Below are 57,671 nucleotides of genomic sequence, written 5' to 3' on the forward strand. Positions count from 1 at the left end.
CATTCACCCTCCTGACCCGACAAACGCTCTACGAACTGCGATTCCGGGACGGTGATAAGGAGGTAGCGGCTCTCATGGCCTGTCAGTCCAGGTAAGGGCCTGCGCGGGGAGCATTCCCCGCGCATCTGATTGACGAGTTCATTTTCTCATGGCGCCCCTTATTCATACCTCAACTGGAAGCTCGCTCGCATTGAGTCTTGCAGCGAGTGTTCTCTGATAACGATTTACCGGAAGCCGTCACGCAATTTCGTGAAGTGATTATTTCGATGGTAAGTATAATTTCATAGGATGTTTGCGGGCGCCTGAGACTTTCTGTTTTCAGGCTTACCGGGAATCAGAAAGACGAAGGCCCCGACCGATATTTCTATCAACCGAGGCCAACGAATGAACCTAGCAATTCAGATGTTAGCCTCTTACCTGCCATCCGGCAAGGAGAAAAGGCTATGAAGCGCAACCCCCTGGTGGTGTGTCTGCTCATTATCTGTATCACGATTCTGGCATTCACCCTCCTGACCCGACAAACGCTCTACGAACTGCGATTCCGGGACGGTGATAAGGAGGTAGCGGCTCTCATGGCCTGTCAGTCCAGGTAAGGGCCTGCGCGGGGAGAATTCCCCGCGCATCAGGTTGACGAGTTCATTTTCTCATGGCGCCCCTTTTAGTTAGTGCATGTTTTTTTCGATGCGCTGATAGAACCATCATTACAGACAAATTTACCGCCAGCTGTACAGTGAGAGATCCCCCCTTTCGCACCAGAACAGGGTTTGCGCCCGGCATCAACATAAAAAGACATCAGTAATCCCATCAGTAAAATAAAGAGCAACTTTTTCATACAACCTCCATGGCTTGCCGAATCTTATGTTCGGTATAAAAGTTATACGCTGTGCGGTCTTTATTTCACTTAGGGAGATCAAAGATTGGAGAAATTGAATTTCAATCTTAACAGTAGATATATTGATTAAATATCAACCCGTTGAACATATAAACTCGGATTATGGTTTTATTTGTCATACAAATAAATATAATAGGCGCTTCCGATGTAGGCCCGTATTCTTCGCCTGTACCACGGGTCTGGTTTAGTACAGGCGCTTTCTTCTAATACCTTCAGGAGCGCTTACGCGGCATCATGCGCAAAAGCGTGTTGTCTTTCCATAAATAGTGGTGTGCCAGAGCAGCAGCCGCATGAAGCCCGATAACGTAATATCCCAGATTGGCCAACGTTTCATGCCACCACTTTAATCTATCCACCAGGTCAAAATTGGCCTCTGACGCGTAAGGCATTGTCAGACCAAACGCAAACCACGGATTACCCCGGTTATACATCATCACCAAACCAATCACTGGCAATACAATAAACAGGAGATAGATCACCAAATGTCCCAAATGAGCGAGTCCCGTCATCATGGGCCTGGGTTTCGGTACAATGGGCGGCGTTGGGTATTTCAATCTGAGTAACAAACGAACCACCATCAGCACGAGAATTGAGATGCCACATGAAACGTGGATCATGTTGATCACCGGACGATCGCTACGCGGGAAAAATCCACGAAACTCCATCGCACAATAGGCTGCAATAACCAGCAAAAAGACCAGCCAGTGAATGCCAATTTGTAACCTTGAATATCTCATTCCCATAACATTTCCTGCTTTAACACAATTTGTCGTTAACATAACGAGCTTTTCTTAAAATTTCATTAAATATTGTTCACTCGTTTTCAGTACGTTACGTTTCATGGCAAAAAGGTAGATTGCCCATCCTGTCATCCTGGTCTAAGCCTGGAAAGGACTAATTTTTACCCACAAGTTCTTGACTGGAGAAAACCATGAGCAAAGTTGGCATTAACGGTTTTGGTCGTATCGGCCGGCTGGTATTACGTCGGCTACTTGAGATTAAAAGTAACATTGACGTTGTCGCCATTAATGATCTTACGTCTCCGAAAATTCTCGCCTACCTACTAAAGCACGATTCAAACTACGGTCCTTTCCCCTGGAGCGTCGATTTCACAGAGGATTCACTTATTGTTGATGGAAAAAGTATTGCGGTTTACGCCGAAAAAGACGCGAAAAATATCCCCTGGAAAGTAAAAGGGGCTGAAATTGTCATTGAATGTACCGGTTTTTATACTTCCGCAGAAAAATCCCAGGCGCATCTGGACGCTGGCGCGAAGAAGGTGTTGATTTCCGCACCGGCAGGAGAAATGAAAACCATCGTTTATAACGTCAATGATGGCACTCTGGATGGCAACGACACCATTATTTCTGTGGCGTCATGCACAACCAACTGTCTTGCGCCGATGGCCAAAGCATTGCATGACAGTTTTGGGATAGACGTTGGCACAATGACAACGATTCATGCCTATACCGGCACCCAGTCTCTGGTGGATGGTCCGCGTGGTAAAGATTTACGTGCATCGCGGGCAGCGGCGGAAAATATCATCCCCCATACTACCGGTGCGGCAAAAGCCATTGGTCTGGTGATCCCGGAACTTAGCGGCAAACTTAAAGGCCATGCGCAACGCGTGCCAGTGAAAACAGGTTCAGTGACCGAGCTGGTGTCTATCCTTGGGAAAAAAGTGACTGCTGAAGAGGTGAATAACGCACTTAAAAAAGCAACGACCAATAACGAGTCATTTGGTTATACCGACGAAGAGATTGTCTCTTCCGATATCATTGGCAGCCATTTTGGTTCGGTGTTTGATGCGACCCAAACGGAAATCACCGCAGTGGGCGATTTACAACTGGTGAAGACCGTCGCCTGGTACGATAACGAGTATGGTTTTGTCACTCAACTCATTCGTACTCTGGAAAAATTCGCCAAACTCTGACCAGCACTGGCGGAGGAAAAACCTCCGCCTCTTTCATATCTTACGACTGCAAATAGACCACCTGAGTCTGTAGATACTCATGCAAACCATGTTTGCCATCTGCGCCGCCAATACCCGACTTACGCCATCCTGCATGGAAACCTTGCATAGCTTCGAAGTTTTCTCGGTTGATGTAGGTTTCGCCAAACTTGAGTCCTTTGATGGCTTTCATCGCCACGTTAAGATTCTCGGTATATATCGATGACGTCAGGCCATAATCGCTGTCGTTGGCCATGGAGATAGCCTGTTCCAGCGTGTCAAAAGCAACTACCGGCAGCACTGGCCCAAAGGTTTCTTCGTGCATAATGGACATTTCCTGGCGGACATCCAAAAGCAACGTTGGCGGATAATAATAACCTTTCCCTTCTACAGCCTTACCACCCAACGCGATTCTCGCGCCCTCTTCTACTGCCCGCGCTACCTTTTGTTCCACCCTTTCCAGAGCCGCAGCGTTAATCAGCGGCCCCATCGCAATGTCGTTACGTTCGGCGGGGTTACCAAATTGAACCGCCTGCATTGCCTCGCCCAGTCGATTAACAAAGCGATCGTAAATACCTTTCTGCACATAGACACGTTCCGCACAGTTACACACCTGCCCGGTATTTATCACGCGTGAATCAACAATGGCTTTGACGGCCAATTCAAGATCGGCGTCATCCATCACGATAGCAGGGGCTTTGCCCCCCAGCTCCAGACACACTTTGGTGATATTTTTCGCCGCGGTCGCCATGATTTTTTCTCCGGCAGCGACGCTGCCTGTCATGCTGACCATAGCGACTTTTGGATTACCTGCCAACTCCTGACCTACCGTTTCACCGCGTCCTAACACAAGGTTAAACACGCCGCGTGGTAGGCCAATTTCGTCGACGATTTTAGCAAATGCGATCGCATTGTTTGGCGTAAATTCGCTCGGTTTGATGACGATGGTATTGCCTGTGAGAAGAGCTGGCGCCATTTTGCGAGCGATCAGGAAAAACGGGAAGTTCCACGGTAGGATACCGGTCGTTACGCCCAACGCACGTTTAAACAGCAGGATGTTTTCCCCAGGACGATCACTTTGAATAATCTCGCCCTCGTAGCGACGAGCCCATTCCGCCATGTAATCGATATAGTCAGCAGTAAAAGCGACTTCGACTTCGGCCAGCTGTTGAATTTTGCCACCTTCCTCGACGATCAATGAGCTAATTTCACTGGCGCGTTCGCGGATCCCCGCAGAGATTTTCCGTAACCAGTTCGCTCGTTCAATCGCGGGTAATGCTTCCCATTCTGGCTGCGCTCGCTCTGCCGCATCGATTGCTTTGCGAGCATCTTCAGCCTGGCCATCAGGAATGCGGGAAATCACTGCCTCTGTTGCGGGGTTAACCACATCAATCCATGCGTCGCCGCGCCAGGTGATAAACTGTCCATCGATATACATAGGATGTTGAACGGGTACAGACATGGGCTACTCCTGCGATTGATATGTTTATGTTTTGTAACTCACATGTTAATTAACATCAATCACAGCAGAGAAGGCATCGTGGATGTGCAATTTTGTGAAAGGCTTCATAAAAAGAGATACGACGGGAATAAAGAGAGGAAGAAAAAGATCAGATTATTACCCGTTTGCAATCATTTGTTCACAAACGGGCAATTATTAGCGCAGTGAGCGACTCTCCATTGCCTCAATAAGCACAGCGTCATGCTGTAATAGCTGCCATGCCTGCGTAACTTCTGACGGAAAATCGACGTGAACGATAAAATCGCGTCCGCGCGGTCCATAGCCATCGCTGTCATCGCGCAAGCGTGGCAGCTCGCCAGTAAGTAGGGACAAATATCGCTCAACTGGCCATAGTCCTGTCAGCGGATTAGCAAACGTCACGCTGCCTGCATCATTTCCCAACTGTGGTACAAATCCCGGATAACTTAGCCAGCGAGGCGCATCAGGATTATCTCCGGTAATACGACGGAACGTCGCCATGGTTCGGCGTTGCATAGTGGGATCCTGGACGACAATCGTGGTATGGACTCGCTCTGCTAACTGATTCAATAATGCGATACTGAAACGGGCATTTTCTCCACAGTTAGTTGACTGATCTTCAATCCAGATTTTTTCCTGCGGAATATGCCAAAACTGATGGGCGATATCCGCAAGGATGGTAGCTTCTGCCCTGCCTGTGGTGCGGATAGTGTTGTAGTGCGGATGCTGTGCGATGGTGCTATACAAAAAAGTTGTCGAGTGACCTATACCACCACTAATCAGTAAAGGAATTTGCTGATCTCTTGCAATCTTACAAGCGGCATTGATAGTGGGAATGACAGCATTGCCTGCAAGTATCACGCAATCGGCCTGATACGGAGCTTCACCGGAGAAATCATCCTGCGCCAGCCATCGACCGATAACGTTTATAGCATCAATGGTTGACGCTGAAAGTGTCGGAAACGGGTTAATATTCATGGTCCCTCCTTATCGTTCCCTTAAGAATACTGCGTGAGATAATAATGAGAAGCGGAGCACTCTGAAAGGAGGAAGCCGTATTTCCTTAACCACCTCTCCGCAAGCCTGACATATCTTTTACGGAAAAACTGTAGATAAACATTATTCATCTTGCAGCAGAGAATTGTATTTTTCTGAATTCCCCAATTTTTGCCTTTACCGTTTTTAGAATTAATAAAAAACCCGGCGCTAAATGCTTACCGGGTTTTAGATTTATCAGGCAAATAGCAGGGTTAACCGCTAATCTGCTCCATCGCCTGCAAAATACGCTTATCTGAAATCGGATAAGGTGTCCCCAACTGTTGAGCGAAGTAACTAACGCGCAGCTCTTCTATCATCCAGCGGATCTCTTTCACGTCTTCATCCTCACGACGTGCGGGCGGCAGTTTGTTGATCCATTGCTGCCACGCCTGCTGGACGTTTTCGACTTTCAGCATCTGCACACGGTCGCGATGTGGATCAATCGCCAGTTTTTCCAGTCGTTTTTCAATCGCCTGCAAATATCGCAGCGTGTCGCCCAGCCGTTTGAAGCCGTTACCAGTAACAAAACCGCGATAAACCAGCCCGCCCATCTGCGCTTTGATATCCGACAATCCCAGCGCCATCGTCATATCCACCCGACCTTTCAGGCGTTTGTTGATATTGAACACTGCAGTGAGGATTTGCTCGACCTGCTTCGCAATATCCACCACCGTGTCGTTCAGTTCAGCGCGGACTTTTTCATGCAGTGCAGCAAAGCCTTCTTCCGTCCAGACCGGTCCACCATTGGCGTCGATCAGTTGATCCACACCGCAGGAAATACAGTCGTCAATCAGCTCCAGCACTTTACCATACGGGTTAAAGTACAGCCCCAGCTTAGCTTTGTTTGGTAACTTCTCATGCAAATACTTGATCGGCGATGGAATATTCAGCAGCAGTAGACGGCGAAGACCGTTCCACATTGCCTGCTTTTGCTCCAGCGGGTTATCAAACAGTTTGATCGCCACACTGTCGCGCTCATCCACCAGCGCCGGCCACGCTTTCACTTTGTAGTTGCCACGCTTCTGTTCGTAGCTTTCCGGCAATTGACCAAAACTCCAGATATGCAGACCGCTCTGCTCAATACCGTCATCCGCCACCGCAGACAGCGTTTCCTGCACTTTGCCTTTCAGGGCATCTTTCAGATCTTGTAGCGAGCGTCCTTCTTTTAGCTTCTTGTTTTTGTCATCCACCACGCGGAAGGTGATTTTCAGGTGATCAGGCACCTGATCCCAGTGCCAGTCTTCGCGGTCAACGGTAACGCCGGTCATCCGCCGTAGCTCGCGCTCAAGGCTGTCGAGCAACGGTAACTCCAGCGGTGTGACGCGGCCTAAAAACGCTTCGGCATAGTTTGGCGCGGGCACAAAATTACGGCGTACCGGTTTCGGCAACGATTTAATCAGAGCAATCACCAGTTCGCGGCGCAGGCCGGGGATCTGCCACTCAAACCCACTCTCCTCAACCTGGTTAAGTAACGGCAGCGGAATATGTACGGTCACACCGTCAGCATCTGCGCCGGGCTCAAACTGATAGCTCAAACGCAGTTTGAGATTGCCCTGATGCCAGAAGTTCGGGTAATCCAGCTTGCTGATTTTTTCTGCCCCTTCTTTGATCAACATGCTCTTTTCAAAGTTGAGCAAATCAGGCGTTTCGCGGCTGACTTTTTTCCACCAGCTGTCGAAGTGGCGTGCAGAGATCACATCGTGGCTGATGCGCTGGTCGTAGAACTCAAACAACGTTTCGTCATCGACCAGAATATCGCGGCGACGTGATTTGTGTTCCAGTTCTTCCACTTCAGCCCGCAGTTTCAGGTTTTCACGGAAGAATGCGTGACGCGTCTGCCAGTCACCTTCCACCAGCGCGTGGCGAATAAAGAGTTCACGACATAACGCCGGATCGATCTGGCTGTAGTTGACCTTACGCGCGGCAACAATCGGCAAACCATAAACGGTGACTTTTTCTGTTGCCATCACCGCGCCCTGCGCCCGTTCCCAGTGCGGTTCGCTGTAGGTGCGTTTAATCAAATGCTGAGCAACGGGTTCCACCCATTCCGGATCGATGCGTGCCGCAATGCGCCCCCACAGGCGGCTGGTTTCTACCAGTTCCGCCACCATCACCCATTTCGGCGGCTTTTTGAATAAACCGGAACCGGGGAAGATGGAAAAACGCGCGTTACGTGCGCCGGTATATTCCTGTTTATCGGCATCTTTCATACCAATATGGGAAAGCAAACCAGTCAGCAACGCAATGTGAATTTCACGATACTGCGCCGGTTCGCTGTTCACCGGAATGCCGAGTTCTTTAACTACCTGGCGCAACTGGGTATAGATATCCTGCCATTCGCGCACGCGCAGATAGTTGAGATAATCGGTACGACACAGACGACGGAAGGCGTTTGAAGAAAGCGCCTTTTGCTGCTCGCCAAGATAATTCCACAGATTTACAAACGCGAGGAAATCGGATTCTTTGTCGTGGAAGCGACGATGTTTTTCGTCCGATGCCTGCTGTTTATCCATTGGTCGTTCGCGCGGATCCTGAATGGAGAGCGCAGACGTGATAATCATCGCCTCACGCACGCAGCCATGTTTCTGCGCTTCCAGCACCATACGCGCCAGACGTGGGTCGACCGGCAGCTGCGAGAGCTGGCGACCGAGCGGCGTTAGTTTATAGGCGCTGGCCTGTTCATCAGTGGTGATCGCGCCCAGCTCTTCGAGCAGACGCACACCATCCTGAATATTGCGTTTATCTGGCGCTTCGACAAACGGGAACGCAGCGATATCGCCCAGCCCCAGCGCGGTCATCTGCAAAATAACCGATGCCAGGTTAGTACGCAGAATTTCCGGGTCGGTAAACTCCGGGCGCGAGAGGAAATCGTCTTCCGAATAGAGACGAATACAGATCCCTTCTGACACACGACCACAGCGGCCTTTACGCTGGTTGGCAGACGCCTGGGAAATGGGCTCAATCGGCAAACGCTGCACTTTGGTACGATAGCTGTAGCGGCTGATACGCGCCGTACCTGGGTCGATAACGTACTTAATACCCGGTACGGTCAGCGAGGTTTCTGCAACGTTGGTCGCCAGCACAATGCGCCGTCCGCTGTGCGACTGGAACACCCTATTTTGTTCGCTGTTCGAAAGCCGCGCATAAAGCGGCAAGATTTCCGTATGGCGTAAGTTCAACTTGTTCAGCGCATCGGCGGTATCGCGAATTTCCCGCTCACCACTCATAAAGATCAGAATGTCGCCGGGGCTTTCCTGACTCAGTTCGTCTACGGCATCAAAAATCGCCTGCAACTGGTCGCGTTCGGTGTCATCGGCCTCTTCAACAATCGGGCGATAGCGCACTTCTACCGGATAAGTGCGACCGGAAACTTCGATAATCGGCGCATTATTAAAGTGGCGCGAAAAGCGTTCCGGGTCGATAGTCGCGGAAGTGATAATGATTTTTAGGTCAGGACGCCGCGGCAGCAACTCTTTCAAATAGCCGAGCAGAAAATCAATGTTCAGGCTACGTTCGTGCGCTTCGTCGATGATGATGGTGTCGTACTGCATCAACAGGCGATCTTGCTGGATTTCCGCCAGCAAGATACCGTCGGTCATCAGCTTGACCATCGTGTTATCACTTACGTGATCGCTGAAACGCACTTTGTAACCGATGCAACCGCCCAGCTCCGTTTTCAGCTCTTCCGCAATACGGTTCGCCACCGTTCTTGCCGCCAGGCGACGCGGCTGGGTATGGCCGATCAGCCCTTTAATCCCGCGCCCCAGCTCCATACAGATTTTCGGTAGCTGAGTCGTTTTACCAGAACCCGTTTCCCCGGCGACGATCACCACCTGGTGATCACGAATTGCTTCGAGAATGTCCTGTTTTTTCTGACTAACCGGCAAATTGTCCGGGTAAGTAATTTCCGGTCGTGCCGCTTCACGCAGCAGGACTTTCCCTGCCGCCTGGTCAATTTCTTTCGCCATCTCCTGGAAAATGGCCTGTTGTGCATCAGGATTTTTAACCTTCTTCACACCGTGCAGACGGCGAGAAAAACGCAGTCTGTCACGCAGCATCAGCGAATCCAGCCGTTGCTGTAAGGCGTTAAAGGTCAATTTTTGTTGTTCTGTCATAACGTTAGTGGGCAGTAGGCTGCCTGATTAATTTTCTTTTAAATGATAGATATAGAGTACCACATCGTAGCTTTCTATGCGTTGTTCAATAAATTCGAACATAGGCTTCGATTTATTGCGCTATCTCTGTGGCAGGATTGTGAATAAAGTGTCAACAAGCAACGGGGCATCGCCCATTCAAACATCTATAAGGAAACACCATGAGCAAGGTATTAGTTCTTAAATCCAGCATCCTGGCAGGGTACTCTCAGTCTAATCAGTTGTCCGATTATTTCGTTGAACAATGGCGCGAAAAGCACTCCGCTGATGAAATCACCGTTCGCGACCTGGCTGCAAATCCGATTCCGGTCCTGGATGGTAAACTGGTTGGCGCTCTGCGTCCGAGCGATGCGCCGCTGACTCCGCGTCAGCAGGAGGCTTTAGCGCTTTCCGATGAGCTAATTGCCGAGTTGAAAGCCCACGACGTTATCGTTATTGCGGCACCGATGTACAACTTCAACATCTCGACTCAGTTGAAAAACTATTTTGACCTGGTTGCACGTGCAGGCGTTACTTTCCGCTATACCGAGAACGGTCCGGAAGGTCTGGTAACGGGTAAAAAAGCCGTTGTTATTACCAGCCGCGGCGGTATCCATAAAGATGGACCAACTGACCTGGTGACGCCGTATCTGTCCACGTTCCTGGGCTTTATCGGCATTACTGATGTGAAATTTGTTTTCGCCGAAGGGATTGCCTACGGTCCGGAAATGGCAGCAAAAGCACAGTCTGACGCGAAAGCAGCCATTGACAGCATTGTTGCTGCATAACCGGACACGATCTTGATGTGGACTGTAGATATTCAGTCCACATCTCAATCCACTTACCTGTTTTCCCACAATCTCAGCATCGCTTTGTGCTCTTCCTTCAGCACAATCTGCGAGCGTCTGGCTCGAATATAGCTAATCGCTTCATCAACGGTTTTACAGTGTCCGTAACATAACAACCATGCCGCCACCACCAGAGCACTGCGCGATAATCCCAATGCGCAATGGACCAGAACGCTGCCTTGCTCTTCGCGTAATGTTTCCAGCATCGCCACGGCCTGCCGAAGCTCCCCCTCTTCCGGAACCACCAGATCCAGCATCGGCACACAGAAATAGAGTCGATCTTTTGTCGCTCGTCCACGAGGGAATTCAAAGGTGACATCCAGAACCGCATTCTGTGCCGGAATATGTCGTGGAAACGCCCCTAAATAAACACCAGTAGTAATTTTGCTCACCGACTCCAGGCGAAGACAAAACCAACGCATAGACAGCCACATCCCGATGCGCCAGGGCAATGTGAGCCAGTAAACAGCGGGCGGGAGTTTCCCCTGACTATCTTTCCCTGTTGTTATCGCGCCAAGCCCACCGTACCCACGGCCAATAATGAGTAGCGATAATACTGGCCAACATAACCAGAGTGACCACCGTAACTCCATCATCGTCATGAGTGTCATCAATACAATGCACGCGCACGCACCTACGACATATGGCTGTGCCATTTTGATTCGACTTTGATCAGGTATCTGGTAATTCCAACGATGGTCGACGGGTATCATCCAGTCAATCAACATACCTACCGCCAGCCCTGTGATGACATCAATAAAATGATGCTGCCATGTCGTCAGCGTAGAAATGGCGATGAGTAAAAACCATCCGCAACAGACTTTACGCCACCTCACAGAAAGATGCTGACGAAAGTGACGCCAGAGTAGCCAGCAGAGAATAATATGCAGCGAAGGAGACTGGTTATAAGGCAGATCAAACAGTTCAAGTTGCGAAAATAGCCATCCTGTCACCCCACTCACTTCAGGACGGATAAAACTAAACTTCAGCGGATAGAGCAAAAAACCGCAGCAGGCCATTACCGTTGCCAGAATAAGCCGGTGGACCAGTCGGCGCTGTTCGAATGTCGTGCTACAAACGAACAGCGATAATCCATACAAAAGATCCAGACTCCAGTAAGGAACGATAGTCCAGGGTAGAAAAGGGATCGCCGTTTCCCAACCGAACACCTGACTGCCGATATCATGGCTGTTAAGGTCCCGAAACGCGGTGAACTGATTAAGAGATCCATAGGTGAAGAAGAAAAGCGGGGCCAGCAACAATAACCAGAAGGCTCCCTGGATCAATACGCTCCGGTGTTCAGTGGTCACGACGCACCGCCATCGAAACCGTAAAAATCCCCCATTCATCAATCCGTTGTGTACATTTATCAAATCCGACATCACGCACGAGCGAATCCATTTCCCCTTGCGAACGCACGCGCATAACCCACGGTTTACCGTCTTTATGACTGGTTAACACCCCGGCAATCAGCTCCAGTTGTGGGTGCCACGGCTGTCCGGTATAGATAAGAATGCCGCCAGGTTCGATGGCACTAGCAAGACCGGCGAGTGAGTTTTTCACCTGCGCATTTTCGGGAAAAAGCTCATACAGGCCAGAAACAATCGCCAGCGTAGGCCGGGGAGTTAACGCGCTGAGTTCTGCCGGGTTAAACGCATCGCCCTGTTCAAAACGCACGCGTCCCGCCATTCCCCGTTGAGCAATCATTTCTTGCCCTTGTGCAACATTTAACTCACTGTAATCACGTAACAAAATATCGGTTACGGCAGGCTCGTTCTCCAGTGCATCCAGTACATAGCGCCCATGCCCTGCGGCAATGTCAACCACACGGACGGGTAAACCTTTGGCGTGGAGATCGGCAACGGCTTGTTTAATCAGCATCTGTAAATGTGTTTTGCGCTGGCGAATACCGCGCCAGCCGACGCTGTTCAGGTAGATTTTGTCGATTAAGCGCCCGAATGCGTTACTGCCTTGCGGTCGATTTTGATAGACATAATCCAGTGAACTGCCTGAATCAAAGCCAGTGCTCATTCCAAGCTGTACGCCAACAGACTGCTCACCCAACACGTTCATTGCTTTACGCATCACACGGTATTGCAGGTCAGCAGCAGATAGCGGCACAGGGCCACCAGAAAGCAGTCGCCAGCGATCCGCCGATGGTCCTGTACGGTCCTCATGTTGATAATCAAACGTCTGTGGCTCATTTGCGTACAAGCGTCTAATAAAACGGCTTATCTTCTCAAACGCCTGCCCCCTGTTCTCTTCGCCCAGCGTATCGTGATAAAAGCCTGGCAGCAGATGCAGCTCTTTCAGTGGACTACGTAAACGCAGATAAAAGTCGATCTGTGGTTGACGATGCACAACATAGTCATCGCCTGATATCAGAAGTTGCGTGGGGAGCGTAATCGCCGCCGCATCGTTGACAATACGGTCAGACGTTTTATAGAGATCGAGCAAGATATTGACGGCAATCGCCCGTGTGATCAGCGGATCGTTATTGAAACTCGCTACCCGTTGCCGATCGTGGGTCAAATAGTGTCCTTTCACATAGGAATTAATAAAAAACAGACCACGCAGACGATGCCATAACGCCAGCGCAGGACGTGCCAGCGGCACATACAATTTAACCTTAAAGGCCGGAGAAGCCAGCACCAGCCCGCGAATAGCAGGCGCATAATCATGAACCCATGTAGCAACCATCACTGCGCCGACGCTTTGCGCGATCACAACCACTTCTTCCAGTCCGACTTGGCTGTCGCTGGCAGCAAAACGGACAAATTCATCGACATCCTGCACTGAACGCGCTAGAGATGGGCTATAACCACGCGGCCCCGAAGTTTGTCCATGCCCTCGGGCATCCCACGCATAAAAAGCAGTATCTGGCATCGCCAGTTCATCAACGATATGTTGTAGACGACCAGAATGTTCATGACCGCGATGAAATAAGACGATGACCTTTTTCACCCCTGGCTGTAAAGTGGGCCAGTGCCGATAAAACAACGCTGTATTATCACTGGTGGTAAAAAAATGTTCCCCAGGGATGCGTGAATTTTCCATTTTCTCTATTTTCCTTCAGTAACAGCAGTAGCGAATAAAATAAAAAAATACCGGAGCGGTGAAAATTAATGAGTCAATCCTGTCAAGGAGTCCGCCATGTCCTGGTAATAGTTTTCCGCTATCTTTAACACCCACATCTCGTTTGACGGCTGACATCACTACATCGCCGCAAAAACCACTAATACCAATTAACAAACCCGCTAATAATGCCTGTAATGTATTTAGCGGTGTCAGTAACGGTCCGATAATCAGTGACGCAATCATGGTGGTGATTACGCCGCCCATCAGACCTTCCAGTGTTTTTCCCGGGCTGACTTTGGGGACCACTTTTCTTCTGCCGCAGGATTTCCCCCATAAATACTGTGCAATATCGTTTGACTCGGTTAATGCCAAAAGAAATAACACCAGTAACGCCCCGCCCTGGATATTTGTGGTTGGCAACATTAATAACCAGGCGGCATGACTCAAGGCGAAAACGGTCATTATCCAGCCCCAAAAAATGGCGCTCACGGTATGCAGAAAACCGGAGATATCACCTACTAAAACTCGCCAGGTGGCTAATATCAGAAACCCAGCCAAAGGTATAAATAACAGAAACAGTTCAAAGCAATTAAAACCGATAAGCAAATAGTTAAGAGGAATAACCCAATATAACCAACGCGGAAAATTTACGGATATAAGCGTACAATATTCTTTCAATGCCAGAAAACTTATCAGCGCAAAAAACGTCAACGTTATCCAGCGTGGACCTGAAATCACCAGTGTAAAACAAATGACGATGCCCCACCAAGTACGAATACGTAATGTAACTTCACCCCCTTTTCTCTCCGGTAACCGCCATACCAGAAAACGGTTTATCAGCGTTGCTAAGATTAACAACGCGAAAAGTGTTGCCAGAGATTTTTCCAGCATTATCTTTCAGCACTCATAAAAAGCACACTCCGACAACGATTAATCGCAGTCCAGAGAAGCAGAATTGAAGCAATGCTCCATAAAAGATTATTCCATTGCATCCACTGTGGATAAATGGCAACGGCTAGCCCCCACAGACCAAATATTAACGCACGATCGCTTTTGCCGAATGGACCGGCATAACTGCGAATACCGTTAATCGTCTGCGCGAGTAAACCGCAAAACTCAGTCAATATGGTGCAAAATAACATGAGTATTACGAGTGATGCGTTACTTTCCGGTAAAAATAAAAACGGTAAATAGAGCGCAATATCGGAAATAACATCGCCAGTTTCATTCAAAATCGCCCCCAGACGTGTTTGCTGATTGCACTCACGCGCCAACATGCCATCCAGCGCGTTAAGCGCCATACGGACAAACAAAACGACGGGCAGTAGCAGAAACAACATCGGCTGTGGCAGTAGCGTTAACAGCAATCCGGTAAGAAGAGAAAGTGCCAGTGCAGCAAGAGTAATATGATTTGCTGTGACATGACGCTTATGAAGCCAAAACATTACCGGTCTTAACAACGACTGGAAAAGCGGTTTAACCTGATAGAGCGTCATTATCAATCCTTGTTTTAAACATATGCACTCCATGCTGTAAAAAAGGGAACCGGAATGTTCCCCCCTGTTGTTTGTTAAATACTATCCAACGTAGACAACACTTCCTCAGAAAGATGCAATTTTTCAGCAGCCATATTCTCCCGTAAATGCATGACGGAAGACGTCCCTGGGATAAGCAAAATATTCGGTGAACGCTGTAACAGCCATGCCAGCGCCACCTGCATCGGTGTCGCATTAAGGCTTGCTGCCACATCCGAAAGCGTGGAGGATTGCAGCGGCGTGAAACCACCGAGCGGAAAGAACGGTACGTATGCAATGCCATCGCGGGCCAAAGCATCAATCATTGCGTCATCAGCACGGTGCGCGATGTTGTATTCGTTCTGTACACAGACGATTTCGGCAATCTTACGCGCCTCTGCAACCTGCGTCGGTGTGACGTTACTCAGACCAATATGTTTTACCAGCCCTTGTTGTTGCATCTCCGCCAGCACGGTCAGGCTGGCTTCAATCGATCCTTCCGCTGGGCCATGACCATCGCCAAACATAACGCGCAGGTTAACCACATCCAGTACGTCCAGGCCGAGATTACGTAGATTATCGTGCACCGCTTTTTGCAGCTCTGCCGGAGAAAAAGCGGGCAACCAGGAAGCATCCTCACCACGCCGCGCGCCAATTTTAGTGACAATTGTCAGGTCGTCAGAGTAAGGATAAAGCGCTTCACGGATAATCTGATTGGTGACATGCGGACCATAAAAGTCGCTGGTGTCAATGTGATTGACACCCGATGCCAGTGCCTCACGCAGCACGGTTATAGCAACGTGGCGATCTTTCGGAGGGCCGAAAACGCCAGGCCCAGCCAGTTGCATTGCACCGTAACCAAGACGATTAACGGATTTTGTACCGAGAGTAAATGTGTTGCTGCTCATAACACCCTGCCCTGTAATAAAACGGAATACGAAAAATCAGTATAGAAATGAAAAACGAAAAAAAATGCGAAGACGTAAACAAGATTGCCGGATGTACTGCACATACCGGCGCAGGGAAAAGCAGCAAACCGTTGGCTGGATAAGACACGCCAGGCGTCGCATCTAGCAATAAAAAACCGCAACCTGAATCAGCGTTGCGGTTTTCTTCACGACCTAATCATTAGAACGTTTTCTTAAAGTTCAGCATTACGCCTTTATCGCTGATGCTGTCCTCTTTCCAGTGGTAAGCATCCAGATTCAGCGAACTTTCTTTACTGCTGTACTTCACGCCAACGCTTGCAAGATTGTTAATACCGCCGCCTTTCTGACCGTCATCAACATTAAAGTGCTGACTGCCTGCGCCGGCAAGGCTTGCAGTACGCTGGCTCTTCGCATAACTCAGGTTTGGCCCACCTTCCAGTGTCGCGTTCGCGCTCCAGCCGTCTTTGCCTGCGTAGTCCAGTTTCAACCCGACGATACTGTCTACTGCCGTTTCGCTTCCGCTGTTCATACTCAGGTTAAAGTCTCCGGCATTGCGTTCCTGATAGCCACCTTCCAGTGTGTGACGCAGTTTTATGCCCGCATATGGTGTGAGCTTCAGCCCCTCGCTCGGCTCGAAGGTCTTCGCTCCTTCGCTACGGAACTCAAGGTACTGCTGTTTCACATCGGTATCTGCCGTTTTGCTCGTGTTGCTAAATGCAATTGAACGACTGCTGTCGAGGTTATGCACGTCATAACGCAATGCGTTATTCCAGCTCATGCCATTCTCGAAGGACATCTGATGTTTCAGGCCAAAGAACTGGCTGTAGCCGCCAGTCACCCCGTTATCACCCGCTTTCTGTGCACCATCGCCATCGAGACGAGCGATCCCGTACTCCAGACTCATCGTCTGGCTTTCACTCAGGTCAATGGTTTTACGCAATGCCAGCATGTCGTACTCGGTGTTGTTGCCCAACTCGGCACGCGGATCGCCTTTTGCGACTACATTGAACGCCAGACCGTTACCCACCTTCGGTGCCGCATCCGCCAGCATACTGAAGCGATTACTTAACACGCGCGCTTCACGGAACACTGTCGTGGCCTGGCTGCCGCTGATTTGCTTAAGTGCGCTATTCAATTCTGCCGTAGTACCAACGTTAAGGCTGGTGTACAGCTCGTTGTTGGTATAACTCGCATCCAGTGCTTTCGCGACGTCATTCACCGAAGCATCAGTTGCCACCTCGGTGTAGGCGTTTTTACTCATGGTGACGTCAACGTTGCCATTGACATCGGTGCTGCCTTTAGCGTTCCAGACAACTGAGGAGGAAGTAATATTCTCCACGCCGCTGATATTTTCACCTTTGAAAACATCATCAATCACTACGCTGGTATCAGCAGTACCGGCACTGAAGCCGGTATTGACCGTGACGTTGTCACTTATGACCAGATTATTGGCTCTCAACGTGCCGGAACTTCCGTCACTGTTGGTACCAATGGTGTAATTGGTGAGTTTTTGCTGGGTAACTGACTCAACAGGCGCAGCAGGTACATTGCCTTGTCCTGGTGTCGCAGAAGCATTCGGTACGGTGATATCAGTAGTACCATCATGATCATTTCTCGTCCCTGTTGTATTTGGTGCATAAATATCGCAACCAATATTACACAGCAGGTTGATAATACCGTTATTGACGATCGCTTTAGTGGAACCACCAAACGCCCATGAATTATCTGCGTAAAGATTAATAACGCCGTCTTTAGTGTTATTAATCGTCGTTGCAGAACCATTACCTTTAATGCCAATCAGGCCTTCACCGTTGCTTCCATCAGCTTTGCCCTGTTCAGTACCCACGTTAATCGTGCCACTGTTCACCAACTGGATTGTGTAACTGGTAGCTCCTCCACTAATGGCAACTGCACCATCACCCTGAATATTGATTGTTCCGGCATTTGCGAAATTATATCCACGGCCTAAATCAATCAATGGCGCAGTTGGATTAATACCATTAATAACGCCAGTTTCCGTATTCCAGATCCACTTACCATTACTATTTGAACCGGTATTAGCGGTTTTAATCGCGCTGTAACCATTAGTCGCGGTAATAGTACCGCGGTTAACCTGGGCAAGTGAATCACCAGTACGAGTCACATTAACGATAGCATTTTCCCCTCCCGCAATAGCATTGCCGCTATTTGTGAGCGTCGAACCTGCTTCATTATAAAGCAAGAAACTACCGTTTATTAAAGAGCTACCATCAGCAGTTACTGTCATATCACCAGTGTTAACAATATTTTGTTTATAACTAGTTCCATTAATAACACCGCTGAAAATACCTTCATTATAGAAGTTTATTCCACCATTCAACGTTAACATATCGGTTGTGATACTTCCCGAAGCACGATTATAAATACTGATACTAGAATTGATGGTGTCGGACTCCAGCACTCCTTTATTTTCCAATCCTTTTATGATATCCAACTTACCATTAACCGTCAGACTGGCATTTTCTTCATTGTACAACCAGTTTGATGCTTTTAAATCACCATTCAACGTTTCATTACCATTATTAACTAATGGCGCAGTAATGATAAATCCATCCTTAGTGGATGTCTTGGTAACTGATTCACCACTCTTGCTCAGCTCTCTTAATAGATCTTTGTTTTCTGTTGTAGCCCCCATATGTGGATCAGCTTCATCCATAGGAACACCAAACAGATTAATAGCACCATAATTAAGGATTGTACCTGTGCCATCGTTATAAAACGCCTGACCGGTATCAACATTAATATTAATAATACCTGTCTGGTCGTTGATAGCAGTACCATAGTTATAAACAGCCATCCCTACCAGGGTGTTTGCTGCCAGGTTTGCATCATAATGACTATTTTTCTCAAGATTAATCGTCCCCTGGTTTATGACGATATTGCTCGCACCATAAGCAGCCATCCCTGCACCGGCGTTATAGACAGTGATGACCCCGCCTTGCTGGTTGGTTGCAACTGCGTTTTCTTTTGGGCTACTACCTGTATCGGTACCCACAGCCATACCTACGCCAAAATCTCTGGCGTCAGCGGAGCCAATGTTATTATTCAACGTAGTTGTGTCGTTTACATCAACCCACAACGAATCCAGACTGATTTTCCCCGCATTATCTGCAGTGGAATTATCAATGGCCAGCATACCGATCGTGCCGCGTCCATACAAATCAATAATTCCGTCTACAGTATTGACCACTGAGCCATTGATGAACGACTCCATCCCTGTAGTGCCAGATGCTCTATTATAGAACGCAGCTGGGGTTGTACTTCCAAGGTCAGAATAGATATTCATCACACTCTGTTGCTGCATTATTTTTGCGGTAATTGTCCCATTATTTGTTGCATTACCATCTTGTGTCGCAAAGAATCCAGCACCAGCAGTTTGTACTTGCCCATAAAAATATTGTTCCAATGTAATGGAACCATTGTTAATACCGGTAGAGTCAGCGTTTGATACTGTTGCAAATCCAATGTTTCTTAGTGCTATGTCACCATTATTTATTGCACTCGCTCCTGAATTAACACCTATGAGTCTTGATTCTGGCGTGTTGTAATGATCATAAGAAGTAATATCACCCATACTTAGTGTGGCACCAACATCGACCTCAAGTATAGCTTTATTATTTAACTGAATGATACTTTCATAACCTAATGGGAAATCACCACTTATTGTTGAATCCCCTTTAAGATGAACAGTGGATTGGCCATCAACACTAATGACCTGAACATCGCCATATCCCTTGCGCTGCGCAGCTATAGCAGAACCATCGGTTAATTGATTAGCCTCACCTACCAGATGAATGCCACTATTTAAATTAATTGTATTGTCATCACCTGTCACTACCAAACCAGAGATATTCTCCTGACTACCATCATATTTTAAATATGACTGGGTAGTCGTTTCACTATCGGCAACAACTGTCAATTTACCATCGACATTTGTATTGTTATTATTGCCTTTAATACTAATGCCAGTTGAAGTATCGTAAAATTTTTCAGCACCATTATCCGCTAACTGATCTTTATCGACCTTGATGTTGCCAGTGATATCAACGTTATTACCATCACCATTAACATTAACCCCAGTGGCCGATTGCCCGGTTACATTCAGATCGGTCGTTGCCAATGTTAATTTGTTGTCGTCACCATTGAGCACAAGCCCCGTGGAGAAATCACCAATCTGCATATCGCCAGCCAGTGAGACATCCCCATTATTAGTAGTGATGCTAAACCCGGTAGCTGAATTCGTAACATCAACCTTGCCGGTATTCGAAAAGGTCGCGTTCTCACCTTCGATCTGAATACCGATCGAACCCTCATCTGTAACGGTTATGGTGCCCTTGTTATTCACCGTCGCACTGTCACCGGTGATATCCATTCCATGTGCCCCGCCACTTACATTCAGATCACCGTTCTGATTGACTGTCGCATTATTTCCAGCGATTTCCGTGCCAGTGGCATCTTTGCCATCAACGGTGGTTTTGCCGCTGTTATTCGCCGTGGCGTCGTCACCGTTAATCTGCGTGCCGGTGCCGCCGTTGCTGATGGTGCTGTCGCCTTCGTTATTAACAACCGCCTGGTCGCCGTCGATCTGAATGCCGATGGACTCCGGATCGGTGACGGTCATGGTGCCGTTATTGTCCACCGTCGCGCTGTCGCCGGTGATATCAATCCCGTGACCGCCGCCGCTGACGTCCAGATCGCCGTCCTGAATAACGGTGCCGTTATTACCGTTGATTTCCGTGCCAGTGGCATCTTTGCCATCAACGGTGGTTTTGCCGCTGTTATTTGCCGTGGCGTCGTCACCGTTAATTATGAGTTCACCATTGTGATTATATTGCCACGTTATTGCGCCATCTGGGCTCACCCCTTCAAGGGCTACGGTATTATTTGCTTCATCAATCTGCCAAAGATTAATCGTTGCCTTACGCCCATTGCTATCTTGCAGAGAAATAGTCCCGTCAGCATTTTCGCTGTAAGTAAAAACGGTATCGCGAATCGTTAACGTTTTTGCTGTTTTATCGAAGATAACGTCATTATTGAACGAAATGGGTTTGGGGGGCGTAGGGGGATCATCTTGACCATCGTCCGGGATTATATCATCTCCGCCAGGCGTTGGGGGCACTGGAGTATCGCCTGAATCATCATCGGGTGGTGTCGGCGGTACAGGGGCATTGTTGCGATGATGATGATTACCATCGTCGTTTAGTTCGACGACCGCCAGCGCGGTGATTAACGCAAAGGCACCAGAGGCAACCCACGGCATAAGGTTTTGTTGTACTTGTGGAGAACATTCGGGAGGGATTTGTTTTAACGCTTCCGGAGTCAGCTTGTCAGGGTCTGCCGGACAAGTCACATTGGTATTTTTCTTTTCGCCTGTGGCCGTTTCTGTCTCTGTAATATCAGCCGCCCAACCCTGACCACTCAGAGCTAATGCAATACAGGCTGATAATAGGGTTTTCCTTTGCATAATAAATCCTTCTGACAAATATAAAGAATGCCAGGATTTATAAAAATTGTTGAAATCAACAACCTTTACAAATACCTGACCATGAAACATTCAAAAAACATATGCAAGGCATTCTATATTGCTATTTGAACATTATTCAATCTATTTTGTCAGTATCGACTAATTATAGTTTCAATGAATATTTAAATCATAAAAAGATAATTTTTATATATAATTAAAAACCATCTCAATGATGATAAAGATTTCGATATTAAATTCACAAAAAGAATATTATAAGCTTTCAATATTGATTGAGATGATTTATTTAATGGGAAGCAATTCACTATAGTTGCGAACGCATCTCCTTTAAGACATTCATCTTTTTCTCAGGAATGTCGGTGTAATCGATGTTCTCCTTTGCAGCGACACAGTGCACTATGATCTTGTGAACTAATACCCTATTTTTCACCGACTACTACCAAATGGTGTTTGAACTACCGTTGTATGTTATTTCCGTACCCACATACCATTTATGCCCTGCACGTATTCACCGTGTTTTGCCTTTTCCACCAGCTTCGTCCCTGCCAGATTCGCCACTTCCTCCAATGGGATATTATGGCTTTCAGCAAGCTTCTGATAACTCTCTTTCCGTGCCTGGTTGATATTTGCTACCAGCTCGCGTGTTTCCGGATCAGTGCTTATAGCCGCAAGGTAGCCATTATGCCTTTCACCTACCCGCCCCTGACTTCTGGCTTCATTCAGGGTTAATGCCATCGCACTACTGCTCAGCAGACCAATAATCCATACCGCTATGAGTAATGTTCTATTCATCATTACCTCAAAAAAGATCGCTACGGGTTTTGAGCAAATCTTCAACATCTTTGTCCGCCTTGATGATGATCTCGTGCTCAATTTTAACGTTCATATTAATGGTGATTGGCTCTTTCGGTGCAGCCACTTCAATGCGCGGCGTACAGCCAACCAACATAAAAGAGGACGCGAACGCGGCTATCACTATTTTCATTGTTTTTCCTCACACTCTTTTCCTGATGGGCAGCCAGTTTCCGGGAGTCGGGCATTCTGTTCCAGCCATGCCTGGAGATTATCGCCAAAGCGTAAACTGCGCCACAGCGTGAAAATATTCTCTTCATGGCTGTAATTGAGATTTACCGTACCGGTTTTACCATCGACGCGACTATTACCACTGATCGTCGCCTGCATGGTTAACACGCCGAGATTATCTAAATTAATTTTTGTCGATGAACGGCTAATTTCCATATAGCGCAACCAGTTGATGGCAGTTCCTGCGGTCATATTGTCTTTTGCCACTGCATCGGCGGTGTCTTTATCCAGGCGCAAAGTCATGGGACCTGCGTTTGCCAGCCAGCCATCTTTCACAATCCATTTTTCATTGTTAAGCCATAGCGGCAATGCGCCACTAAATGCCCCTGACATCGCGAATTGCTTCGGATTGACGGCGCTAACCAGTTCACTGGAAGAGAGATTATTCAGTCGCAACAGCGCCGGATCGTGTTGCGGCATACGTAATTGTTTCATCAGCACGTTACCGCCCAAAACATCAACACTCACATCGGTCAGTAACAAGGGTTCGTCTTCGGTCCACGGATAACGGCCCTGAAGATCGGCAGTGATATTTTTTGCCGTCACCAGGTTAACCACCTCAGCAATACGTAATGACACAGGCCGCCGCGTTCCCAGGTGCCACGCACCGTCGGCAAAACGAAATGGCAAAACAAAGTCGACACCGTTGACCTGGTTGTCTGGCATCCACGCGCTGCCACCTTTCAACACGCCATGCCCACCCGCACGGAAGCCCTGCTCAGGCGCAGCAGAAAATGCCACCTGGGCATACAACTCGCCATCGCGTAAGTTCATCTTCCAGTCTGGTGGCACCAGCGGCTGGAATACGGTCAGTGATTGTTTAGGCCACCAGGCGTTGCCGCGCAGGCGAATACCGTCCCAGCGACCATTCACCCGTACCGGACCAATCTCACCAGCATGTAAATCCCCTTTGAAGAGGAAATACGTCGGATCGCGCCCATCGACACTAAATTTTAATGTTGATGGCGGTAACACACTACCGCCCGTGAAAAGTGTTTGTCCTGCATCCAGCGAAAGCGCGCCACTAAAAGACGGATTCTGGGCGTCGCGCACCCAGACAACGGGTTTATCAAGAATTAAGCGCGGTGTTTCCACTGTCATCGTGCCATATTGCAACTGATCGAACCCGGTTGAGAGATCGGTCAGCGTAATCGTGCTGTCCTGCCACTCACCTTTCCCTGCAACATCCCAGGTGGCGTGCATTGGGGTAAAACTGCCCTTGCCCCAGTAACGCCACTGCCAGCGGCCTGCGTCAGGGAGAAAATCATTCGCCAGCCCATCCATATGAAGCACAAAGTCGCCCAATTCATTTTCATGAGCCTGCAAAATGGCCTGCAAGCGACCGTCCACACCACGTTGCGTCACTTTAACACCTGCTAACGGCCAGCGGATTTCGTCAATGTCCAGCGAATCAATGACTCTCCCTTTAGAGCGTAATAATGCGCCCGGTTCAAAGGCCAGCGTTGGGTCAGCCAGACTTCCGCTTAAGTGAGCAGGTAAGCGAGCATATAAAATGAGATCTGCCTGCTTCGCTTCACCGGTCAGTTGCAGCGGCATCTGACTGTTATCCATGCTTAATTTTCCTGGGCCGAAATTAAGCACAGCGTTACCCTTACCCGCTTGCCCCTGGGTCAGCACACTCAGTCGACCACTAACCAACGCGTTATCAAGCCCTGCCTGCCAGTTGTCGACTTTGATACCCAGCCGCCCACTCAGGGGAAAACCTTCATACGGCCAGCTCCAGCGACCATCGCTAACGGTCAACTGTTGACGGGTAATTTCCCACGGCAAATCGAGCAACGGATCGCCGTTATCTCGAGCCATTACAATCAATTGCCCACTATTTTCCTGCCACTCCAGCTCGGCATCCACCAGTGACGGTTCCTGCGGCAGGTTCAACGTTGCTGTAGCATGACCACTTACCGGAAGCCCATCCGGCACAAGCGGCATGGTAAATTCTCCCACCAGTTTTACTGGCGGCTGATTTGCAAAGGCGGCAACATCCAGTTCACTGACCGTGAGTCGCTGCCCTTTAAGTTGGCCTTGAAATTTAACTTTTTCGCCCTGATAACGGAGTTGCTGGATATCGGAGGTCAACGATAGAGAGAGTTTTCCCTGCCATTCCTGCCAGGGTGAAAAAATCAGTTTATCAATATTGATCCAGGTGTTAGGCAGCATGGATTGCCACTGCGCAAGAGTTTTCGGCGCGGCTGGCGAGGGTTCTTCCTGTGGCAATTTCGCCAGGCAAGTGGAGTCAAGTTCTACTGTACCGACGTTCAATAACCAGCGACTGGGATGCGAAAGGCTGGCATCGGTGATATGTGCCAACTGGCAATCCGCCACCAAATAACGGAGGTCGGGAATAATTAAACCTTTACGCGTAATGCGTGGGCTTTCATCCAATGCAATGCGTGTACCGAGCGGTAGCCAGATACCCGCCAGCGTGGGAACCCACAGCCCGAGCGTCATCAGCAGCGTCAACGGCACAAGAATAATCAGTAATAGCAGCGCGAGAACGGCTTTATATTTACCCAACATGGGTAGTTAATATCCTGATTTAGCGAAAAATTAAGCAGTCAATACAGGTATTGTGGCATGTTTAACCGTTCAGTTGAAGGTTGCGCCTACACTAAGCATAGATGTTCCTGGAATTTTCAATATCGCCATGACTTTCAATTAAATTTTAAATTTTGTAAAATATTTTTAGTAGCTTAAATGTGATTCAACATCACTGGAGAAAGTCTTATGAAACTCGCCGTATATAGCACAAAACAGTACGACAAAAAGTACCTGCAACAGGTGAACGAGTCCTTTGGCTTTGAGCTGGAATTTTTTGACTTTCTGCTGACGGAAAAAACGGCAAAAACCGCCAACGGTTGCGAAGCAGTATGTATTTTCGTAAACGACGACGGCAGCCGTCCGGTGCTGGAGGAGCTGAAAAAGCACGGCGTTAAGTATATCGCCCTGCGCTGTGCCGGTTTCAATAACGTCGACCTCGACGCGGCAAAAGAGCTGGGGTTCAAAGTGGTGCGTGTCCCGGCTTACGATCCGGAAGCCGTCGCTGAACATGCGATTGGTATGATGATGACGCTGAACCGTCGTATTCACCGCGCGTATCAGCGTACCCGTGACGCCAACTTCTCTCTGGAGGGGCTTACTGGTTTTACCATGTACGGTAAAACGGCGGGGGTGATTGGTACCGGTAAAATCGGTGTAGCAATGCTGCGTATACTGAAAGGTTTTGGTATGCGCCTGTTGGCATTCGATCCGTATCCAAGTGCAGCAGCGCTGGAACTCGGCGTGGAATATGTCGATCTGCCGACCTTGTTCTCTGAATCAGACGTTATCTCCCTACACTGCCCGCTGACGCCGGAGAACTACCACCTGCTGAATGAGGCGGCGTTCGATCAGATGAAAAATGGCGTAATGATCATCAACACCAGCCGTGGTGCGCTGATTGATTCACAAGCCGCGATTGAAGCACTGAAAAACCAGAAAATTGGCTCGCTGGGAATGGACGTGTATGAGAATGAACGCGATCTGTTCTTTGAAGATAAATCCAACGATGTGATTCAGGATGATGTTTTCCGTCGTCTGTCAGCCTGCCATAACGTACTGTTCACCGGACACCAGGCGTTCCTGACGGCAGAAGCCCTGACCAGTATTTCCCAGACAACGCTGCAAAATTTGAGCAATCTGGAAAAAGGCGAACCCTGCCCGAACGAACTGGTTTAATTTTGCGGCTCCCCTGCAAGTCAGGGGAGCTTATTCAGATAATCCCCAAAGATCTTTCATCCACTATCCTTAAAATACGTTTGAAGGACGGATAAGGCGCGTCGCGTTGCATCCGGCATATACCTTAAGTTGAGAACCACAATGAAGAAAGTTGCCGCGCTAGTCGCGCTAAGCCTGCTGATGGCGGGATGTGTAAGTAATGACAAAATTGCTGTAACGCCAGAACAGTTACAGCATCACCGTTTCGTACTGGAAAGTGTAAATGGTCAACCTGTTGCCAGCGAGAAAAACCCGCCAGAAATCAGCTTTGGTGAAAAGATGATGATTTCTGGCAACATGTGCAACCGCTTTAGCGGCGAAGGTAAACTTTCGGACGGAGAACTAAAAGTTAAAGGACTGGCAATGACTCGTATGATGTGTGCCAATCCACAGCTTAACGAACTCGATAACACCATCCGCGAAATGCTGAAAGAAGGTGCGCAAGTGGATCTGACTGCGAATCAGTTAACGCTGGCGACCGCAAAACAGACATTAACGTATAAGCTGGCGGATTTAATGAATTAATAATTGCCACAACTTCCGGCGGCAAGCGACTGTTCGCTACAGCGTTTGCCGTTGGGCAATGCACACATCCCGATCGCTGTACCATCCAGTTGACGGGCAACGGAAAGCGAACCGCCAATCATCGCACAATTTGCCTCTCCGCTACTCGACATTGACGCTTTTAAACCTGGGGCCACATGCGCCGCGGTCGCCTGCTGAACAGGTTCACTACTACACGCCGACAACAATAAAACAGCAGCCCCTACGCACAACATTACTCGCATCTTTACTTCCTCAAATCTTTAAGTCCAACGACACCGCCGTAATAATAGGCAGCTCAGGCGGCTACGTCGAGAACTGTATTGTGAATTGCAACGTATTGTTACTATTTTGTGGCTATTTTTTTGTACCGGATTTGATCAAAACATTCATTACGCTGATATAGAGAACACAAAAGCGAAAATGCAGCAGAAAGCCATTTGCTAAAATTAAAAGATTACTACTGGGCGCGCAGCTTTTTCGTGCGCCCCTCATTTGCGCAATGTAAGGGTGTCGTATGATCACAATTGACGGAAATGGCGCGGTAGCTTCGGTGGCATTTCGCACCAGTGAAGTTATCGCCATTTACCCTATTACCCCGAGTTCCACGATGGCTGAACAGGCTGATGCCTGGGCCGGAAACGGCCTGAAGAACGTATGGGGAGATACACCTCGTGTGGTTGAAATGCAGTCAGAAGCTGGGGCTATCGCAACTGTGCATGGTGCTTTGCAAACAGGCGCTCTTTCGACATCATTTACATCGTCGCAAGGTTTACTGCTGATGATCCCGACGCTGTATAAACTGGCTGGTGAGCTGACGCCGTTTGTACTGCATGTGGCAGCGCGTACTGTGGCCACTCATGCGCTCTCTATTTTTGGCGATCATTCAGATGTGATGGCGGTGCGCCAGACTGGCTGCGCCATGTTGTGTGCAGCAAACGTGCAGGAAGCCCAAGACTTTGCTCTCATTTCACACATCGCAACGCTGAAAAGCCGCGTGCCATTTATTCATTTCTTTGATGGTTTCCGCACTTCCCACGAAATCAACAAAATTGTCCCACTGGCCGACGACACTATTCTTGAGCTAATGCCCCAGGCAGAAATTGATGCTCATCGCATTCGCGCACTTAACCCGGAACATCCGGTAATCCGCGGTACGTCGGCTAATCCGGACACTTACTTCCAGTCACGTGAGGCCACTAACCCGTGGTACAACGCGGTCTATGACCATGTTGAACAGGCGATGGCTGATTTCGCTGCCGCGACAGGTCGCCAGTATCAGCCGTTTGAGTATTATGGTCATCCGCAAGCGGAACGGGTAATTATCCTGATGGGGTCGGCCATCGGCACCTGTGAAGAAGTCGTGGACGAATTGCTGACCCGTGGCGAAAAAGTGGGCGTACTAAAAGTGCGACTTTACCGCCCTTTCTCCGCCAGACACTTACTGCTAGCATTGCCGAACTCTGTACGTACTGTGGCGGTGCTGGATCGCACCAAAGAGCCTGGTGCGCAGGCAGAACCCCTGTATCTGGATGTAATGACGGCGCTGGCTGAAGCCTTTAATAATGGCGAGCGCGAAACACTGCCACGCGTCATTGGCGGGCGCTATGGTCTTTCATCCAAAGAATTTGGCCCAGACTGTGTACTGGCGGTATTCGCCGAACTCAACGCAGCTAAACCGAAAGCGCGCTTTACGGTTGGTATTTACGATGATGTGACTAATCTGTCACTGCCGTTGCCGGAAAACACCCTGCCAAATTCGGCAAAACTGGAAGCACTCTTTTACGGGCTGGGTAGCGACGGCAGCGTTTCCGCAACTAAAAACAATATCAAAATTATCGGTAACTCCACGCCGTGGTATGCCCAGGGCTATTTTGTTTACGACTCTAAAAAAGCGGGTGGCCTGACAGTTTCCCATCTGCGCGTAAGCGAGCAGCCCATCCGTTCCGCGTATTTGATTTCGCAAGCTGATTTTGTTGGCTGCCACCAGTTGCAGTTTATCGACAAATATCAAATGGCCGAGCGTTTAAAACCTGGTGGCATTTTCCTGCTTAACACACCGTACAGCGCCGATGAAGTGTGGTCGCGGCTGCCGCAAGAAGTTCAGGCTGTGTTGAATCAGAAAAAAGCGCGTTTCTATGTGATTAACGCGGCGAAAATTGCCCGCGAATGTGGGCTGGCAGCACGCATTAACACCGTCATGCAGATGGCTTTCTTTCACCTGACGCAAATTCTGCCTGGCGACAGCGCCCTGGCCGAACTTCAGGGCGCCATTGCCAAAAGTTACAGCAGCAAAGGCCAGGATCTGGTGGAACGCAACTGGCAAGCTCTGGCGCTGGCGCGCGAGTCCGTTGAAGAAGTACCACTGCAACCGGTAAATCCGCAAAGTGCCAACCGTCCACCAGTGGTATCTGATGCCGCACCTGATTTTGTCAAAACGGTTACCGCTGCGATGCTCGCCGGACTTGGCGACGCCCTCCCCGTTTCGGCGCTGCCGCCAGACGGCACCTGGCCGATGGGCACTACTCGCTGGGAAAAACGCAACATTGCCGAAGAGATCCCTATCTGGAAAGAGGAACTCTGTACTCAATGTAACCACTGCGTCGCGGCTTGCCCACACTCCGCCATTCGCGCGAAAGTCGTACCGCCCGAAGCGATGGAAAACGCTCCGACCAGCCTGCATTCACTGGATGTGAAATCTCGTGATATGCGCGGGCAGAAATATGTGTTGCAGGTCGCACCGGAAGACTGCACCGGTTGTAACCTGTGCGTAGAAGTTTGTCCGGCGAAAGACCGACAAAATCCAGAGATCAAAGCCATCAATATGATGTCGCGTCTGGAACATGTGGAAGAAGAGAAAATCAATTACGACTTCTTCCTGAATTTACCAGAAATCGACCGTAGCAAACTGGAACGTATTGATATTCGTACTTCGCAGTTGATCACTCCGCTGTTTGAATATTCTGGCGCTTGCTCCGGTTGTGGTGAGACGCCGTATATCAAATTGCTCACTCAGCTCTATGGCGATCGGATGTTGATTGCCAACGCTACTGGTTGTTCTTCTATTTACGGCGGCAACCTGCCCTCCACGCCATATACCACTGATACCAACGGTCGTGGACCGGCATGGGCGAACTCGCTATTTGAAGATAATGCCGAATTCGGCCTTGGTTTCCGCCTGACAGTCGATCAACACCGTGTCCGCGTGCTGCGTCTGCTGGATCAATTTGCTGATAAAATCCCTGCTGAGTTACTGACTGCGTTGAAATCAGACGCCACGCCAGACGTTCGTCGCGAACAAGTCGCTGCTCTGCGCCAGCAACTCAAAGATGTGGCTGAAGCGCATGAACTGCTGCGTGACGCAGATGCACTGGTGGAGAAATCAATCTGGCTGATTGGTGGTGACGGCTGGGCTTACGACATCGGCTTTGGCGGTCTGGATCATGTGTTGAGTCTGACGGAAAACGTCAACATCCTGGTGCTGGATACGCAATGCTATTCCAATACCGGTGGTCAGGCATCGAAAGCCACCCCGCTTGGCGCGGTAACTAAGTTTGGTGAACATGGCAAACGCAAAGCACGCAAAGATCTTGGTGTTAGCATGATGATGTACGGTCATGTTTATGTCGCGCAGATTTCTCTTGGCGCACAACTCAACCAGACGGTGAAAGCGATACAGGAAGCAGAAGCGTATCCGGGTCCATCGCTGATTATTGCTTACAGCCCATGTGAAGAGCACGGTTATGACCTGGCATTAAGTCACGACCAGATGCGTCAACTCACCGCAACTGGCTTCTGGCCGCTGTATCGCTTTGATCCGCGTCGAGCCGATGAAGGTAAACTGCCGCTGGCGCTGGATTCCCGCCCGCCTTCAGAAGCTCTGGAAGAAACGCTTCTTCATGAACAGCGTTTCCGCCGTCTGAACACGCAACAGCCGGAAGTGGCCGAACAGTTATGGAAAGATGCCGCCGCTGATTTGCAAAAACGTTATGACTTCCTGGCACAAATGGCCGGAAAGGCGGAAAAAAATAGCACCGAGTAACCTTTCTGGATAACTATTATCCAATTCAAAAAAAAGCCCGAACGAAAGTTCGGGCTTGTCTTTTTATCCGTTGGAAAAACATTAGTAATGCAATGGCCCAACCGAAAATAAAATCTGTGACAATAAAGGCATATAACCCGCGCAGAATAACCCATGCTTTATTAAATGTATAATTTTTATTTTGCATGATTCCCCAAAAACACATTCATCAAACTTATTACTATTTCCATAGAATTATTTGATTAAGGTTTTACTTAAGGCGTAACAAATGATATTTATCTGCTAACTGAACTTCTCCTTTAGGATGTTTTCATTCCCCAAACAGGGGAAATTAAGGCAAATAAAATAACTAAAGGATTTATTCAATGAAAAGCAAAGTACTGGCGCTCTTAATCCCTGCCCTGCTCGCCGCAGGTGCTGCACATGCAGCAGAAATTTATAATAAAGACGGCAATAAATTAGACCTGTACGGCAAAGTCGATGGCCTGCATTATTTTTCTGATAATGCGAATAGTGATGGCGATCAAACTTATGTACGTTTTGGTTTTAAAGGCGAAACTCAAATTACCGATCAACTGGTTGGTTATGGTCAATGGGAATATAACGTTCAGGCTAATGGCTCTGAAAATGATAAAGGCGACTCCTGGACTCGTCTGGCATTTGCTGGTCTGAAATTTGGTGACTTCGGTTCATTTGACTATGGTCGTAATTATGGTGTGATGTACGACATCGAAGGCTGGACAGATATGCTGCCTGAATTCGGTGGCGATTCTTATACCAAAGCCGATAACTATATGACCGGTCGTGCAAACGGCGTCGCGACCTACCGTAACACCGATTTCTTCGGTCTGGTTGATGGCCTGAACTTTGCTGTGCAGTATCAGGGAGCGAACGAAAACCAGGTTAGTCATGAGCAAGAAGGTACGGCAAACGGCGGCAGTCGTAATATTAAGAATGCCAATGGCGACGGTTTCGGTATCTCCTCTACCTACGACTTAGGTATGGGGGTGAGCATTGGTGCTGCGTATACCAGTTCTGATCGTACCAACCAACAGGCTGAATTCTCTACTGCAAAAGGCGATAAGGCTGACGCATGGACGGCAGGGGCAAAATACGATGCTAACAATATCTACCTTGCAACCATGTACTCTGAAACCCGTAACATGACGCCTTACGGCAATTCAGCAAATACGATTGCCAACAAAACCCAGAACTTTGAAGTTACTGCCCAGTATCAGTTTGATTTTGGCCTGCGTCCGGCTGTCTCCTTCCTGATGTCTAAAGGCAACGATTTAGTCGGTACTGATGGCGATAAAGATCTGGTTAAATACGCCGACGTTGGCGCAACATATTATTTCAACAAAAACATGTCCACCTATGTTGATTATAAAATCAACCTACTTGATGAGGATGACAGCTTCTACGCTGCGAACGGTATCTCTACCGATGATATCGTTGCTTTAGGTCTGGTATACCAGTTTTAATCTTGCCTGCCCGCCGTTTGGCGGGCATTTTCTTCATATTTCTCCTCCCTTGATCTAAATTAAAAATGTGAACTCCGTCATTACACAAAATGAGTCATCTGGCGTTACACTTTATGCGGATACTAAAACAGGAGGTTTTATGAACAGAACGATTCTTGTCCCTATCGATATTTCAGATTCAGAATTAACTCAACGTGTGATTAGCCACGTTGAGGCAGAGGCAAAGATTGATGATGCAGAGGTTCATTTCCTGACGGTAATACCTTCGCTACCCTACTATGCCTCTCTGGGATTAGCGTATTCCGCAGAGTTACCGGCAATGGATGACCTGAAAGCGGAAGCCAAATCGCAACTGGAAAAAGTCATTAAAAAATTCAAACTGCCAACTGACAGAGTGCATGTCCATGTTGAAGAAGGTTCGCCAAAAGACCGTATTCTGGAAATGGCGAAAAAAATCCCTGCTCACATGATAATCATTGCTTCTCATCGACCGGATATCACCACCTACCTGCTCGGCTCTAACGCCGCTGCCGTAGTACGTCACGCCGAGTGCTCAGTGCTGGTCGTGCGCTAACACTAACGCCCGCAGACCGCTGCGGGCTTTTTGATTCATTTCGCAAATGTGCTGACATTTTCCCCTCTAATCCGTACCATACACGCCACAGTTTTTATATCAGATTTCTTATGCTGGGCGTTCCGGCATGACGCATACTTTTCTGATGCCATATAACGAATTGAGTCGCTATTAAATGTCGCAAAATCAAGAAATTAGTAAGAAAGAACAATACAATCTCAACAAGTAAGGGAAAAAATCACAACCATCTGACACATAAGTATTTTATTTGTTTTTCAATGTGTTAAGTTGAATCAGCGACTACAACAAGCCACGATAACCAACTCTTTTTTTGCCCCATTTCTGCCCCTTTTGCAGCGTTTTGCCCCATTTTTGCCACCATAAAAATCCTAAAAATACTCAATTCGTGAACTGCAGATTGCACCTCTGAATACTTTCCAATAGAATCCATTCCGGCTGGAAATTATTCAATATTCGCACTATCGAAAGTTAACCAGCCGACCGCAGCACGTTCTTGCATACGACGTGTCTGCGGTTTTTTTACATCTGCAAAACTGCACAAGACTCTTTTCATCCCCATGATTGTTTTAGGTCAAATTTCACACCGTTTCTTGTATTTATCTCATAAGCATGACTGATAAAGATTTCTACAATAAATGATGACAGGGGATTTATTTTATTGCGCTATCAGTAAACTCACCTGTCAGACACAACATCCACTCTGTACGCCTGGTACTCGTTGTGTCTTTAATTGAAATATCCCGTTTGTCAGTATGTTTGTTCAGATATTATGTTACCCCGTCTTTGTGTAGAGTCCTGTTATCCATGCTTTAGGTCTCGTTATCACGTACTTGAGACGGGGCTTTTTTTTACCATTCAGCAGAAGTCCGCTATTTTTCTTGCTCTAACTGACTACTAATTGGGCTTTAATAAATGGCGATTTGGTATTTCCGGCACAATGAAAGATGGGATTTTTACAACGCACCGGATAGCTCACCCACAATAAGAGGTTTGTCGGGAAATCTCACAGGTAATTCAGATGTGTCCGTCGCTTCAACTTTTTGGGCATACAACATCCACTCCCTGAGTGATTTTTTATCAGCTTCGCTGATAATCCCAAGTGACAGCCACGTTTGCCACAGCTGTGTTTTTTCCATTATCTCCTGAAGTAATTTTTGCTTCTCCCGTTCGGCGTCACGAATTTTCGCCGCCCTTTCGGCCTCGTCGTCTTTTATCCATTTCGCACCATCCCATCGATGGAATTCCCCCTCTGGCGGTAAAGTGGTGATATCATCCGGCAAAGCCCCCGGACGGGAAATGCACAATGTCTTCCCGGTGGCTGTGTCATATACCGTTTTCCCACGGTGATCTTCAACAACTTCCCACTGTTGCTGTGCATCGTTGAAAACGGCAACCTGGCCGGGGCCAGCCTCTGGCGGTTCGATAAGCGTGCAGTTCGCCGGTAATCCTGTATTCGGCGGAATATAAACATCTCCTGCGCCTATATACTCTTTTGTATCAGCCCGTAAGTTATAAATTTTCAGTGTCCGGGATTCCGGACTCATTTTGAAATTTGTCATGCCAGTCTCACAATGAAGTTAAACGCGATATTTTTAACTGTATTTTCTGCATTACCCGTCTCATCAACTGTGACATCATGACCATGCTCGCCCAGTGCCACGGTATGAATATGCGAGCCGATATAAACCACATGCACATGCTCGCCTCCGCTGCTGGTTGTTATATCCGCTATATATCCTGGCGTGTCCCACTTTGTTCCTCCGTTCCTCGTTGTTGAACCTGTCCAGACTCCGTTGGTAATGTGATTATGCAATCCTCCATGCTCTGTACTTTTAGAGCCATAATCAAAGGAACTTGTCTCCCTGGCCCCCAAATCCGTCGGTAATACCTTTGCCGTATGCCCGTGCCGCTTAACACCATCCTCTTCGTAAGACAGTACTGCGCGCCCGTCTGGTTTGCCTTTTATTGTCCACCCTCGCATATCAGGTATTACACCTGACGGAAATACAGCTGCCAGTTGTGGATACACAGATTTATCGAATGGCTGCCCCTGCATTATTGCAAACCCCTCCGGGGGAATATCCGCTGGCCATGCAAAAGCTATCCCTGCCGGATAAGTACCGACAGATTTCAGTTCATCGACCGCTTTTCTGGCACTGTCACTGTACTCTTTTGCATCCTCTGAACTTTTCCTGGATTCGTCGGCAAAGCGACCGGCTTCGTTTCTTAACTGCGTTGTCAGCTGTGCATTCCGCTCCACAGACTGCGCTGCATCCGTTACTGTCAGGGTATTCTGATGCACCTGGCTGGCATTCTGCGCAACTTCTGATGCCAGACGCTCAACATGCTGTACGTTCTGATAAACATCGCCTGCATTCTGTCGAATATCTGTCGCCAGGATTCCCACCTGCTTTTCAGTTTGTGCAGCATCCGAAGCGTGCTGTCCGGCACTTTGCGCGCATCCCGCAGCGATTTCGGCATTCTTCCGTGATTGTTCTTTAAATTCCTCCGCCTTATTGGTATTGTCCAGAGCCGCTGATGCTGCATTTTTTGCAGCATCAGCAGCTGCTTCTGCTTTCTCCCTGTCACTGCTCACCTGTTCAGAGAGACGGTTGACTGCATCTGCAATTTCCTCAAAACGCTTCACCACATCCGGCTTCAGGTCGTCTTCCCCAAGGGCGGTCAGAAAGTCGTTCAGCGTGCCGGGGCTTGAGTCGTCGTATACAGCAATGTCGCCAACACAGTACTCGTCGCGCCAGTCCTGTTTCAGATACACGCAATATTTTCCGGTCTGCGCCTCGAACGAATATTCCCCATTATTTCCGGTCACCACGTCAGCAACTGTGCGCATCACCACTTCTGAGGTATTTACCCGGGATTTCAGAATTATGTGGCATCCGGACATGGGGATGCCTGCGCCATCAATCAGCGCACCTGATATCACTACAGACATAGTTTTCTCGCGATAAATTAAATCAGGAAGAGGTTTCCGGAGAGACAGGCCATTCAATGACTCTGTATGAGGTTTTATCGGTGATAGTGCTGAAATCCATCGCCTGCAGCCATTTCGCGTATATACGCCAGGCTTTCAGCTTTTCTTTGTCTTCGTCGCTGATTAGCCCCAGCAGCAGGTCTTTTTCCCATTCACCTGTCCGGACGCTGACCTGAGCCAGAAGCGACTCACGCTCATCTTCCGCTTTAAGTCTGTAATCAAAAACAAACTTATCATTGCGGTAAAACCAGTAGCCATTTTCTTCAATTCGACGGTATACGGTAATATCCGGCAACTCGATAACACTCATTCCCTTCGGGTCAATGCCAGTCACGTCCTTTTCAACGGCAAAAACCCTGCCTGAAGGAAGGTACGCAATCTTGATGGTATCAGGAGAGAACTTTTTTTGTTCCTCGTACCAGTTTTCTCCGTTCTCAGAGTACAGCCACTCTATACCATGCTTTTTTGTCAGTTTGTATTGCTCTGCCGTTTTTGGATTACCGGCTGTAATATTTTTTAAATGCAGCATAATTAAAGCGCCGTCACGTTATACCAGGTTCCGTTAATTAATTTCTGAAGTGGACGGTAGCGCATATATGTTACGTGCGTCCCGCGACTCCCCCATACGTCAAGCGTTACCCCGGTCATTACACATCCTCCGGGAACATCTGTCGTCTGCGACGATGCTGTCGGAGAAGCACCCACCGAACCAAGCCTTATATCCTGCACTCCCATTTTATTTTGCAGGTAAGATGACAACCATCCACCCCACATGCCGCCGTACAGGTTACCATCTGCCGCAAGCCTTGCAGAACCGTTGCCTGACAGCAATTCACCTGTTGCGATACTATCCCCATGCACCAGCAAACCACTACCGACTGTTAATTTGTGTGACACGGAAATATCACCAGTCCGCAGGTTAATTGAGAAAGGACGCAAAGGACCAATACCGCCGTTTTCACCCTGCCCTTCCACTGTGGGGATAAGATGAAAGCTATCTTCTGAGCGACGAAAAATCATGCCTAAGGCATCATCGAAAATCCTCAGCGCATTAACGCCACGAATTTTTAGTTCCCCGGTCATCAAATCACCAGATTTTTTTACATATCGCAGATCAAAATCTGAATAAATATTGCCAGGGTTTATAACACTGAAGTAGCTTTTCTCGCTATCAAGAAGGCAAATTAAGGGAATGCCTTTAATGATATCGTTCGCTACCAGCTCGGACTGGTTCCCCTTATAAAGTGGGAACGTACCAAGAACCTTTCCGCCCAGTGTTAATTGAAGCGTCGCGGCGTTGGTATTGTTCTGAACGGGGAAAACGATAATCGGGGTTCGTAGCGTCCAGTCCGAGCCTCCATTAACAAAAAACGTCGCGGGAAGTTCAAGCGTCAGTGCATTTGCAGTGCCGCCAGCAACACCCGCAATATAATGACCGCTCTGAAGCTGCGCTATCTGTACGAAATAGTTTTCCGAACCACGCGTGGCAAAGTTAGCCACAACGTCATTAAGGGACCAACCTTTCGCAGTTGTTCCTTCCTGCCCACGAATGACTTTCAGCACATCACCGCTTACCGATACCAGGTGACAAATCTCAAACGCAGACTCTTTATTATCGGTAAGCGTAATTTTTGCATAGACGCGTTGCTCGTTCGATTTATTTTCAAAATCGGCAGAAAGCAATTTTGCAAATTTAGCCCCCGTACCTGGCATCACAGGAATTTCAGTCTGAATCGTCGTAATATCGCCAGCCAGTGCTGAAACAACATTGTTACCGAATCCAAGAATCATTTTTGTATCACCGTTGTTACATAGGAATAAATAAAAGGAAGTTTTACATATTTCTGGTCAATAGCATCTTTCAGAAAATAACCTATGCCATCGCCATACTCTGGTATCTGAATAGAAAAAACACTGTCCGATACAGTCACGCTCACATCAAAAGTGTGCTGCAACGGCGGATCTATTCCGTTTTTTCCATGAATGAACCGCGCCACACGTCGCTTTAACCAGTCAATGCAGAAATGCGAACCGTCAGCCTTATAAAAATTCCACGTTAATATTCGTTTGAAATAATCATCAGGTACATACGATGCCTGCCCCGGAACGTAATTCCGCATTGCTGCGTACGGGATCGTATTGTATTCAATGGTATCGTATGCACCGCGCGCAATAGCCTCCTCGGAAACCTGTAGTAAAGGCCTTTCAACGCCATAAATACCGAGTGCAATCCAGTCCAGCAACTGCCCGGTTATTGATTCCGATGTCCAGCATGGCAATGCCAGATTGTTGAGTGAATCTAGGTATTCCTGAGCAATTTCATTGTATGCATCAAAGAACGCAACAACATTCGGATCATCTCTGTACTGCACAAATGGATAAGCAGGGAGAATTTTCTCAGTCAGATATTGCATACTTGTTGACCTGAACCTGTGATGCCACCGTTGAAAAATAGGAGTAGGTATCGCCATAAACCAGGCTTGTGTCTTTCGCCGGAAGAACAATATGGCCGTTAATACCAATGCTCACACTGATTGTTGAGATCAACGTCGCATCAACCAGCAACCTAACAGAACTGGTAAAAATATCCTGGATACGCAGAAGATTTATCGGGTGTCCGACTTCAATTGAATTGATGTAATCAGCAACGTTTTGCTGCACAGCCATAGCAATACCCGCCGGATCAACATAATCATCTGACACCGTGTTCCAGGTGATTAGCACCATGACGTTTTGTGATGACGGGATAACGAACGGCACCTGATAAACATCCGGCGAAACGGTTATTGAAACCGTGCGTTTTTCCACTGCCGCACCGGATGGATTGCTTACATCGTTGGTCAGTTTCGAAATATCCGGTACAGATTTGTAAATCGCATAAGCCACATCATACGGATCACCGCCACCAACAACCGCAACCCATTTCCCCAGCGACGACTGCCGGAAAGAAATCAGGTTTTCTCGCACACCACTTACTGATTTGAGCATCGCTTTAAAGCAATCCGGTGTTCCCTGCACACCAAACATGCCGGACTCCATGACTTCGGCGCGGTAAGATGCCCACGTTTGCGCCTCCTGACCGGGCATTCCTGCGCTAAGGTTCGTGCACTTTACAGGCTGGTCTTTTGGTACTGAGGTAATGACCTGCGTCACAGTCCCTTCCGGTACAGCCCATGATCCTGACGTTGTAGCCACACAGTAGACTGGCTCAGTCTGCCCGCTTTCTGGTACCACCGTATCGCGGGAAACTGCATACTGGTAGTTACCGTCACCAACCACAAACCCTTTAGGGATGCCAAACCCCGGCAACGCCTCAAACACCACGTATACCGCCGTATTTGTACTTAATCCCTTCTGTGCTCCATAAATGTTTCCGAGTTGCATCAGTAACGGAATATTCGCGCCGTATGGGCTTACGGAGTTAATAAGATCAACACGCGCCTGGTCTATTAATGCCAGCGCCCCGACTGCCGTGCTAGCAAGGTCTGTAATAAGTCCCGCCGGAAGGTTGGCTGTATATCCAGGTACTTTTTCAGCAACTCTGGTGATAAGATTTGCGAGTAAATCATTGGGTGGCGTAGGCTGCGCACCCGCACTTGTCATAGTAATTGGTATTTCTGACATAATTAATCTCAAGAGGATTTTATGAAATTTAACTCATTAGGGATTTTGATTAGCTCACTGCTATTTTCTGGTGTTTCTCATGCAATTGATGCCACAGAGAGAATGAATGACATTCAACAGTTCGGTAAATGGTATTATGCTGAGTTTACCATGCCTACCACTATGGCTTATCGTATTGGTGTTGAATCCAAATTGCCGCAGGATAAATCAACTTTATTTATTGATATATCACCGTTAACTCAATGTGAGCCCGGTGATGTTACTGTCAATCATTTTATTGGATATAAACAAATGGATTTACCACCGTTTCTTCCTGTAAGCTATAAAATCAGTGGACAACAAAAGCAGGACTCTATAACAACCCCATCTCTCAATGAAGGTTACTTGTTCAGTCCTATTAGCTCATTAAAGATTAGTGATTTGTTAAAAACTAAAGGGAAAGGTAGTTTTTCTTTTTGGTACACTCCGCCAGCTGAAAGCAAAGAAAAACCACAAAAAATATTCTTCCCATTAGATGGCCTCCCGGAGGCATATAAGGCTGCAATAAATTCCTGTAAAGAAAACATGTAAAATCAGGCGGTAATTATTTATGATGCACGCCTTTCTCGAAGTAGGTAAACGCTTTGCTACTTGGATCACCGAGCGAATCAGCGAGTATGAATTCGTAGAAAATCAGGACTTTTTGATTATTTTCCAAAATCGGGAAAAAATAGATAGAAGCAGACCAGCTAAAGACTACCACCTCACCCTGGACACCGCCAAAGAACTGGCAATGGTCGAGAGCAACGAAAAAGGCCGCCAGATCCGCCGATACTTCATCGAGTGCGAGAAGAAGCTGCGCGAAGAAACCACCAGCACACAATCCCCTCTGAATGTTGACATCATCATGCGCGTCAGAAACGGTTCTGTTACCCAGATTGAGCACCACAAATCAGGCTCAGTTATCACAATAGAATTGGCAATTCACTTACTACGCAAAAGTGGATGGATTGCCATGCCTTGCGATGAACTTCTTGACACCCCCTGGCACAACTGATGCCCGAGAACTTGCCTCAAACCGGAACCTGCGTCCGGTAACTGGTTCCGTTAAAAAACACAACATCAACGTTATAGGTGGGGTTCTCTGCCCCATCTACCTTTGAAATTGCCAGCGATGCAAAATACCCGGCAAACTGTTGCTGAACCATGTTCACATAGTAGTCCGGGTAAATCTGCTGCACGATGCACTGCTGCGCTGGAATACCGTAATTCGCGTAAAACGGCGACTCCCCCAACCCCAGCTTTAACGTCTGAATGAGCGTCGTCAGCCAGCCGTAGGAGAAATCACCGCTGGCGTCAGATTCTACTGCAACCCATTTTTTGTTGCCGTTCGCGTCGGTGACGCGGCCCCATGTTCTCATCGTGCCCTCACCACCATCGGATCTGGCCAACAAAATAACCAGACGCCAGAATCAGAAAGACCAACCAAATAAGCAAAAACTTCCAGGTGGATAATTTTTCAGCCATAACTCGAATCTCCCGAATCAGTTTGCTAAAATCAAACACGACTTCTCCTTGCCTTATTCAAGGTCAGAAACAAAAAGCCCCGACTGCTGCAACAGTTCGGGGCTTTCGCTTTATGGATAGAATTTAAAGTGAAATAAACCGGTATTAACCCGGATTTGGTTGCTTCGACGTGATCGTGCTGCCGCCGCTTTGAACGCCAGTCACATCGTGGCTGTGGCCGCTGGCGCTCACGCCGTTGATAACTGCATCTTTCTCGACCTTGAGAGGGCCAATCAGCGAAGCGGTTGTATCCTTCATTTGTTCTTTGTCCTGGACGATTGGACCGTTGAGATGAATTTTCCCGTTCATGAAGATATCTTCGGCCTCGAGGTAAACAGCTTTCGACTTTAGCCTAATTTCTTCCGGTGCCACCGTTACCGAGCTACTGCCGTCCTCTGTTTTGAGGATCGCGCCATCTGGACCGTACAAAACGATTTTTTGCGGATCTTCGTCGGACCAGTCCTTGTTTGCCAGTGGCACGAAAAACAGTGGAGTGAGCGACATCGAGTAAGAGAGCGTCGCCATACCGGTTCCCAACCCGGACACACCGCGCAGGGATACATCAGCGGCAATTGTTACTCCTCGATCGCCCGGCTGTATCGGGTAACGGATATACGGGAATGTGGCGACAGGGATTGTTATCTGCGGAAAGTTGATCCCCTCCGGCAGCATATCAAACTGAACTGTCACTATCTGCCCGCTGACACCGACAACATGGCAGGGCAATTCACGACCTTTAAGCTCGGCTTGCTGGTTACCAGAACTGGTCATCATCTCCGACAGCGTTCGGAGAAACGGTAATTTTTGAGCGTTTGACATTACACCCTCGCCCAGTTCTCAGCATATGCCTCGAATACCGTCACCCAGGCATCGCCATCGGCTGTCAGATACGAACCAATATGTCTGACCGATTTCACAAGAAATTTCCCGGTGAACGTGGTCGAATTTTTTGCGATAACGCCAGGAGCCGTTGTATTAGCCATCACAATCGTCGCAGCGCCTGAATATAGCCCCTCCGGCAGTTTAACCACATCACCACATCTGATATCGCCCCTCATAGGGCATTTAAAGCTAACGGTAAACGGCGCTATCCATGTCGGCTGCCCGACCAGTTCATGGGCATGAATTGTTTTTGGCTCACCCCACTTTGCCGATGCGTTATCGTAGATTCGTATTCTGTCGGAAAGAATACTGATGGCGATTCCGCTATACCTTTCATTACGCATCATCGCAATAGAGGCGTTTTTTACGACCATAGCCAGAGAACCAATCTCCGTATATTTACCCGTCCACGGCTCTGGCAAAACCAGGTTGTCGCTGACTGTGCAATCAATCAATTTATTGGGATATGCTTTTTGCAAAGCGCGGACTAAAACATCGCCAACCCTTTCGCCTGCTTCCCCCTGCCCCTCAATTGAAAAAGGTTTACCGTCATCGGTTTTGCGTATGCTTGGATTTATTACCAGGTTTAAAGTCTGGTTCGTGCCGATCCAGTTGGCATAGGCCAGATAAATTTCACCATAGATTACCTCCCCCTGTTGATCCTTATTTGCCAGTGGTAACCCCTGAACAAAGCCTGCTTTCATACGGACCAGACACCCCTGCAAGCTTACACTTTGCTTCAGCATGTCAATTGGTAATCCATAGATCGTCAGCATCGTGCCCGAACAGACTACATCCAGGCCGGTTACTTCAAAGTCAAATTCAACATGCAACCCACATCCTGGTGTTTCACTGGTATCAAAAGGTCCAATGGGTTTTCCATTGCTATCCACTGGCGGCTTGCCTGTTTTAGGATTAATAATTTCCAGTCGATAATAACGCATTACGAAACCTCAAACTGATTCGTACTTTCGCGAAAAACAAGTTTCCCCGGTGAGCAAGGCAGCGCCAGATTGATGTCGTAACTGTCAGGTGACGCAATCAGCGGCATGTAAACAATCACGTCTCCAGAACTGTCTTTCAGTTCCAGGTAGTAACGATTTGCATACAGGTTAAACGGAACGCGGGCGAATGTTTCATATTCTCCGATTCTGGCCGTGAACTGAAACGGACCTCGCCCGTCTGGTTTGAAAGGAATTAACGTTGTCATAAGCCAATACCAAACTCCTGCACGACCTGGTTCTTAATACCTGACCACGATAGCGGCCCGTCTGACGGCATCCCTTTATCAAATTTATCCAGAACGCTCGCCAGCGTTTTTACCGTTTGTTCGACAGACGATAATGGTTGCTCAAACTCAATCTGCCAGGTGTGCTGAACCTGCTTGTTCTGCTCAGAGAAACCGGATGTATCGATAAACGACCGCATCAGACAGCGCGTGTAGATAAACGAGGGAGTCAGAACGGTGTAGCAACCGCCATACTGGTTATGCATATCAAGCGCCATTTTCAGCGCCGTAAACGTCATCCCCTTAGTGGTGTAGCCACCGTCCTCCGTTGATGCCGGACGGATCATCTGCATGACTACCCGATTGGGCTTCCTGACGGTCGCATTCGCTGCCGTTACCTGGTTATAGAAATTCAGGTTGCAAATATCCTGCTGGACCAGCGTTGTCCCGGCCATTGGCGTGAATGCCGCCATCGAGCGTGTATGAATCTCTCCATGCAGCAGACCGTTCGCGATACTTAGTCCTTCGGTCAGAACAGCAATCGGCATCACCCCGCCGGGAATTTTCGACGCTATGCCATCAACTAAAAGAATGGGCGAAACTTCAAACGCCAGTTTGAAAGCTTGTCCAAAGTAATTAAGTGACATCTTTTACCCCGGTATTTGTTGCGTTCCGGCGAGTTGTGCCAGTATGTCGGAACCCGGCGATTGTCGCACCTGAAGCTCAATTATTGCGCGGGCATTTTTGCCAGCACCCTGAAGGTTATCTCTGGCATTTCTTAGCTGATTCATAATACCAGGGTGTTGATCCAAGGCTCCCTGTATCTGAGGCAATAATTTAATTAAATATTTTACAGTCTCCATTCTCAAACTTAGATTTCCATCTCTATCAATACGACCTCCGTTATATGCCGTAAGCATTTTTGCCACATCGCCTTTATAACGCCGATTCAGATCATTTAAAAAGCGGCCAGCCGCAAGAGTGGATTTATTTGGGTCATAAACATCATCACCCACCAGACCATACTGTTTTGCGGTGCTATCCCAGAATTGCCACAACCCCTTAGCGAATCTACCTTTTTCATCTGGAGTTCCTCTTGCCAGAGGATTCCACGAAGATTCAACCTCCGCGATAGCTGACATCATATTTTTAGGAAGTCGATAAGTATTATTGGCTTGCTCTACAAAGTTCTGAATATTTCTCTTTAAATCATTAGGCATACGGTAATTTTTATATACATCATCCTGTTTATAAAACTCACCCGTATACTGATTTGTCATCGGGTTTGCTCCCGGCAACGCACCACCGAGATATTTATTTCCAAATGCCGCAAGAACTGGATCTGCCTGTTCAGCACCAACTCCGGTTCCGGGGAGATATTTATCTTCCCCACCGATCCATTTGATAGCTGACCATATTGCTTTTGCAATCCGGCTCACCGCCAGAGAAAAATCGTCAAGATCATTTTTAAATTGTTCGCTATTCAGCCACTTACCAAGTTTCTCCAGCCCTTCGCCAGCCTCAGTGAGAATTTTTTTAAAATTCCCACCATTCAGAAAACCTTCAATATTGGATGTCAGCCCATCAGATGCACCTCTGATTAGTGGGTTATATCTGGCGAGAGCTGCATACCAGGAATTTGATATTCTGTTTCCATTTACCATCAGGTTACTCACCGTGTCCTGATAACCTGACTGCATAGCTGGCGTGAGGTAAGCGCCGAGTAACCTGGTATTTGCTGCAAATTTCTCATTCAGTTGGGGGATCTTGTCCAGATTCGCTTCCATCTGGTTAGTTGTCACGACTTCAACAAATCCAAGCCCTTGTCCGTTGAGAATCCCCTGAGTAAGTCCTGAACCTTTATATTGCTTAACGAGAGATGCAAGCGCGCTCATAAGTTTGGGCAGATTCTTTGCAGCACCATCTCGCGGATCAATTCCAAGACTAACCAGGCCAGCATAGTTTGGATCGTTCGGGTTTTTCTGTGCGTTAGCCAGATGCTGAACCAGCTCTTCTGTGCCCGAAAAATATGGCGAATAGGTGGCACGTGCGGCCTGCATTTGGGCGGTTTCCATCCCTAACCCCTGAGCCACGCTATACTGCGCCGCGACTTTGCTTGCCATATAGCCGTAGCCAAACGGCCCCGCTACCCCTATTGCAGCTATTTTCGCCCCCCACGAAACCGTGGTTTTAAACAGGCTTTTTAACCGGGAATTAGTCGTTTTAAGCGTTGAATTGATCTGCTTGTAAGTTTTCAGCGTCTGTTTGGCGTTTTTCCCCAGCCCGCTGAGGTACTTATCAAACATCGTTTCGCCGCGACCTTTATAGTTGCTCACCAGCGAATCCGCTGTTTTTCCGCTGCCGACAAAGCGCCCTTTTTCATCCCTTAAACGACCATCAGTGGGTGCTACCGGAACTGGCGCGGATGAAGATGGTTTTCTGGGAGCCTGATTGACTTCTCCACCTGTGGTTGTCTGACGGGATCCACCTCCTGCATCTGTATTCGAAGGTATTTTAATCGGCGCCCCGGCAGGGCCAATCATCAAGCCGTTGCGATACTTTTCAAATATCGCTTCAAGCCGCCTGAGGTGCTCTTCATTTACATCCAGCGTCAGAACAGGCATCTGATTATCTGACATTCAATAACCCTCCCGGCGTCGTGCATTTACGCAGCTCACGAAACTGAGCTGCTGTTTTTACATTCAGACCGGAATTTGCCCAGATGTCGCTGAATCCGTCTCCGGCTGAGTAGTCGAGGATGTCGCTGATAACGTGCTCGCCGTCGCGCCAGAACTGGCGACAGGCTTCAATGTCGGCAATGAAGCAATCCATTCCGTAAGACTCAAGGATGAAGTGCAACTGTTCCACATTCCACTGACTGCCAGCATCATCTGCTCCGTCTGCTCCGGTGTGTTTATCGACGAGACGCATGTAAAAAAAACGAGTTCACCTGCCACATCATCAAATTCAACGATGCCGCGCTCCAGCGCCATATCAAGCGGGATCGTGTCGTAGCCTTTCCCTTCGGCTGGGTAAACCAGATTCGCAAGGCGAATGATTTCATTCACGAGCGTATTGCGAACGCCCTTTTCGCCATCCCAGATATTCATATCTGAGGCGATCCTTTCCAGCATAAGGCAGGCGATACGCGGACCCGCAACGACGCCAAGACCTTCAGAAAAAATGGCAGAAAAGGTTTTACTCAGGATGAAGAAATGCTCTTTAAACACCTCTTTGCTGATCGGCGTGGCATGGATCCAGCCATTACCCTTTTCTGTCCGGACAGGAATAATCAGATTCAGATTTCGGGAGATTTTCATACCAGATCCCACATTTCAGAGTTGATGTAATACGTACCGGTAATGGTGATGGCCACTCCCGGCTCGCCCCCGGCGAAGGTCATATCCTGCACATTGGTGATCGCCGTGTTATAGATATCGAAGTCACCGAACACCGTGCTGTCGCTATACACTTTTGCGTCGCCGATCGTGGCGTTCTTTTCCCATTGCGCCTTGAATTGTTTTCCCAGCGCCTGGCTACGCAGCAGGTGAACACGCGCCTGCAAAATCATGTATGGCTGCGGCGACTGCACGGCTCCCGTCATAGCGGGTAAAAACTCCGTGATATTGCCCTGAAAGGACAATTCGACGCCTTCTTTTGCCAGAAATGAGGCGGACACATTCAGTTCGGAATGAGAGGTGAATTTAACGCTGGCGCGAACCCGGTTAAGGGTGCCAACGGGGATCATTGGATTAGGCACGGTTCAGTCCCTCACGAAAGCTGCATTGTCACATTGATGTTAAAAACGATTTCGACAAATCCGCGCATCGGCGTATAGGTGGCCGACAGGCCTGCATAACGCCCGATACCGTAATCATTCGGATTAGTGTTGATATACTGGCGGAAAGGCACTGCATCGACGACAGGCTGGCCGTTGACCAGGCCGTAAGATACGCCCGTATTGAACACCGCCTGTGCGACCTGCTGTAGACGGTCGATCCCGTCCTGGTTGTAGTAAAGCGGGTTAATTGGGTTATTGCTGCCGTTGATCACCGTGTTGGCGAGCTGCATATCGACATTAATCTGCACCCAGTCCACGGAATACCAGTACGTCATATCGTTACCGTCACTGGTAACGCCTTTCACCAGAATCGTGTTGGAAATTCCACCCTCAGCCCCCGTGTCGACGTAGTTAATATTCTGCTTCGTCATTGTGGTCAGAATGGAATTTTTGCCCTTGTGGGCGTTTACCGCCTGCAGATAGCGAAATGCCATCGGCGGCACCTTGTTGATTTCTGAAGGTGATGCGGAAACATAGTTCCACATTACGGCTGCTGCCGCGTTTGTCGCCGGGTACGTATCATCCGCCGTTGCAATAACCGACTTAATACCGGCATAAGGCGAAACGTAATTCGTGTCGTCCGGCGTTTTCGTCAGCACGAAGAAATACTGCATCGCTTCGTTGGCGGTGTGGAGTTTTGCCAGACTGATAAATTCTGCGTCACCATCCCACGGCTGCGGCACCAGATACGCATAAAACCGCAGGAGCGGATCTTCCATATAAGCTTTCAGTGCAGCGATTTCCTTACTGACCCCGCCTTTCTGTACTCCCAGCTCCAGCAGGTAAATCCCAACTGAATTTCCCTGGGCAAAAAACATGTTTACTGCCGTCACCAGATTTTCACTGCCGACAATGGAAAACTGCCCCAGTGTCACTGGCGAACCGGAAAGCTGAGAATCAGCAATCGTCCAGGTCAGTGTTTTTTCATCCGTGACGGTAGCAGTATATTCGCCATTCCACGCGTCGGGCGAACACCCGGAAACAACAATTTTCACCTCAGAACTGTTTTCGCGTCGGATGTTGCTCCCTTCCGGAAGCGTCATCGTAACGGTGACGTTTGCCGCAGATTTTCCTGCGGCAGCCGCCGACAACGCAGCAATCGGATTTTTAACCAGATCGTTAATATCCTGATTGCTGGTGAGTAATACAGGCTTCCCCGGCTCATGAGTCGTGGAGCCAAACGAGAGAACCGCAGACATCTGCTGCAAATTCGAGGGTATAGCCCCGATGGTCTGGGACACATTCACCGTGACGATATTAAATCCCATTATTTAACCTCATATTTACAAATAACTTTTTCAATCAACTGCCGGGATATTTCCCGGGCGGTGCTCTGGTAGTAATTCACGTCAAAATCGACAATCTTTTTCTTCGCCAGAGCGTTGATTTCAACCTGTCCCGACTTTGCGTCCTGAACCACCGGAATATTAGTTACACCAAACTTTTCCTCCTCCAGCGCCCTGTTCACCACCGAGTCGACAAGATCCAGCGCCATTTTGTTGCTGAATCCGTAAAGCGTCAGGCGAACCGAATCCTGGACGAGCTGGAATCGCTCACCACCGAAAACAACGGGAGCCACCTGCAACGGAATGCTGTTGCGAACATCCACCGCGATATACGGAGGACGAAGGTTCTGAGGTACCAGGTAAGAGGGATACACGGTCGCGGCATCTTTCATTTGCAGCCAGATCGGGATGCTGTTGGAGATGATCTGCTCGTCGCTGATATCCTCCTCGCAGTCGATAATCTGAGAACGCATAGTTGGTAAAATCGCCATGCCGCGATAATGAAAAATACCCGACTGCTGATAGCGGCTCTCCATTCGTGAAAAAGCGAACTGGACGCCGCAGTACTCACCGAGATAGATCGCATCGGGATTTTCCACATTAAAATCATCAACCTGCTGAACAGGCGTGAAAATAATGTTGTTCACATCCTTCGAGACAGACTCGTCCTGAATCGCAATAACCTGACGATGCAGGCTGCCTTTGATTTTCAGACGAGTTGGTGACTCAATATTCAGGCGACACAGTTCATCGCAACTGATGATTTCCGCATTAACCCAATAGACAAAACCATCCAGCGGCAGAACCTGCCGGACATAAAGCCTGAATGTGATTTCCTGGTCTGACGAGATGGTTTCAACTGCGGATTTAAGAACGGATGAGAGCTGCGAACTGTGCTGTTCGGCTAATTCCTCAAGACTCGGCATTGTTATCTATCCACGCTATAAAGCTGCCCTTAAACAGGCCGCCGTCTATGAATGACGGACGCCGCTCCCCGGTATATTTGTCCTTAAGCCTGGAGTTAACGCCCAGTAGCGCGGCCTGAGTTGGCACAGGGTTTCCGTTAATCGTCATCCCGGCCATTTCTTCAGTTTCAAGAAAAATATGGAAAATCTTCTCAGTCCCTTCCAGAAAATGCTCGCCTGGTAGCGGAACCTTATGCTTAAGGTGATTGACCAACTGGTACGCCAGTTCAGTACCTGCCTCCTGGATAATCTCGTCCTTATGCATTTCCCAGAAGTGCGTAAAAATTTCGTATCGCCCCTCGAGGTCACAGGCCACGTCAAACGTGGTTTTTCCCGGTTCGTCGCCGTAGTCATACGGCTGGTCGACAACACCAAAACAGAGTTTCATGGCTTGTAACCCCATACTGTGCCCATCTGCATCAGCACCGCAACAACCTGTCGTCCATACGGATCCTGCAACATCTGCAAATCCAGCAAAGACAGATTACTCAGCGCGTCGCTGATGGTGATCGAACCCGATGTCCCCTGGTCTGCTGCCGCGCTGACAAGCCCGGTAGCCAGTTTCCCAAGGTTGAGTTTTTTTCTCAGGTCAGCAAACCACGAGCCTGGGGCGAAATTCAGGAGGAATGAGGCGGCAGCGTTATAAACCGTTCGCACATAGATGATGGGTAAACGCTCCAGCCCCTGATCGTGAGGGATTAGCTCCATTGCAGACTGAAAGCAACATTCCAGCGTCGGATCATCGTCAGCAATAGCGTGAACCGGTACTTTCATGTCATCACGAACAAAGCGAATAAATCCCTCCAGTGACGGACGCAGGGTCATTATTTTTTAACCTTAATATTTCGCTTTGTGCTGGGCGGATTTTCCTGTTCGGTGTTGATCGCTTCCCCGGTGATTTCCATCTCAATACCGCCAGGTTGAGGTTTTTCGCCGCTCTGAATCACTGCCTGATCCACCGCGTTATTCAGCGATACGGCGCTGGCCGCGAGAATTTCCTCTGACATGGATTCCAGATTTTCCGTTTTCTGCTCCGCGCAATCCTCAATACGACCGACGCTCACAGGTTTATCGATGGAATAGCAGATACCGGAAAAATTCTTGTCCACCTTGTCACAACGCTGGAATCCGTAAGGCTCATGCTGTCGGATGATGTGGTCGATAATATCGGACTGATTTTCGATCATATGCTGACGTCCGGACGGAATTGTCACACCGAACGACTGCGTTTTTTCGGGGAGTTTGTAGTTGAACGTGTGCGGCTGACGTGAGCAGTTAGCGATGTAGAGCTTCATAAATTTTTCCCACAAAAAAGGGGAGCATTTAGCTCCCCGCGTTATCAGATTGAACGTTTATGCGTATTTGGCAGACAACAGGGTGATCCCCTCCGGGCGGAAGTTCCAGCCCGGTGTCGCACGCATGGTATACAACGTGGTCAGGCCGCCATCCGGCATAGGGGACGGGATTTCCGTCGGCGCTGCCATGTCGCAGAACATCACGTTGACGGCCTGCTGGTTAGGGACCAGCGTGGAGAAAATATTGGTGTTAATAGCGTGACGCGCTTCCGGAACCTCAATCGTCGGGTTCGTAACGATGATCAGGTCACTACCACCAGCCCCCTTACCAATCAGCGTGTCATCCTGGCAGAAAATGATGTCATCGCCCGTCGCCTTATCGGCGACGTCTTTAACCATCGTTCCCACCGTTCCGGTACCACCACCAGGACGCTGGTAACTGGTCAGCTCAACAATTCCTGTCCACTCCAGCGCCTTCATGAATCGCTGTGGGCTCAGAATAACAGTCGTTAATGGCTGCCCCAACAGCAACATGCGGGTTTTCTGGTCAGCAATCAGGCCTAGCATAAATTTAGCCATCTCGCCGGAATCCCAGGTGGTATATGAATCATTGCCTTTGCTGTCGTTACCCAGATTCAGTGTCACTGCGTTCGGGGAGTTGGTGATCCCCTCGTTATTAGCTGCATTCACGCCATACAGCAGCATATTACGCAACATTTGAGCGTGTCCCTGGCGGTTAGCCAGGCGCAGGCCTTCAATCAGAGAATAGCCCCAGCGATCTGCTGCATCAGTATCGAGATAGCTGTATTGCGAACGGGAAGAAATTCGGTAAGTCATCATTCCGTCATAGCCGCCAGAGATACTGGAAGACGGTAACTGACCCGGCAGAGACTGGCTGACCTGCGCCTGCGAGGTCATGCGCAGATATTTCTGATAGACCATCAAATCACTGGAACTGATTTTTACCGCTGGAGCACCACCAGCCAGGACTTCAAACGCCCCGGAGGCCATGCTCTGTTGCACGATCATTTCCGGCAGCACCATTGACGGCGACACAATAGTAGTCGCAGGAGTAAATGCGCTCATTAATTAATATCCCCTTAAATTAAAAACAGGCCACACGGCTTGCCGATTTCCCAGACAACGTTACCGCCATCCTCTTTTTTCACCGTCAGGTTTCCTTCAACTGAAACCATCAGCAACTTAATGTCCACTTTCGGGTTAGCCCCCGGCGTTCCCGTGTAAACATCAATGACGTTATTTGTCAGGTCCCACACAAAACCACTAGCAGCAACGGTGTTATTGCCATCAGCCAACGCAACAACTTCTGCACTGACCGGGAGAGGAATGCGGGCGCCTGAGCCAACGCGGTAATAGTGAACAAAGCCACCCGCGAGATATAACGGCACCGGATTATCCGACGTGGTAATGCCATGAAATGCCTGATTAAAGACCGTAAAGGCGTTACAGGCGTCCTTCGTGGCCTGCTTGATAACCGCGCCGTTAACACTGTCTTTCGCGGTAGCGATGCACTCGATAACACCGACACCACCCCATACCGGTTCAGTGATTTTGCTGTCCAGTCGTCCGGAGCAAAGTTGCAGACGAATTGCCGGATCATCCTGCGCATCCCCCTGCATCAGCCCACGGGATTCGACGTTAAAAAGGCCACCAAATGCTCCACGGTTTTTAAACGGATGAAAGTTAATATCAGCCATTGTTCAGGCTCCCTTGAGTGTTAATTTTTGCCAGACGACGCCCCGGAATTTTGAAGGCACTCAGCCAGACGTTCGGATCGCCCTGATATTCAGTAATGCGACGCCCGGCTTCATCGTTGCGGATACGTTTATGCAGTTGCCCCTGCGTACTCATCATTTCTTTTTCGATGGACTGACGGGCGGCACTGAAAATTGCGTCTTCAAGCACAGCCAGCGTTGCAGAATCCGCAATCGCGCGAATATTGACGTCCTTATGTGCCGGAGAGTGTTTCTGCATAGCGATTAGCGCACGCTTGCGGTAGTCCAGCGCATTTTCACCAGAAAACGGTGCTGGCGCGTTTTTACCGCAGGCACTGAATGCGGAGTCGGCTTTTGCCTGCGCTTCTGCCAGGGCAGAGTCATTGCGTTCTTTTTCTGCCTCCTCGTCAGCCTTACGCTGTTCTTCCGCTTCGGAATCAGCCTTTGCTTTCTCCTCAGCATCTTTGGCTGCTGCCTCGTCAGCTTTGGCTTTTTCTTCCGCCTCCTTTGCCGCAGCTTCATCAGCTTTACGCTGTTCCTCTGCGGCTTCATCGGCTTTGGCCTTTTCTCCGGCCTCTTTTTTCGCCTGATCTTCGGCGTCCGCCCGCGCTTTGTCCCGCTGTTCCAGAGAGTCCATGCGCGTAACGACACCATCGATTTTCTGATTAATGCCTTGCAGGGCATCGCTCACAACCCCCTGTAACAGGGCCTGGAGTTCTTCTTTTTCCATCTCGATTTCACCTGTGTTTGTCACTTCAACCCCTGCGGGGATCCGGTCTTTATCCCACACGCCCAGCGAGCCGTGGTCTTTCGTCACCAGGGCAATGTGATCAACAAGGAAAGGAACGCCTTCGATTAAAAAATTGGTGTCACCTTCCTGTACTTCCACATTTCCTGATGTGCTGTTGAACACCACCGACGGGCTTGTCGAAACATCCCCCTCAGTGATTTCTTCAACAATGCTCTGGAGGTAAACGCGGCACACCGCCCATACCTCATCACCCCGGATATACGGCAGCATGACGCTACCGACGATCCGCGATTTAAAATCCTCCTCCGTCAGAACTGCGTCGTCAGGATGGTTTGCGATAACCGGAAGGCCATTGCATCGCCTTAAAAACTCCTCATTCAGATAGAGCTTTGGATCACGCCATACGTGCTCTTTCAGCCCGGCGCGATAGGCGAGCCCGGTTCCGGTTATTCGCAAATTCACCAGCCACATGTTGGAGAATTTCACCGGAGACGGTACGGTTCCGTCCCTGATGCGTTCTGCCACTTCAAGCTCGGTTAAACTCACGTTTGCCCTTCTCCGTTAAAAATTCGTCGGGTAGTTTCTGAGGGGCGTAGATCGGCAGTGCATCGCAACTGCAATAAACCTCCTCCCCGGCAGCAGTGATTTCGTCATAAAAACCATTTACGGGCTTAATCAGCCCCTGCTCCAGCGCCCACGAATCGCGGAGGAGATAAATTGTCTCGTCGCGCTCTTTGTGGTCCTGTCGGTATTTGTAGCCCGGACGCCGCCAGTTCGAATGCCAGCGCAGAGCAATCGCACCACTCTGAACAGCCAGCAGATACTTAACGTTGCTTGCCAGCTTATGCCCCTGGTCAATTGCCACCCGGCGACTGATAAAATCCATATCCTTCACGGATTTCTGAAACCCGGCCTTCACTTCCCGGCGATCAATTTCGCTCACCCCGCCAGGCGGAATGGACGTAACCCACCCCTGAAAACGCTGTATGGTTTTCTCAATGGCCTGTTCTCGGTTGAGTTTTATCAGGTTGGCACTGGCGAAAATTCGCCTGTCGAGTTCCTTGCGAAACTCAGGTTTCAGTTTTTCAACAGTGATTTTTTTAGGGCCGTCAGGAGGCTGATCCCGTAATGCCCCGCCGTCGATGACAAGACGGCTGTAGATAGCGGTGAGGTGTTTTCTGGCTACGGTATCATCAGGGGTTTCTCGCTGAGCGGCTACACGGAGTTTCCGGCACCATTCGAGCAATGATTTTTCGCTATCCCACCCGTGACTTACGTAGTAGTTAACGGCATCCGTCAGAACCTCATACAGCGTCCTGATCCGTTTCTTCTTCCTCACCGCCCGGCTGGAAATTGCCATCAGGCGTCTCCTGCTTCGGTGGTTCATAATTCGCCAGCGCGTCCACATCAATGATGAGTGGAGCTTCGCCATAGGTTTGCGTGGCATTAACAAGGCTTGCCAGCCATTCAGCGAGGGCGGCGCGGTTTTCAGGATCAACCTGTGGCGACACGGCAGAGAAAAGTGCTATCGCCTGTTGAATCACTTTACTGTCGCTTTCCCGGCGTTTGTCCGGCGACTCCTCCACCAGCTCCTGCCACGTCGCGGTAAATTCACGTCGCCACTGGTAAAACGTGGTTTTATAGTCGTCGGTTATGATGTCCGGGTAATCATTTTTCAGCGACTGATAAAATTCCTCGTTCCAGGCGATGTACTGCACCAGGCGTTCGAAATAATCCATCACAGGTTCAATCTGCTGGCGTACACCATCGATATACTGGCTGATAGCTTTCGAGTCCTCCTTACCTTCACCGAATCCGTTACTGAACGCTTCTTCCTTGATAATAATGGCCGGAACGTCACTCCCGGCGGCAATATCAGCAATGATGTTGTCGCGGGATGTATTCAGCGCCCCGTCGATGTTTTGCAGGTTCAGTGAACTTACGTCTTCGTCTTTTCCAATACTCAACACGCCTTTATTTTTGGCGGCTTTCACGTTTTCCCTTTTACGCCCCGTGGCAGCAGCCATGATCCCGTCAATTTTCGAACCGTTCTGCACAACTTTAGCCACCAATACGCCTGCCTTCTGGCTGACGAGATCATTCGCCTCCATCGTATTGATATAGGATTTCAGGGAATAAAGAACTCGCTGAAACACGCTTCGCCCGGTGAATCCGAACGATGAAGTCTGAAACTCCAGATAAATCGGTGTGCCGTTGAAGATTTTCAGTGTGCGTGACGGATGCCAGTCTTTTCCGCCAATCTTCAGTTTTTTATTGGCTTCCTGGAAAAACGGGCTGTTGGGGTTCTGGTCAGTCACCATCGAACCGGAAGCGTTCAACGGATCCCACGCGTTGATATACACGTCATCTTCTGTCAGTCCGAACGTCGGAAGCGGTTCACGACATGAAACACTGTCGGTGCCCACGCCGATCGCTGCAGCACCGTAGCAACGAGACAGAAAAAACAGATTTTTAATCTTCTCGTTAACCTTCATACGTTCCCATACCTCCTGGAAACGCCGCACAACCCGCTCGTCAGGGTCTGTCTCCACGTTGTACTGGCGCGGCTTACACATCGCCATCAGTATGGGTTTTTCGACAAGTTTCCCGCCCAGCGGGTGGTACTGCCACAGCAGTTTACACAGTTCATAGCCAATGTCGGTTCCCGGCTGAATTTCTTCAGCCTCAAGAATGCGCATCAGCGAAGAACTGAGATTTACAGAAATCTCGATCTCAGCCATCAGAAAAAAATCCAGATTTTTACAATTCCGCGTAATTACCGTGCGCGATGATCAATCCATAGGTGTAACAATCGAAAAGGTCATCTGCACGTTTATGCGCATCTTTGTCTGCCAGGTGGAACCCGGCTATTTGTTTTATGAGGTGGTTTGCGGTGGTGCGTTTGAATGAAACGGTCTTGTCGTAAGCCTCCCGGACGATTTTGCACATCCCCTGATAGTGGTAGCTGGATGCCATCACCGCCCGTTCGTCTTTACCTTTGCTGGTTAGTGCCGATTTAATCGGCGTCATATCCCAGCCTTCGGTTTCCGCCTTCTGGTTGAGGATTGCCCCCATTGCGGCGTCTTCCATAAAAATTCCCTGGCTGCCCAGACGCGGACGGCATAACTTCGCCAGGCGCTCGAGGTTGTCATAAACGCCGGGGATATATTCAGGAAGCAATGACGCTTTAATTTGCGTGACATCCCAGTCAATAATCGTCAGTTTTGGCTCGTCCGAATACGTTGACTCATAAGCGAAATACACCACGCCAGTACCATCATTTTCGGTCCCGCCTTTCAGCGCCGTATCCATCACTGCGAAAATCATGTCGCAGTGCGGCGGCATCTCAATCGGCTGACCGTCCACCAGCAGCTTATCGACATCGAGTAACGCATCTTTGGACCAGTCCACGAACTCGGCAAGATATTCCTGCTGCCAGACGCGCGGATCGGATTTCTTCTCCGTTTCCTCCAGTTCTTCTTTCGGAATATACGGATTCGATGAAGTTGGCGCATGGTGCATGACAAATCCCAGGGATTCATCGTGGCATATCGCGTAGAAAAAATTGCTCTCGTCGATACCGTTTGGTGTGGAAAATACCCACGCACAGCCACGGTAATCAACAAGTGTCGGGCGTATAGCGCGGGGCCAGATTTCCTCGAGCATTTCCGGCGATTTAGTGAATGCGGCCTCATCAATCAGCACAGCGTGATACTTACGCCCACGTCCGGCCAGTTTGTTGTTGTCCGTCACCCAGAAGTCGATGCGGCCACCGTTCCGGAGAATGATGCGCTTTTCATTTTTTGACTGGCTGAGGATCAGCGGTTGCAGAACGGCGCTAATTTCATCCCAGATTTCCTGGTACTGGCGGTATTGTGCGGTAAAAATCCCCACCCTACCCGCGATAAGCTGCCCGGTGGTAGGAACGGCAAATTTCCGCGTCGCGAAACTGGTAGCGATGTTCACCAGCATCACCGTTTTCCCCCAGCGACGACCACAGCAAACCGCGTGGAAGCGTTCCTCTATTGCCGCCGTCCATGCAGCTATTTGCCCCTCATGAGGTTTTGGGAGGTAGATTTCAATCGACATTATCCACTCCCGGCATCGGCAGAGAGTTGTGGATAATTATTTCGTTATTCTCACCACCCACTCCTTTTTTGAGGTTTTCAATCTCAGTGCGCAGCTTTTCGTTGCGAAGCCTCAGTCCTTCAAGCTCCAGATCATTGCGGCTGTCAGTTGCACCACCAGCAGAACTTCCTTTCGTCGCCATTATCAGCTTGATAAGTTCACGCCGGGCGGCAGCTTTATCCTCCAGCAGGATCTCAGCACCGAATTTTCCTAGCTTTGCCCCTGCATATAATTGCCGCGCATCCCCATCAAGCAGAGTGGTATCAGCCATATAAAGCTGCCCCGTTCCCTCACCGCAGCACTTCGGGCAGTCCGGATTGGGTATGGCGTTATCAACAAAGCCAAGGCCACCATATTCCGGCTCGGGTTTGCCATCTCTGGAAGCCTGCGCCGCTACCTTGTCGAATTCTGCTATATCGCGCCACTGGTAGAGATGATTCTCGCCCCAGCAATAACGGCAGTTAACACGGCGAAATTGTGCAAGCTGATTGGG

At 48.8% G+C, this 57,671-nt stretch carries 50 protein-coding genes and 3 pseudogenes (1 of these 53 running past the window's edge); 11 read left to right on the top strand and 42 right to left on the bottom strand.

Features of this window, described 5'->3' with window-relative positions:
• Together hokB and AACS80_RS22330 are read left to right on the top strand one after the other, a co-directional pair.
• Nucleotides 1-95 (top strand): annotated as a pseudogene (hokB, locus tag AACS80_RS22325) (type I toxin-antitoxin system toxin HokB); the annotation flags it as partial.
• 348 nt (nt 96-443) lie between these two features.
• Nucleotides 444-593, top strand: coding sequence for a type I toxin-antitoxin system Hok family toxin (locus AACS80_RS22330; protein WP_064527420.1), 150 nt, complete (start codon nt 444-446; stop codon nt 591-593).
• Nucleotides 594-658: 65 nt separating this feature from the next.
• Here AACS80_RS22330 and AACS80_RS22335 read toward each other — a convergent pair whose 3' ends face one another.
• Entirely contained in the window at nt 659-832 is a 174-nt protein-coding gene (locus tag AACS80_RS22335) for a hypothetical protein (RefSeq protein ID WP_130210233.1), read from the bottom strand.
• 272 nt (nt 833-1,104) lie between these two features.
• Entirely contained in the window at nt 1,105-1,635 is a 531-nt protein-coding gene (cybB, locus tag AACS80_RS22340) for a cytochrome b561 (RefSeq protein ID WP_135409948.1), read from the bottom strand.
• A gap of 188 nt (nt 1,636-1,823) precedes the next feature.
• Between cybB and gap the strand changes: the two genes are divergently transcribed.
• Nucleotides 1,824-2,825 (top strand): type I glyceraldehyde-3-phosphate dehydrogenase, encoded by a 1,002-nt coding sequence (gap, locus tag AACS80_RS22345; RefSeq protein ID WP_135409947.1) that lies wholly within the window; start codon nt 1,824-1,826, stop codon nt 2,823-2,825.
• Between the two features lie 40 nt (nt 2,826-2,865).
• Here the strand turns inward: gap and aldA are convergent, their stop codons facing one another.
• From aldA to hrpA, 3 genes are all read right to left on the bottom strand, one after another.
• Nucleotides 2,866-4,305, bottom strand: a complete 1,440-nt coding sequence (aldA, locus tag AACS80_RS22350; RefSeq protein WP_130260864.1) for an aldehyde dehydrogenase — start codon at nt 4,303-4,305, stop codon at nt 2,866-2,868.
• 195 nt (nt 4,306-4,500) lie between these two features.
• Nucleotides 4,501-5,301 carry a DUF218 domain-containing protein YdcF gene (gene ydcF / locus AACS80_RS22355; RefSeq protein WP_138183998.1) on the bottom strand — a complete coding sequence of 267 codons (801 nt, stop codon included), beginning with the start codon at nt 5,299-5,301 and terminating at the stop codon, nt 4,501-4,503.
• Nucleotides 5,302-5,573: 272 nt separating this feature from the next.
• A complete protein-coding gene (gene hrpA, locus AACS80_RS22360; RefSeq protein ID WP_138183999.1) occupies nt 5,574-9,476 on the bottom strand; it encodes an ATP-dependent RNA helicase HrpA in 3,903 nt (1,300 codons plus the stop codon).
• A gap of 200 nt (nt 9,477-9,676) precedes the next feature.
• On the opposite strand from hrpA, the gene azoR reads away from it, so the two are divergent.
• Entirely contained in the window at nt 9,677-10,282 is a 606-nt protein-coding gene (azoR, locus tag AACS80_RS22365; RefSeq protein WP_135409946.1) for an FMN-dependent NADH-azoreductase, read from the top strand.
• A gap of 53 nt (nt 10,283-10,335) precedes the next feature.
• On the opposite strand, the gene AACS80_RS22370 is transcribed toward azoR, so the two are convergent.
• From AACS80_RS22370 to AACS80_RS22410, 9 genes are all read right to left on the bottom strand, one after another.
• Entirely contained in the window at nt 10,336-11,628 is a 1,293-nt protein-coding gene (locus AACS80_RS22370) for a phosphatase PAP2/dual specificity phosphatase family protein (RefSeq protein WP_240727114.1), read from the bottom strand.
• A 13-nt stretch (nt 11,629-11,641) separates the two neighbouring features.
• A complete protein-coding gene (locus AACS80_RS22375) occupies nt 11,642-13,399 on the bottom strand; it encodes a bifunctional alpha/beta hydrolase/class I SAM-dependent methyltransferase (protein WP_138184000.1) in 1,758 nt (585 codons plus the stop codon).
• 15 nt (nt 13,400-13,414) lie between these two features.
• The gene (locus AACS80_RS22380) at nt 13,415-14,311 is read right to left on the bottom strand and encodes a phosphatidate cytidylyltransferase (protein WP_138184001.1); all 897 of its coding nucleotides are present in this window, start codon (nt 14,309-14,311) and stop codon (nt 13,415-13,417) included.
• Nucleotides 14,311-14,916, bottom strand: coding sequence for a CDP-alcohol phosphatidyltransferase family protein (locus AACS80_RS22385; RefSeq protein WP_135409943.1), 606 nt, complete (start codon nt 14,914-14,916; stop codon nt 14,311-14,313). Before AACS80_RS22385 ends, AACS80_RS22380 begins: the two co-directional genes overlap by 1 nt.
• A 74-nt stretch (nt 14,917-14,990) precedes the next feature.
• Nucleotides 14,991-15,842 (bottom strand): pyridoxine 4-dehydrogenase, encoded by an 852-nt coding sequence (gene pdxI / locus AACS80_RS22390; RefSeq protein ID WP_135409942.1) that lies wholly within the window; start codon nt 15,840-15,842, stop codon nt 14,991-14,993.
• Nucleotides 15,843-16,062: 220 nt separating this feature from the next.
• Entirely contained in the window at nt 16,063-21,366 is a 5,304-nt protein-coding gene (locus tag AACS80_RS22395) for a BigA/YdbA N-terminal beta-barrel domain-containing protein (protein ID WP_138184002.1), read from the bottom strand.
• A gap of 486 nt (nt 21,367-21,852) precedes the next feature.
• The gene (locus tag AACS80_RS22400) at nt 21,853-22,176 is read right to left on the bottom strand and encodes a YdbL family protein (protein WP_130208906.1); all 324 of its coding nucleotides are present in this window, start codon (nt 22,174-22,176) and stop codon (nt 21,853-21,855) included.
• 7 nt (nt 22,177-22,183) lie between these two features.
• Nucleotides 22,184-22,369 (bottom strand): YnbE family lipoprotein, encoded by a 186-nt coding sequence (locus AACS80_RS22405; protein ID WP_000706310.1) that lies wholly within the window; start codon nt 22,367-22,369, stop codon nt 22,184-22,186.
• A complete protein-coding gene (locus tag AACS80_RS22410) occupies nt 22,366-25,005 on the bottom strand; it encodes a YdbH family protein (protein WP_135409936.1) in 2,640 nt (879 codons plus the stop codon). The genes AACS80_RS22405 and AACS80_RS22410 overlap by 4 nt, the downstream gene beginning before the upstream one ends.
• Nucleotides 25,006-25,212: 207 nt before the next feature.
• Between AACS80_RS22410 and ldhA the strand changes: the two genes are divergently transcribed.
• Entirely contained in the window at nt 25,213-26,202 is a 990-nt protein-coding gene (gene ldhA / locus AACS80_RS22415; protein ID WP_064527367.1) for a D-lactate dehydrogenase, read from the top strand.
• Nucleotides 26,203-26,343: 141 nt separating this feature from the next.
• On the top strand, nt 26,344-26,766 hold the full coding sequence (hslJ, locus tag AACS80_RS22420; RefSeq protein ID WP_130208751.1) for a heat shock protein HslJ: 423 nt from the start codon (nt 26,344-26,346) through the stop codon (nt 26,764-26,766).
• Here hslJ and AACS80_RS22425 read toward each other — a convergent pair.
• Nucleotides 26,763-27,029, bottom strand: a complete 267-nt coding sequence (locus AACS80_RS22425; protein ID WP_130260869.1) for a putative hemolysin — start codon at nt 27,027-27,029, stop codon at nt 26,763-26,765. The genes hslJ and AACS80_RS22425 overlap by 4 nt on opposite strands.
• Before the next feature lie 272 nt (nt 27,030-27,301).
• Here AACS80_RS22425 and nifJ point away from each other — a divergent pair, with 272 nt between their 5' ends.
• The 3 genes from nifJ to uspF all read left to right on the top strand — a co-directional run bounded on the left by nifJ (nt 27,302) and on the right by uspF (nt 32,884).
• Nucleotides 27,302-30,826: a pyruvate:ferredoxin (flavodoxin) oxidoreductase gene (gene nifJ, locus AACS80_RS22430; RefSeq protein ID WP_135409935.1), complete on the top strand. Its 3,525-nt coding sequence runs from the start codon at nt 27,302-27,304 to the stop codon at nt 30,824-30,826.
• Nucleotides 30,827-31,191: 365 nt separating this feature from the next.
• Nucleotides 31,192-32,310 (top strand): porin OmpC, encoded by a 1,119-nt coding sequence (gene ompC, locus AACS80_RS22435; protein WP_130216118.1) that lies wholly within the window; start codon nt 31,192-31,194, stop codon nt 32,308-32,310.
• Nucleotides 32,311-32,449: 139 nt separating this feature from the next.
• A complete protein-coding gene (uspF, locus tag AACS80_RS22440; RefSeq protein WP_130260872.1) occupies nt 32,450-32,884 on the top strand; it encodes a universal stress protein UspF in 435 nt (144 codons plus the stop codon).
• Nucleotides 32,885-33,858: 974 nt separating this feature from the next.
• On the opposite strand, the gene AACS80_RS22445 is transcribed toward uspF, so the two are convergent.
• From AACS80_RS22445 to AACS80_RS22470, 7 genes and pseudogenes are all read right to left on the bottom strand, one after another.
• Nucleotides 33,859-34,464, bottom strand: a complete 606-nt coding sequence (locus AACS80_RS22445) for a tail fiber assembly protein (RefSeq protein WP_135409934.1) — start codon at nt 34,462-34,464, stop codon at nt 33,859-33,861.
• Nucleotides 34,461-34,961: a hypothetical protein gene (locus AACS80_RS24030; RefSeq protein ID WP_445236453.1), complete on the bottom strand. Its 501-nt coding sequence runs from the start codon at nt 34,959-34,961 to the stop codon at nt 34,461-34,463. The genes AACS80_RS22445 and AACS80_RS24030 overlap by 4 nt, the downstream gene beginning before the upstream one ends.
• A gap of 500 nt (nt 34,962-35,461) precedes the next feature.
• A pseudogene (locus AACS80_RS24035) lies at nt 35,462-35,858 on the bottom strand (prophage tail fiber N-terminal domain-containing protein); the annotation flags it as partial.
• 22 nt (nt 35,859-35,880) lie between these two features.
• Nucleotides 35,881-36,426: a tail fiber assembly protein gene (locus AACS80_RS22455; protein ID WP_138184003.1), complete on the bottom strand. Its 546-nt coding sequence runs from the start codon at nt 36,424-36,426 to the stop codon at nt 35,881-35,883.
• A gap of 2 nt (nt 36,427-36,428) precedes the next feature.
• Nucleotides 36,429-37,688 carry a phage tail protein gene (locus AACS80_RS22460; protein ID WP_138184004.1) on the bottom strand — a complete coding sequence of 420 codons (1,260 nt, stop codon included), beginning with the start codon at nt 37,686-37,688 and terminating at the stop codon, nt 36,429-36,431.
• The gene (locus AACS80_RS22465) at nt 37,685-38,311 is read right to left on the bottom strand and encodes a hypothetical protein (protein ID WP_135409933.1); all 627 of its coding nucleotides are present in this window, start codon (nt 38,309-38,311) and stop codon (nt 37,685-37,687) included. Before AACS80_RS22465 ends, AACS80_RS22460 begins: the two co-directional genes overlap by 4 nt.
• Nucleotides 38,295-39,521, bottom strand: coding sequence for a baseplate J/gp47 family protein (locus AACS80_RS22470; RefSeq protein ID WP_135409932.1), 1,227 nt, complete (start codon nt 39,519-39,521; stop codon nt 38,295-38,297). The genes AACS80_RS22465 and AACS80_RS22470 overlap by 17 nt, the downstream gene beginning before the upstream one ends.
• A 21-nt stretch (nt 39,522-39,542) precedes the next feature.
• Here AACS80_RS22470 and AACS80_RS22475 point away from each other — a divergent pair, with 21 nt between their 5' ends.
• Nucleotides 39,543-40,091: a hypothetical protein gene (locus AACS80_RS22475; RefSeq protein ID WP_135409931.1), complete on the top strand. Its 549-nt coding sequence runs from the start codon at nt 39,543-39,545 to the stop codon at nt 40,089-40,091.
• A 22-nt stretch (nt 40,092-40,113) separates the two neighbouring features.
• Nucleotides 40,114-40,598: pseudogene (locus tag AACS80_RS22480) on the top strand (antA/AntB antirepressor family protein); the annotation flags it as partial.
• On the opposite strand, the gene AACS80_RS22485 reads toward AACS80_RS22480, so the two are convergent.
• The 20 genes from AACS80_RS22485 to AACS80_RS22580 all read right to left on the bottom strand — a co-directional run.
• Nucleotides 40,574-40,921, bottom strand: coding sequence for a hypothetical protein (locus tag AACS80_RS22485; RefSeq protein ID WP_135409930.1), 348 nt, complete (start codon nt 40,919-40,921; stop codon nt 40,574-40,576). The pseudogene AACS80_RS22480 and the gene AACS80_RS22485 sit on opposite strands and share 25 nt — an antisense overlap.
• A 250-nt stretch (nt 40,922-41,171) precedes the next feature.
• Nucleotides 41,172-41,885 carry a phage baseplate protein gene (locus AACS80_RS22490; RefSeq protein ID WP_135409929.1) on the bottom strand — a complete coding sequence of 238 codons (714 nt, stop codon included), beginning with the start codon at nt 41,883-41,885 and terminating at the stop codon, nt 41,172-41,174.
• The gene (locus AACS80_RS22495) at nt 41,885-42,892 is read right to left on the bottom strand and encodes a hypothetical protein (RefSeq protein ID WP_135489332.1); all 1,008 of its coding nucleotides are present in this window, start codon (nt 42,890-42,892) and stop codon (nt 41,885-41,887) included. Before AACS80_RS22495 ends, AACS80_RS22490 begins: the two co-directional genes overlap by 1 nt.
• Nucleotides 42,892-43,158 carry a hypothetical protein gene (locus tag AACS80_RS22500; RefSeq protein ID WP_000209262.1) on the bottom strand — a complete coding sequence of 89 codons (267 nt, stop codon included), beginning with the start codon at nt 43,156-43,158 and terminating at the stop codon, nt 42,892-42,894. The genes AACS80_RS22495 and AACS80_RS22500 overlap by 1 nt, the downstream gene beginning before the upstream one ends.
• On the bottom strand, nt 43,155-43,823 hold the full coding sequence (locus AACS80_RS22505) for a hypothetical protein (RefSeq protein ID WP_096246994.1): 669 nt from the start codon (nt 43,821-43,823) through the stop codon (nt 43,155-43,157). Before AACS80_RS22505 ends, AACS80_RS22500 begins: the two co-directional genes overlap by 4 nt.
• 3 nt (nt 43,824-43,826) lie before the next feature.
• Nucleotides 43,827-45,815: a transglycosylase SLT domain-containing protein gene (locus AACS80_RS22510; protein WP_138184005.1), complete on the bottom strand. Its 1,989-nt coding sequence runs from the start codon at nt 45,813-45,815 to the stop codon at nt 43,827-43,829.
• A 63-nt stretch (nt 45,816-45,878) separates the two neighbouring features.
• Nucleotides 45,879-46,496: a hypothetical protein gene (locus tag AACS80_RS22515; protein ID WP_135409928.1), complete on the bottom strand. Its 618-nt coding sequence runs from the start codon at nt 46,494-46,496 to the stop codon at nt 45,879-45,881.
• Complete coding sequence (locus AACS80_RS22520; RefSeq protein WP_000613368.1) at nt 46,493-46,924, bottom strand: hypothetical protein; 432 nt, start codon at nt 46,922-46,924, stop codon at nt 46,493-46,495. Before AACS80_RS22520 ends, AACS80_RS22515 begins: the two co-directional genes overlap by 4 nt.
• A gap of 23 nt (nt 46,925-46,947) precedes the next feature.
• Nucleotides 46,948-48,285, bottom strand: coding sequence for a hypothetical protein (locus AACS80_RS22525; protein WP_135409927.1), 1,338 nt, complete (start codon nt 48,283-48,285; stop codon nt 46,948-46,950).
• On the bottom strand, nt 48,285-49,229 hold the full coding sequence (locus AACS80_RS22530; RefSeq protein WP_135409926.1) for a hypothetical protein: 945 nt from the start codon (nt 49,227-49,229) through the stop codon (nt 48,285-48,287). The genes AACS80_RS22525 and AACS80_RS22530 overlap by 1 nt, the downstream gene beginning before the upstream one ends.
• On the bottom strand, nt 49,216-49,656 hold the full coding sequence (locus tag AACS80_RS22535) for a hypothetical protein (protein WP_135409940.1): 441 nt from the start codon (nt 49,654-49,656) through the stop codon (nt 49,216-49,218). The genes AACS80_RS22530 and AACS80_RS22535 overlap by 14 nt, the downstream gene beginning before the upstream one ends.
• Complete coding sequence (locus AACS80_RS22540; RefSeq protein WP_135409925.1) at nt 49,653-50,093, bottom strand: hypothetical protein; 441 nt, start codon at nt 50,091-50,093, stop codon at nt 49,653-49,655. Before AACS80_RS22540 ends, AACS80_RS22535 begins: the two co-directional genes overlap by 4 nt.
• Nucleotides 50,093-50,563 (bottom strand): hypothetical protein, encoded by a 471-nt coding sequence (locus AACS80_RS22545; protein WP_000780863.1) that lies wholly within the window; start codon nt 50,561-50,563, stop codon nt 50,093-50,095. Before AACS80_RS22545 ends, AACS80_RS22540 begins: the two co-directional genes overlap by 1 nt.
• Before the next feature lie 57 nt (nt 50,564-50,620).
• Nucleotides 50,621-51,649, bottom strand: a complete 1,029-nt coding sequence (locus tag AACS80_RS22550) for a hypothetical protein (protein ID WP_135409924.1) — start codon at nt 51,647-51,649, stop codon at nt 50,621-50,623.
• 14 nt (nt 51,650-51,663) lie between these two features.
• Nucleotides 51,664-52,281 (bottom strand): hypothetical protein, encoded by a 618-nt coding sequence (locus AACS80_RS22555; protein ID WP_135409923.1) that lies wholly within the window; start codon nt 52,279-52,281, stop codon nt 51,664-51,666.
• Nucleotides 52,274-53,596, bottom strand: coding sequence for a DUF2213 domain-containing protein (locus AACS80_RS22560; protein ID WP_138184006.1), 1,323 nt, complete (start codon nt 53,594-53,596; stop codon nt 52,274-52,276). Before AACS80_RS22560 ends, AACS80_RS22555 begins: the two co-directional genes overlap by 8 nt.
• Nucleotides 53,577-54,410, bottom strand: a complete 834-nt coding sequence (locus AACS80_RS22565) for a hypothetical protein (RefSeq protein WP_171021452.1) — start codon at nt 54,408-54,410, stop codon at nt 53,577-53,579. The genes AACS80_RS22560 and AACS80_RS22565 overlap by 20 nt, the downstream gene beginning before the upstream one ends.
• The gene (locus tag AACS80_RS22570) at nt 54,355-55,791 is read right to left on the bottom strand and encodes an anti-CBASS protein Acb1 family protein (RefSeq protein ID WP_135409922.1); all 1,437 of its coding nucleotides are present in this window, start codon (nt 55,789-55,791) and stop codon (nt 54,355-54,357) included. Before AACS80_RS22570 ends, AACS80_RS22565 begins: the two co-directional genes overlap by 56 nt.
• A gap of 19 nt (nt 55,792-55,810) precedes the next feature.
• Nucleotides 55,811-57,139, bottom strand: a complete 1,329-nt coding sequence (locus AACS80_RS22575) for a terminase-like family protein (protein ID WP_001700787.1) — start codon at nt 57,137-57,139, stop codon at nt 55,811-55,813.
• A protein-coding gene (locus AACS80_RS22580; protein ID WP_135409921.1) for a terminase small subunit crosses the window boundary here: on the bottom strand, nt 57,129-57,671 show its 3' end. The gene runs 567 nt beyond the window's last position; 543 of the gene's 1,110 nt are visible here — the last part of the coding sequence; its start codon lies beyond the right edge, outside the window — the gene reads right to left on this strand; it ends in the stop codon at nt 57,129-57,131. Before AACS80_RS22580 ends, AACS80_RS22575 begins: the two co-directional genes overlap by 11 nt.

The organism is Escherichia sp. E4385 (assembly GCF_963883145.1).
Classification (GTDB): Bacteria; Pseudomonadota; Gammaproteobacteria; order Enterobacterales; family Enterobacteriaceae; genus Escherichia.

Excerpts from the sequence above, each read along its gene's own strand:
- AACS80_RS22550 (WP_135409924.1), bottom strand. The coding sequence starts at position 51,649 with ATGAGCGCATTTACTCCTGCGACTACTATTGTGTCGCCGTCAATGGTG.
- AACS80_RS22445 (WP_135409934.1), bottom strand. The coding sequence starts at position 34,464 with ATGACAAATTTCAAAATGAGTCCGGAATCCCGGACACTGAAAATTTAT.
- AACS80_RS22575 (WP_001700787.1), bottom strand. The coding sequence starts at position 57,139 with ATGTCGATTGAAATCTACCTCCCAAAACCTCATGAGGGGCAAATAGCT.
- AACS80_RS22465 (WP_135409933.1), bottom strand. The coding sequence starts at position 38,311 with ATGCAATATCTGACTGAGAAAATTCTCCCTGCTTATCCATTTGTGCAG.
- AACS80_RS22510 (WP_138184005.1), bottom strand. The coding sequence starts at position 45,815 with ATGTCAGATAATCAGATGCCTGTTCTGACGCTGGATGTAAATGAAGAG.
- uspF (WP_130260872.1), top strand. The coding sequence starts at position 32,450 with ATGAACAGAACGATTCTTGTCCCTATCGATATTTCAGATTCAGAATTA.
- AACS80_RS22410 (WP_135409936.1), bottom strand. The coding sequence starts at position 25,005 with ATGTTGGGTAAATATAAAGCCGTTCTCGCGCTGCTATTACTGATTATT.
- AACS80_RS22570 (WP_135409922.1), bottom strand. The coding sequence starts at position 55,791 with ATGGCTGAGATCGAGATTTCTGTAAATCTCAGTTCTTCGCTGATGCGC.
- hrpA (WP_138183999.1), bottom strand. The coding sequence starts at position 9,476 with ATGACAGAACAACAAAAATTGACCTTTAACGCCTTACAGCAACGGCTG.
- AACS80_RS22335 (WP_130210233.1), bottom strand. The coding sequence starts at position 832 with ATGAAAAAGTTGCTCTTTATTTTACTGATGGGATTACTGATGTCTTTT.
- AACS80_RS22385 (WP_135409943.1), bottom strand. The coding sequence starts at position 14,916 with ATGACGCTCTATCAGGTTAAACCGCTTTTCCAGTCGTTGTTAAGACCG.
- nifJ (WP_135409935.1), top strand. The coding sequence starts at position 27,302 with ATGATCACAATTGACGGAAATGGCGCGGTAGCTTCGGTGGCATTTCGC.
- AACS80_RS24030 (WP_445236453.1), bottom strand. The coding sequence starts at position 34,961 with ATGCAGGGGCAGCCATTCGATAAATCTGTGTATCCACAACTGGCAGCT.
- AACS80_RS22395 (WP_138184002.1), bottom strand. The coding sequence starts at position 21,366 with ATGCAAAGGAAAACCCTATTATCAGCCTGTATTGCATTAGCTCTGAGT.
- AACS80_RS22470 (WP_135409932.1), bottom strand. The coding sequence starts at position 39,521 with ATGTCAGAAATACCAATTACTATGACAAGTGCGGGTGCGCAGCCTACG.
- AACS80_RS22525 (WP_135409927.1), bottom strand. The coding sequence starts at position 48,285 with ATGGGATTTAATATCGTCACGGTGAATGTGTCCCAGACCATCGGGGCT.
- AACS80_RS22455 (WP_138184003.1), bottom strand. The coding sequence starts at position 36,426 with ATGCTGCATTTAAAAAATATTACAGCCGGTAATCCAAAAACGGCAGAG.
- AACS80_RS22405 (WP_000706310.1), bottom strand. The coding sequence starts at position 22,369 with ATGAAAATAGTGATAGCCGCGTTCGCGTCCTCTTTTATGTTGGTTGGC.
- hslJ (WP_130208751.1), top strand. The coding sequence starts at position 26,344 with ATGAAGAAAGTTGCCGCGCTAGTCGCGCTAAGCCTGCTGATGGCGGGA.
- AACS80_RS22535 (WP_135409940.1), bottom strand. The coding sequence starts at position 49,656 with ATGAAACTCTGTTTTGGTGTTGTCGACCAGCCGTATGACTACGGCGAC.
- AACS80_RS22460 (WP_138184004.1), bottom strand. The coding sequence starts at position 37,688 with ATGATTCTTGGATTCGGTAACAATGTTGTTTCAGCACTGGCTGGCGAT.
- ldhA (WP_064527367.1), top strand. The coding sequence starts at position 25,213 with ATGAAACTCGCCGTATATAGCACAAAACAGTACGACAAAAAGTACCTG.
- AACS80_RS22520 (WP_000613368.1), bottom strand. The coding sequence starts at position 46,924 with ATGATCCCCGTTGGCACCCTTAACCGGGTTCGCGCCAGCGTTAAATTC.
- AACS80_RS22530 (WP_135409926.1), bottom strand. The coding sequence starts at position 49,229 with ATGCCGAGTCTTGAGGAATTAGCCGAACAGCACAGTTCGCAGCTCTCA.
- AACS80_RS22500 (WP_000209262.1), bottom strand. The coding sequence starts at position 43,158 with ATGACAACGTTAATTCCTTTCAAACCAGACGGGCGAGGTCCGTTTCAG.
- pdxI (WP_135409942.1), bottom strand. The coding sequence starts at position 15,842 with ATGAGCAGCAACACATTTACTCTCGGTACAAAATCCGTTAATCGTCTT.
- gap (WP_135409947.1), top strand. The coding sequence starts at position 1,824 with ATGAGCAAAGTTGGCATTAACGGTTTTGGTCGTATCGGCCGGCTGGTA.
- AACS80_RS22425 (WP_130260869.1), bottom strand. The coding sequence starts at position 27,029 with ATGCGAGTAATGTTGTGCGTAGGGGCTGCTGTTTTATTGTTGTCGGCG.
- AACS80_RS22475 (WP_135409931.1), top strand. The coding sequence starts at position 39,543 with ATGAAATTTAACTCATTAGGGATTTTGATTAGCTCACTGCTATTTTCT.
- AACS80_RS22330 (WP_064527420.1), top strand. The coding sequence starts at position 444 with ATGAAGCGCAACCCCCTGGTGGTGTGTCTGCTCATTATCTGTATCACG.
- AACS80_RS22380 (WP_138184001.1), bottom strand. The coding sequence starts at position 14,311 with ATGCTGGAAAAATCTCTGGCAACACTTTTCGCGTTGTTAATCTTAGCA.
- AACS80_RS22485 (WP_135409930.1), bottom strand. The coding sequence starts at position 40,921 with ATGAGAACATGGGGCCGCGTCACCGACGCGAACGGCAACAAAAAATGG.
- AACS80_RS22540 (WP_135409925.1), bottom strand. The coding sequence starts at position 50,093 with ATGACCCTGCGTCCGTCACTGGAGGGATTTATTCGCTTTGTTCGTGAT.
- cybB (WP_135409948.1), bottom strand. The coding sequence starts at position 1,635 with ATGGGAATGAGATATTCAAGGTTACAAATTGGCATTCACTGGCTGGTC.
- ompC (WP_130216118.1), top strand. The coding sequence starts at position 31,192 with ATGAAAAGCAAAGTACTGGCGCTCTTAATCCCTGCCCTGCTCGCCGCA.
- AACS80_RS22375 (WP_138184000.1), bottom strand. The coding sequence starts at position 13,399 with ATGGAAAATTCACGCATCCCTGGGGAACATTTTTTTACCACCAGTGAT.
- AACS80_RS22545 (WP_000780863.1), bottom strand. The coding sequence starts at position 50,563 with ATGAAGCTCTACATCGCTAACTGCTCACGTCAGCCGCACACGTTCAAC.
- AACS80_RS22490 (WP_135409929.1), bottom strand. The coding sequence starts at position 41,885 with ATGTCAAACGCTCAAAAATTACCGTTTCTCCGAACGCTGTCGGAGATG.
- azoR (WP_135409946.1), top strand. The coding sequence starts at position 9,677 with ATGAGCAAGGTATTAGTTCTTAAATCCAGCATCCTGGCAGGGTACTCT.
- AACS80_RS22505 (WP_096246994.1), bottom strand. The coding sequence starts at position 43,823 with ATGTCACTTAATTACTTTGGACAAGCTTTCAAACTGGCGTTTGAAGTT.
- AACS80_RS22515 (WP_135409928.1), bottom strand. The coding sequence starts at position 46,496 with ATGAAAATCTCCCGAAATCTGAATCTGATTATTCCTGTCCGGACAGAA.
- aldA (WP_130260864.1), bottom strand. The coding sequence starts at position 4,305 with ATGTCTGTACCCGTTCAACATCCTATGTATATCGATGGACAGTTTATC.
- ydcF (WP_138183998.1), bottom strand. The coding sequence starts at position 5,301 with ATGAATATTAACCCGTTTCCGACACTTTCAGCGTCAACCATTGATGCT.
- AACS80_RS22495 (WP_135489332.1), bottom strand. The coding sequence starts at position 42,892 with ATGCGTTATTATCGACTGGAAATTATTAATCCTAAAACAGGCAAGCCG.
- AACS80_RS22565 (WP_171021452.1), bottom strand. The coding sequence starts at position 54,410 with ATGGCAATTTCCAGCCGGGCGGTGAGGAAGAAGAAACGGATCAGGACG.
- AACS80_RS22555 (WP_135409923.1), bottom strand. The coding sequence starts at position 52,281 with ATGGCTGATATTAACTTTCATCCGTTTAAAAACCGTGGAGCATTTGGT.
- AACS80_RS22400 (WP_130208906.1), bottom strand. The coding sequence starts at position 22,176 with ATGAATAGAACATTACTCATAGCGGTATGGATTATTGGTCTGCTGAGC.